General features: G+C 42.5%; 61 protein-coding genes and 1 pseudogene (2 of these 62 cut by a window edge). 29 read left to right on the top strand and 33 right to left on the bottom strand.

What is annotated here, in order from left to right:
* Nucleotides 1–1,174, bottom strand: partial view of an NAD-dependent succinate-semialdehyde dehydrogenase gene (locus ACEZ3G_RS10090; protein ID WP_432425363.1) — the 5' portion only. It extends 182 nt beyond the left edge of the window; 1,174 of the gene's 1,356 nt are visible here — the first part of the coding sequence; it begins with the start codon at nt 1,172–1,174; the stop codon falls past the left edge of the window.
* Between the two features lie 153 nt (nt 1,175–1,327).
* On the opposite strand from ACEZ3G_RS10090, the gene ACEZ3G_RS10085 reads away from it, so the two are divergent.
* The gene (locus ACEZ3G_RS10085) at nt 1,328–1,735 is read left to right on the top strand and encodes a glyoxalase (RefSeq protein ID WP_432425362.1); all 408 of its coding nucleotides are present in this window, start codon (nt 1,328–1,330) and stop codon (nt 1,733–1,735) included.
* Here the strand turns inward: ACEZ3G_RS10085 and ACEZ3G_RS10080 are convergent.
* Nucleotides 1,727–2,407, bottom strand: a complete 681-nt coding sequence (locus ACEZ3G_RS10080; RefSeq protein WP_432425361.1) for a DUF2461 domain-containing protein — start codon at nt 2,405–2,407, stop codon at nt 1,727–1,729. The two genes, ACEZ3G_RS10085 and ACEZ3G_RS10080, sit on opposite strands and share 9 nt — an antisense overlap.
* Nucleotides 2,408–2,500: 93 nt before the next feature.
* Here ACEZ3G_RS10080 and epsC point away from each other — a divergent pair, with 93 nt between their 5' ends.
* Nucleotides 2,501–3,292, top strand: a complete 792-nt coding sequence (gene epsC / locus ACEZ3G_RS10075) for a serine O-acetyltransferase EpsC (RefSeq protein WP_432425360.1) — start codon at nt 2,501–2,503, stop codon at nt 3,290–3,292.
* Entirely contained in the window at nt 3,285–4,169 is an 885-nt protein-coding gene (cysM, locus tag ACEZ3G_RS10070; protein WP_432425359.1) for a cysteine synthase CysM, read from the top strand. Before epsC ends, cysM begins: the two co-directional genes overlap by 8 nt.
* Before the next feature lie 81 nt (nt 4,170–4,250).
* On the opposite strand, the gene ACEZ3G_RS10065 is transcribed toward cysM, so the two are convergent.
* From ACEZ3G_RS10065 to ACEZ3G_RS10050, 4 genes are all read right to left on the bottom strand, one after another.
* Entirely contained in the window at nt 4,251–4,793 is a 543-nt protein-coding gene (locus tag ACEZ3G_RS10065) for a hypothetical protein (RefSeq protein ID WP_432425358.1), read from the bottom strand.
* A gap of 224 nt (nt 4,794–5,017) precedes the next feature.
* Complete coding sequence (corA, locus tag ACEZ3G_RS10060; RefSeq protein ID WP_432425357.1) at nt 5,018–6,109, bottom strand: magnesium/cobalt transporter CorA; 1,092 nt, start codon at nt 6,107–6,109, stop codon at nt 5,018–5,020.
* A gap of 42 nt (nt 6,110–6,151) precedes the next feature.
* Entirely contained in the window at nt 6,152–6,523 is a 372-nt protein-coding gene (locus tag ACEZ3G_RS10055) for a hypothetical protein (protein ID WP_432425356.1), read from the bottom strand.
* Nucleotides 6,520–6,936: a hypothetical protein gene (locus ACEZ3G_RS10050; RefSeq protein ID WP_432425355.1), complete on the bottom strand. Its 417-nt coding sequence runs from the start codon at nt 6,934–6,936 to the stop codon at nt 6,520–6,522. The genes ACEZ3G_RS10055 and ACEZ3G_RS10050 overlap by 4 nt, the downstream gene beginning before the upstream one ends.
* Before the next feature lie 132 nt (nt 6,937–7,068).
* On the opposite strand from ACEZ3G_RS10050, the gene ACEZ3G_RS10045 reads away from it, so the two are divergent.
* Both ACEZ3G_RS10045 and ACEZ3G_RS10040 read left to right on the top strand, forming a co-directional pair.
* Nucleotides 7,069–7,497, top strand: a complete 429-nt coding sequence (locus tag ACEZ3G_RS10045; RefSeq protein ID WP_432425354.1) for a hypothetical protein — start codon at nt 7,069–7,071, stop codon at nt 7,495–7,497.
* A 184-nt stretch (nt 7,498–7,681) separates the two neighbouring features.
* Nucleotides 7,682–8,164: a hypothetical protein gene (locus ACEZ3G_RS10040; protein WP_432425353.1), complete on the top strand. Its 483-nt coding sequence runs from the start codon at nt 7,682–7,684 to the stop codon at nt 8,162–8,164.
* Between the two features lie 80 nt (nt 8,165–8,244).
* Here the strand turns inward: ACEZ3G_RS10040 and ACEZ3G_RS10035 are convergent, their stop codons facing one another.
* Nucleotides 8,245–9,675, bottom strand: a complete 1,431-nt coding sequence (locus ACEZ3G_RS10035) for a spondin domain-containing protein (RefSeq protein WP_432425352.1) — start codon at nt 9,673–9,675, stop codon at nt 8,245–8,247.
* Between the two features lie 245 nt (nt 9,676–9,920).
* On the opposite strand from ACEZ3G_RS10035, the gene ACEZ3G_RS10030 reads away from it, so the two are divergent.
* Entirely contained in the window at nt 9,921–10,619 is a 699-nt protein-coding gene (locus tag ACEZ3G_RS10030; RefSeq protein ID WP_432425351.1) for a response regulator transcription factor, read from the top strand.
* Entirely contained in the window at nt 10,616–12,109 is a 1,494-nt protein-coding gene (locus ACEZ3G_RS10025) for a sensor histidine kinase (protein ID WP_432425350.1), read from the top strand. Before ACEZ3G_RS10030 ends, ACEZ3G_RS10025 begins: the two co-directional genes overlap by 4 nt.
* A 59-nt stretch (nt 12,110–12,168) precedes the next feature.
* Here ACEZ3G_RS10025 and ACEZ3G_RS10020 read toward each other — a convergent pair whose 3' ends face one another.
* Nucleotides 12,169–13,641 (bottom strand): AAA family ATPase, encoded by a 1,473-nt coding sequence (locus ACEZ3G_RS10020; protein WP_432425349.1) that lies wholly within the window; start codon nt 13,639–13,641, stop codon nt 12,169–12,171.
* Nucleotides 13,642–13,763: 122 nt separating this feature from the next.
* Nucleotides 13,764–14,930 carry a vWA domain-containing protein gene (locus ACEZ3G_RS10015; protein ID WP_432425348.1) on the bottom strand — a complete coding sequence of 389 codons (1,167 nt, stop codon included), beginning with the start codon at nt 14,928–14,930 and terminating at the stop codon, nt 13,764–13,766.
* A gap of 177 nt (nt 14,931–15,107) precedes the next feature.
* On the opposite strand from ACEZ3G_RS10015, the gene ACEZ3G_RS10010 reads away from it, so the two are divergent.
* Nucleotides 15,108–16,319, top strand: a complete 1,212-nt coding sequence (locus tag ACEZ3G_RS10010) for a DUF418 domain-containing protein (RefSeq protein ID WP_432425347.1) — start codon at nt 15,108–15,110, stop codon at nt 16,317–16,319.
* Between the two features lie 65 nt (nt 16,320–16,384).
* Here the strand turns inward: ACEZ3G_RS10010 and ACEZ3G_RS10005 are convergent, their stop codons facing one another.
* Together ACEZ3G_RS10005 and ACEZ3G_RS10000 are read right to left on the bottom strand one after the other, a co-directional pair.
* Nucleotides 16,385–17,368, bottom strand: a complete 984-nt coding sequence (locus ACEZ3G_RS10005) for a DUF4249 domain-containing protein (RefSeq protein WP_432425346.1) — start codon at nt 17,366–17,368, stop codon at nt 16,385–16,387.
* 4 nt (nt 17,369–17,372) lie between these two features.
* Nucleotides 17,373–19,778, bottom strand: coding sequence for a TonB-dependent receptor (locus tag ACEZ3G_RS10000; RefSeq protein WP_432425345.1), 2,406 nt, complete (start codon nt 19,776–19,778; stop codon nt 17,373–17,375).
* Between the two features lie 265 nt (nt 19,779–20,043).
* Between ACEZ3G_RS10000 and ACEZ3G_RS09995 the strand changes: the two genes are divergently transcribed.
* Nucleotides 20,044–20,286: a type II toxin-antitoxin system ParD family antitoxin gene (locus ACEZ3G_RS09995; protein WP_024742610.1), complete on the top strand. Its 243-nt coding sequence runs from the start codon at nt 20,044–20,046 to the stop codon at nt 20,284–20,286.
* A complete protein-coding gene (locus tag ACEZ3G_RS09990; protein ID WP_432425344.1) occupies nt 20,283–20,585 on the top strand; it encodes a type II toxin-antitoxin system RelE/ParE family toxin in 303 nt (100 codons plus the stop codon). Before ACEZ3G_RS09995 ends, ACEZ3G_RS09990 begins: the two co-directional genes overlap by 4 nt.
* 98 nt (nt 20,586–20,683) lie before the next feature.
* On the opposite strand, the pseudogene ACEZ3G_RS17075 reads toward ACEZ3G_RS09990, so the two are convergent.
* Nucleotides 20,684–20,948 (bottom strand): annotated as a pseudogene (locus ACEZ3G_RS17075) (hypothetical protein); the annotation flags it as partial.
* A gap of 191 nt (nt 20,949–21,139) precedes the next feature.
* Between ACEZ3G_RS17075 and ACEZ3G_RS09980 the strand changes: the two are divergent.
* From ACEZ3G_RS09980 to ACEZ3G_RS09950, 7 genes are all read left to right on the top strand, one after another.
* Nucleotides 21,140–22,342 (top strand): S41 family peptidase, encoded by a 1,203-nt coding sequence (locus ACEZ3G_RS09980; RefSeq protein ID WP_432425342.1) that lies wholly within the window; start codon nt 21,140–21,142, stop codon nt 22,340–22,342.
* On the top strand, nt 22,339–22,644 hold the full coding sequence (locus ACEZ3G_RS09975) for a carboxymuconolactone decarboxylase family protein (protein WP_432425341.1): 306 nt from the start codon (nt 22,339–22,341) through the stop codon (nt 22,642–22,644). The genes ACEZ3G_RS09980 and ACEZ3G_RS09975 overlap by 4 nt, the downstream gene beginning before the upstream one ends.
* 5 nt (nt 22,645–22,649) lie before the next feature.
* Complete coding sequence (locus ACEZ3G_RS09970) at nt 22,650–22,910, top strand: TfoX/Sxy family protein (RefSeq protein WP_432425340.1); 261 nt, start codon at nt 22,650–22,652, stop codon at nt 22,908–22,910.
* A gap of 214 nt (nt 22,911–23,124) precedes the next feature.
* Nucleotides 23,125–23,664 (top strand): dihydrofolate reductase family protein, encoded by a 540-nt coding sequence (locus ACEZ3G_RS09965; RefSeq protein ID WP_432425339.1) that lies wholly within the window; start codon nt 23,125–23,127, stop codon nt 23,662–23,664.
* 179 nt (nt 23,665–23,843) lie between these two features.
* Nucleotides 23,844–25,202: a serine hydrolase domain-containing protein gene (locus ACEZ3G_RS09960; protein ID WP_432425338.1), complete on the top strand. Its 1,359-nt coding sequence runs from the start codon at nt 23,844–23,846 to the stop codon at nt 25,200–25,202.
* A gap of 80 nt (nt 25,203–25,282) precedes the next feature.
* Nucleotides 25,283–26,302 (top strand): S41 family peptidase, encoded by a 1,020-nt coding sequence (locus tag ACEZ3G_RS09955; RefSeq protein ID WP_432425337.1) that lies wholly within the window; start codon nt 25,283–25,285, stop codon nt 26,300–26,302.
* A gap of 259 nt (nt 26,303–26,561) precedes the next feature.
* Entirely contained in the window at nt 26,562–27,272 is a 711-nt protein-coding gene (locus ACEZ3G_RS09950; protein WP_432425336.1) for a formylglycine-generating enzyme family protein, read from the top strand.
* Between the two features lie 152 nt (nt 27,273–27,424).
* Here the strand turns inward: ACEZ3G_RS09950 and ACEZ3G_RS09945 are convergent, their stop codons facing one another.
* Entirely contained in the window at nt 27,425–28,303 is an 879-nt protein-coding gene (locus ACEZ3G_RS09945; protein WP_432425335.1) for a winged helix-turn-helix domain-containing protein, read from the bottom strand.
* 135 nt (nt 28,304–28,438) lie between these two features.
* Here ACEZ3G_RS09945 and ACEZ3G_RS09940 point away from each other — a divergent pair, with 135 nt between their 5' ends.
* The gene (locus ACEZ3G_RS09940; protein ID WP_432425334.1) at nt 28,439–29,245 is read left to right on the top strand and encodes an energy transducer TonB; all 807 of its coding nucleotides are present in this window, start codon (nt 28,439–28,441) and stop codon (nt 29,243–29,245) included.
* Between the two features lie 433 nt (nt 29,246–29,678).
* Here ACEZ3G_RS09940 and ACEZ3G_RS09935 read toward each other — a convergent pair whose 3' ends face one another.
* Nucleotides 29,679–30,008 (bottom strand): YegP family protein, encoded by a 330-nt coding sequence (locus ACEZ3G_RS09935; protein WP_432425333.1) that lies wholly within the window; start codon nt 30,006–30,008, stop codon nt 29,679–29,681.
* 274 nt (nt 30,009–30,282) lie between these two features.
* Between ACEZ3G_RS09935 and ACEZ3G_RS09930 the strand changes: the two genes are divergently transcribed.
* From ACEZ3G_RS09930 to ACEZ3G_RS09920, 3 genes are all read left to right on the top strand, one after another.
* The gene (locus tag ACEZ3G_RS09930) at nt 30,283–30,984 is read left to right on the top strand and encodes a hypothetical protein (RefSeq protein WP_432425332.1); all 702 of its coding nucleotides are present in this window, start codon (nt 30,283–30,285) and stop codon (nt 30,982–30,984) included.
* Between the two features lie 23 nt (nt 30,985–31,007).
* Nucleotides 31,008–32,018 (top strand): peptidyl-alpha-hydroxyglycine alpha-amidating lyase family protein, encoded by a 1,011-nt coding sequence (locus ACEZ3G_RS09925; RefSeq protein ID WP_432425331.1) that lies wholly within the window; start codon nt 31,008–31,010, stop codon nt 32,016–32,018.
* Nucleotides 32,019–32,196: 178 nt separating this feature from the next.
* Nucleotides 32,197–32,919, top strand: coding sequence for a hypothetical protein (locus ACEZ3G_RS09920; RefSeq protein ID WP_432425330.1), 723 nt, complete (start codon nt 32,197–32,199; stop codon nt 32,917–32,919).
* A 66-nt stretch (nt 32,920–32,985) separates the two neighbouring features.
* Here ACEZ3G_RS09920 and ACEZ3G_RS09915 read toward each other — a convergent pair whose 3' ends face one another.
* Nucleotides 32,986–33,399, bottom strand: a complete 414-nt coding sequence (locus tag ACEZ3G_RS09915) for an EthD family reductase (RefSeq protein WP_432425329.1) — start codon at nt 33,397–33,399, stop codon at nt 32,986–32,988.
* A gap of 116 nt (nt 33,400–33,515) precedes the next feature.
* On the opposite strand from ACEZ3G_RS09915, the gene ACEZ3G_RS09910 reads away from it, so the two are divergent.
* The 8 genes from ACEZ3G_RS09910 to ACEZ3G_RS09875 all read left to right on the top strand — a co-directional run bounded on the left by ACEZ3G_RS09910 (nt 33,516) and on the right by ACEZ3G_RS09875 (nt 38,818).
* The gene (locus ACEZ3G_RS09910; protein ID WP_432425328.1) at nt 33,516–33,959 is read left to right on the top strand and encodes a nuclear transport factor 2 family protein; all 444 of its coding nucleotides are present in this window, start codon (nt 33,516–33,518) and stop codon (nt 33,957–33,959) included.
* A 13-nt stretch (nt 33,960–33,972) separates the two neighbouring features.
* Entirely contained in the window at nt 33,973–34,734 is a 762-nt protein-coding gene (locus ACEZ3G_RS09905) for a S1 family peptidase (protein WP_432425327.1), read from the top strand.
* 211 nt (nt 34,735–34,945) lie between these two features.
* Nucleotides 34,946–35,485, top strand: a complete 540-nt coding sequence (locus tag ACEZ3G_RS09900) for an RNA polymerase sigma factor (RefSeq protein WP_432425326.1) — start codon at nt 34,946–34,948, stop codon at nt 35,483–35,485.
* On the top strand, nt 35,485–36,027 hold the full coding sequence (locus tag ACEZ3G_RS09895) for a hypothetical protein (RefSeq protein WP_432425325.1): 543 nt from the start codon (nt 35,485–35,487) through the stop codon (nt 36,025–36,027). The genes ACEZ3G_RS09900 and ACEZ3G_RS09895 overlap by 1 nt, the downstream gene beginning before the upstream one ends.
* The gene (locus ACEZ3G_RS09890; protein WP_432425324.1) at nt 36,011–37,099 is read left to right on the top strand and encodes a hypothetical protein; all 1,089 of its coding nucleotides are present in this window, start codon (nt 36,011–36,013) and stop codon (nt 37,097–37,099) included. The genes ACEZ3G_RS09895 and ACEZ3G_RS09890 overlap by 17 nt, the downstream gene beginning before the upstream one ends.
* Before the next feature lie 102 nt (nt 37,100–37,201).
* Entirely contained in the window at nt 37,202–37,891 is a 690-nt protein-coding gene (locus ACEZ3G_RS09885) for a hypothetical protein (protein ID WP_432425323.1), read from the top strand.
* The gene (locus ACEZ3G_RS09880; RefSeq protein WP_432425322.1) at nt 37,881–38,093 is read left to right on the top strand and encodes a hypothetical protein; all 213 of its coding nucleotides are present in this window, start codon (nt 37,881–37,883) and stop codon (nt 38,091–38,093) included. The genes ACEZ3G_RS09885 and ACEZ3G_RS09880 overlap by 11 nt, the downstream gene beginning before the upstream one ends.
* 2 nt (nt 38,094–38,095) lie before the next feature.
* Nucleotides 38,096–38,818 (top strand): head GIN domain-containing protein, encoded by a 723-nt coding sequence (locus ACEZ3G_RS09875; protein WP_432425321.1) that lies wholly within the window; start codon nt 38,096–38,098, stop codon nt 38,816–38,818.
* A 354-nt stretch (nt 38,819–39,172) separates the two neighbouring features.
* Here the strand turns inward: ACEZ3G_RS09875 and hisIE are convergent, their stop codons facing one another.
* From hisIE to ACEZ3G_RS09785, 18 genes are all read right to left on the bottom strand, one after another.
* Complete coding sequence (gene hisIE, locus ACEZ3G_RS09870) at nt 39,173–39,814, bottom strand: bifunctional phosphoribosyl-AMP cyclohydrolase/phosphoribosyl-ATP diphosphatase HisIE (protein ID WP_432426059.1); 642 nt, start codon at nt 39,812–39,814, stop codon at nt 39,173–39,175.
* A 256-nt stretch (nt 39,815–40,070) separates the two neighbouring features.
* Nucleotides 40,071–40,826, bottom strand: a complete 756-nt coding sequence (gene hisF, locus ACEZ3G_RS09865; protein ID WP_432425320.1) for an imidazole glycerol phosphate synthase subunit HisF — start codon at nt 40,824–40,826, stop codon at nt 40,071–40,073.
* 124 nt (nt 40,827–40,950) lie between these two features.
* Complete coding sequence (locus ACEZ3G_RS09860; RefSeq protein WP_432425319.1) at nt 40,951–41,487, bottom strand: DinB family protein; 537 nt, start codon at nt 41,485–41,487, stop codon at nt 40,951–40,953.
* Between the two features lie 2 nt (nt 41,488–41,489).
* A complete protein-coding gene (hisA, locus tag ACEZ3G_RS09855; RefSeq protein ID WP_432425318.1) occupies nt 41,490–42,257 on the bottom strand; it encodes a 1-(5-phosphoribosyl)-5-[(5-phosphoribosylamino)methylideneamino]imidazole-4-carboxamide isomerase in 768 nt (255 codons plus the stop codon).
* Entirely contained in the window at nt 42,257–42,673 is a 417-nt protein-coding gene (locus ACEZ3G_RS09850) for a GNAT family N-acetyltransferase (RefSeq protein ID WP_432425317.1), read from the bottom strand. Before ACEZ3G_RS09850 ends, hisA begins: the two co-directional genes overlap by 1 nt.
* A gap of 4 nt (nt 42,674–42,677) precedes the next feature.
* On the bottom strand, nt 42,678–43,301 hold the full coding sequence (gene hisH, locus ACEZ3G_RS09845) for an imidazole glycerol phosphate synthase subunit HisH (RefSeq protein ID WP_432425316.1): 624 nt from the start codon (nt 43,299–43,301) through the stop codon (nt 42,678–42,680).
* A 55-nt stretch (nt 43,302–43,356) separates the two neighbouring features.
* Entirely contained in the window at nt 43,357–44,547 is a 1,191-nt protein-coding gene (gene hisB, locus ACEZ3G_RS09840; RefSeq protein ID WP_432425315.1) for a bifunctional histidinol-phosphatase/imidazoleglycerol-phosphate dehydratase HisB, read from the bottom strand.
* Between the two features lie 4 nt (nt 44,548–44,551).
* Nucleotides 44,552–45,595: a histidinol-phosphate transaminase gene (gene hisC, locus ACEZ3G_RS09835; RefSeq protein ID WP_432426058.1), complete on the bottom strand. Its 1,044-nt coding sequence runs from the start codon at nt 45,593–45,595 to the stop codon at nt 44,552–44,554.
* A gap of 84 nt (nt 45,596–45,679) precedes the next feature.
* Nucleotides 45,680–46,963 (bottom strand): histidinol dehydrogenase, encoded by a 1,284-nt coding sequence (gene hisD, locus ACEZ3G_RS09830; protein ID WP_432425314.1) that lies wholly within the window; start codon nt 46,961–46,963, stop codon nt 45,680–45,682.
* 146 nt (nt 46,964–47,109) lie between these two features.
* Nucleotides 47,110–47,967, bottom strand: coding sequence for an ATP phosphoribosyltransferase (gene hisG / locus ACEZ3G_RS09825; RefSeq protein WP_432425313.1), 858 nt, complete (start codon nt 47,965–47,967; stop codon nt 47,110–47,112).
* 248 nt (nt 47,968–48,215) lie between these two features.
* The gene (locus ACEZ3G_RS09820; protein WP_432425312.1) at nt 48,216–49,031 is read right to left on the bottom strand and encodes a prohibitin family protein; all 816 of its coding nucleotides are present in this window, start codon (nt 49,029–49,031) and stop codon (nt 48,216–48,218) included.
* Nucleotides 49,032–49,042: 11 nt separating this feature from the next.
* The gene (locus ACEZ3G_RS09815) at nt 49,043–51,070 is read right to left on the bottom strand and encodes a VWA domain-containing protein (RefSeq protein ID WP_432425311.1); all 2,028 of its coding nucleotides are present in this window, start codon (nt 51,068–51,070) and stop codon (nt 49,043–49,045) included.
* A 75-nt stretch (nt 51,071–51,145) separates the two neighbouring features.
* Nucleotides 51,146–51,892, bottom strand: coding sequence for a 3-oxoacyl-[acyl-carrier-protein] reductase (gene fabG, locus ACEZ3G_RS09810; RefSeq protein WP_432425310.1), 747 nt, complete (start codon nt 51,890–51,892; stop codon nt 51,146–51,148).
* 105 nt (nt 51,893–51,997) lie between these two features.
* Nucleotides 51,998–52,870: a succinate--CoA ligase subunit alpha gene (gene sucD / locus ACEZ3G_RS09805; RefSeq protein WP_432425309.1), complete on the bottom strand. Its 873-nt coding sequence runs from the start codon at nt 52,868–52,870 to the stop codon at nt 51,998–52,000.
* An 82-nt stretch (nt 52,871–52,952) separates the two neighbouring features.
* Nucleotides 52,953–53,888: a UDP-3-O-(3-hydroxymyristoyl)glucosamine N-acyltransferase gene (locus tag ACEZ3G_RS09800; protein ID WP_432425308.1), complete on the bottom strand. Its 936-nt coding sequence runs from the start codon at nt 53,886–53,888 to the stop codon at nt 52,953–52,955.
* Nucleotides 53,889–53,906: 18 nt separating this feature from the next.
* Nucleotides 53,907–54,473: an elongation factor P gene (gene efp / locus ACEZ3G_RS09795; RefSeq protein WP_432425307.1), complete on the bottom strand. Its 567-nt coding sequence runs from the start codon at nt 54,471–54,473 to the stop codon at nt 53,907–53,909.
* Between the two features lie 4 nt (nt 54,474–54,477).
* Complete coding sequence (gene lpxA / locus ACEZ3G_RS09790) at nt 54,478–55,263, bottom strand: acyl-ACP--UDP-N-acetylglucosamine O-acyltransferase (RefSeq protein ID WP_432425306.1); 786 nt, start codon at nt 55,261–55,263, stop codon at nt 54,478–54,480.
* A 1-nt stretch (nt 55,264) separates the two neighbouring features.
* Nucleotides 55,265–56,255 carry the 3' portion of a bifunctional UDP-3-O-[3-hydroxymyristoyl] N-acetylglucosamine deacetylase/3-hydroxyacyl-ACP dehydratase gene (locus ACEZ3G_RS09785; protein WP_432425305.1) on the bottom strand. Its footprint extends 416 nt past the window's final position, so only the last 991 of its 1,407 coding nucleotides appear in the window; its start codon lies off the right edge, out of view; its stop codon occupies nt 55,265–55,267.

The following is a 56,255-nucleotide window of genomic DNA, read 5'->3' as shown; positions in this document are numbered from 1 at the left end:
TATCGGAAGTGAAAATGGAGGCACCTAGTCCGAAATCTGAGGCATTGCTTAGTTCTACGGCACTTTGCTCATCATCAAAAATAGTTATTCCGATAACCGGACCAAAGGTTTCTTCGGTGAAAATAGGCATTTCTTTGGTCACGCCGGTCAAGACCGTAGGCTCGAAAAAAGTCTTTTCACGATGGCCGCCGGCAATCAGCTTCGCACCCATTTTGACAGATTTGTCCACGAGCGCTTCAAGGTCTTTTGACAAGTCCTCGCGCGCAAGAACACCGATGTACGTATTTTTGTCCATCGGGTCTCCAGCTTTTAGTTTTTGGACTTCCAAAATGAATCTATTGGTAAAATCTTTGGCGATGCCACGTTGCAATAGAAGTCTTTTGCCCGCAATACAACTCTGCCCGGTGTTCTGAAAACGGGCCTGTACGCAAGTCTTTACGGTTTCTTCCAAATCGGCGTCATCGAATACGACCAAGGCATTACTGCCCCCTAATTCAAGAACTGACTTTTTGATTTTCATACCGGCAAGCGATGCTACCGATGCTCCAGCAGGTGTGCTTCCCGTCAGGGTCACGGCTTTGACCAAATCATTTTCTATTACCGATTTAACCTTTTCACTGTCTATGACCAAATTCTGAAAACAACCCTTGGGAAAACCCGCTTCCAAAAAAATCGCATCGATCGAATCTCCACATTTCATAACGTTCGAGGCATGTTTTAGCAGCCCGACGTTCCCGGCCATCAAATTGGGTACGGCAAATCGAAATACTTGCCAAAAAGGGTAATTCCAGGGCATTATTGCCAAGATGCCCCCCAAGGGTTCATAGCGCACATAACTTTTTAGGGCATCGGTTTCAATAATCTCGTCCTTCAATTGATGCGCTGCATTTTCGGCATAGTATTCGCAGACCCATGCACATTTTTCAATTTCAGCAACGGCCTGTGAAATAGGCTTTCCCATCTCTTGGGTAATTATTGTGGCATACTTATGTTTTTTGTCTTTAAGGATTTTCGCCACATTACGAATTAACGCCGCACGATGTTCGAACGTGGTCTTTTTCCATGTGCGATAAGTATGGTCGGCGTTCGAAATTTTTTTATTGAGTTGTTCAGAGGTAAGGGGTGTGAATTCGAACAACCTTTTTCCGGTATACGGATTTATTGAAATTCTCATACTCTAGGACGCGTTTCTATCTAAAATTACGAAGAATTCAAGGTCAAAGCACTTCTAAACGTAATATTCTTTGTTCATAAACCGGTTAAAAACTTGACCGATCTCGAATCATTTTCCTTAGGTCATGGCCATAAATTTGTAAAAACCCATACCATGAGCGAGCGATCCCATAGTCTACTTCAGATGCGCCCTCAAATTTTACAGGCATCTATAGTTAATCTAACAAGTTCTGACCAACATTTTCAAAATGAGACATTGAGGCCAATTCTGAAATTTCAGAATGTTTTGCTACTGGCCGTCTTCAAGAATTATATCGGCAAACACAAGAACAGGTTTTACGAGCTGCCGCTGGAAAAACGAATGATCTATATTGAAAATGCCGTTCAAAAGGATATTAAATTTCGAAACTCGTTAAAGGGGATTATAATCGGCCAATTTACGGTAGCGGAATATGAACGTTACATTTTAAGTTCATCGGCTCTTAACAAGCGAATGATGGGCATGGTCATCGCAAGACTTAAAGACCAGATTCAGTATTTTGAAGAAAATGCATTAGTCTAGAAGGGAAACCCCGTTCAAATCGGTCGTCAGAATATCGCTCATTAAATCAAAATAGGGACGGATAGCTACGAAAGAATCAACTACGGTTCGGCCAAAGTTTTCAGAGAGCACTTCTTTGTCACTAAACTTTCGAACGAAGATATACTGCTTTTTTTTGATCAAATCGATGTCAGGGTGTTCGCGGTCAAAGCCTTTTGGAGCTGTCTTCACTTCATCACCCACCAAATCTCCCCAGACCTTTTTGAACGATTTTTCATTGATTACCTTCCTAAAAGGCGATGCATCAAGTTCAAGTTCTTTTCTGATCCGCAAAAGATCATCTTTCTTCGGCTCCCAAAAACCGGCTGCAATAAAACTTTCACCCGGTTTTAAATGGATATAATAACCCCCACGTAATTTTGCTCCCGCCCTTGAGAACGAACCTGCTAAATGTGCCTTGTAAGGTGTCTTGTCGTTAGAAAAGCGTACGTCTCTGTAAATACGGAACATCTTCATTATTTCGATATCATCGGTTTTCTTCAACCCCTCCATGATGTCGGCAAAAAACTGTTTTACATTGGCTTCACGAACTTTAAATTCTTTTTTGTTCTTCTCGAACCAATCCTTATTGTTGTTCTTGGCCAGTTTCCTTAAAAATTGCAATGTTTCATCCGTAATCATAGTATTTAACATACGACAAAGATCTTGTTAGTTTAAGTTAAAGTTAACGATTTAGCCAGAATCAAAGCGATAATAATGACTAATTTTAGATTTAAAATAATGTAAATGAACCGTTCACTAGTCGTCGAAAAAATACGAGAACATAAGAAACAACCTAATTTACGATACGCTTTAAAGGTAAAGGTTGAGGCATTTACCGACCGTCTTTTCAACATGCTTTTCGATATCGACACCCCCGTTGAGCAAAATTTGGATGCTCTCGAGCGCGAATTCGATACCTTGGTCGATTTGGCCTGTTGGGAAGTCGAACGCCCATGCAAAAAAGTATGGGAAAACTATATCGTAAAACTACCGACGGTTCTTGAAAGCCTCAACCTTGATGCAGAGGCCATAGTCGACTGTGACCCGGCATCGCTATCGATCGAGGAGGTTTATATGGCCTATCCAGGGTTTTACGCAATCGCGATTTATCGTTTGGCCCATGAACTTTATGAAATAGGATTTCCATTGGTACCACGATTGATGACTGAATATGCCCATAGGCAGACAGGTGTCGATATCAACCCAGGAGCCAAGATCGGAAAGTCTTTTTTTATCGATCACGCCACAGGCGTGGTGATTGGAGAAACGGCCATTATAAAAGATAACGTTAAAATATATCAGGGTGTGACCCTTGGGGCGCTGTACGTTAAAAAGAGCCTTCAAAAAACAAAACGCCACCCGACCATTGAGAACAATGTTACCATTTATGCAAATGCTACAATATTAGGTGGTAATACGGTCATAGGCGAAAATAGTGTCATCGGTGGAAATGCCTGGTTGACCGGTTCGGTGCCGCCCAATTCAACGGTTTTTCATACCCCCGAGATAAAAATAAAAACCATGCCCAATGCCTAAGTCGATATTAGACCTTATCGGAAATACACCTTTGATCGGATCAAGGGTCCTTAACCCGAATGCGAACGTCAAATTATTGTTCAAGCTTGAGGGCCATAATCCGGGTGGGAGTGTCAAAGATCGGGCCGCACTGAATATGCTTCGCAGTGGCTTGGAAAGAGGTGATTTTGACAAAAATTCGCAACTGATCGAAGCGACCAGCGGCAATACGGGCATCGCATTGGCAATGATTGCCGGAATTTATGGTCTTGACATTGAATTGGTCATGCCCGAAAATGCCACGAAGGAAAGGGTTCAGACCATGCGTGCCTTCGGGGCGAAAGTTACTTTGACGCCATCAGATGTTGGAATCGAGGGCGCGCGTGACTATGCCGAGGCCAAGGTCATTAACGAAGGTTTTAAAATGGTCGACCAATTTGCGAACGATGACAATTGGCAGGCGCATTATAAGACTACCGGACCGGAAATATGGAACGATACCGATGGGGAAATCACTCATTTTGTCTCTGCAATGGGAACAACGGGTACCATTATGGGAACTTCCACATATTTAAAGGAGAGAAACAATGCTATTCAGATTGTGGGCGTACAACCTACCGATGAGTCCAGCATTCCGGGAATACGTAAATGGCCGAAAGCGTATTTACCCAAAATTTTCGATGCCAATAAAGTCGATGCGACCATGGAAGTCAGTCAAAACGAAGCGACCGAAATGGCAAAAAGACTCGCCAAAGAAGAAGGCATCTTTGCCGGTATGAGTAGCGGAGGTGCCGTTACAGCGGCAATCCGACTAGCGCGTTCGATTGAAAAAGGTACGATTGTCTGTATCATTTGTGACCGTGGTGATCGTTACCTTTCCTCAGATATTTTTAAATGACCTAGAGGTTAGGTTGGCAGCACTTCAATAAATGCAAAAAGACCCTTTCGGGCCTTTTTAAATCGGTTTATTTCGATTTTTTCACTTGGACTCTATTTTTTCGTTTTTAATTTCTTGATGTTCCTCGACCAAAAACTCAATTTCCTTTCCTTGTGAATCGGTAAAAATATAGGTACTGCTATTCTCAGTCTTTTCTTTTGACTTCAAGTTTATATCTTCAATGATTTTTAAGTTTTCACCCTCTTCAATTGCCACCATCAGTTCTTTGTTATTGGAAACCAATACAAAATCTTCCGGCACTACAGAGTTGTAAGTGAAAACAATTTTTTCGTCAAAAGCATCATCATCGTCATTATCGATTCTCACTGTTTTGGTAATCATCGCCAGATTGTTGGCCGCACGATCTTGATTTACTTTTCCCTTGTCTTCTTCATCGAGGTTTATGGTATTTGATTTCTCGGTGCTAATTTCAACCGTTCTACTGACCATCTTGTTTCCCATATCTATTTTGTAGGATTTAGAACTTGTGGTTTCTACTCCTTCCGAGGGACTCTCTTGGGCGATGGAAACTCCACCTATTAAACAGATACTCAATAACGCAAATACATGATTCTTAATATTCATTCTATTCTAGATTTTTGGATTAATAAATAAATTTGTAAACGTTGGATGAGGAGTTTTGCCGGTATGTTTGAATACAATTTGAAATTGCATTGAAAACGTTAAGGAGTAGGCTGTCGTTGACCGAATACAAAAATCCAACACTTACAATATAAGGGCATAGACAAATATGTCAAGTGATTTAACAGGATTTAACTGATTTTACCGGTATTTAACATAAAAAAATGTTAAAGCCACTTCTTTGTCTTGAAATAAACCAGCATGCCTACGAACATGAGGAACATAGCTCCCAAAACAACAAAGTAGCCATATTGTGTATGTAATTCAGGCATATTGTCGAAATTCATTCCATAGATTCCTGCAATAAATGTCAGGGGTATGAATATTGACGCCATAATGGTGAGCACTTTCATGACCTCGTTCATTTTGTTGCTTATATTGCTCATGTACATCTCCATAAGGCTCATTGACATCTCACGGTAAATCTGGAGGCTTTCATTAATCTCCAAGGTATGATCCAATGCATCGCGCAGAAAAAGCTTGGTATCTTTGCCGATCAGCTCGTGTTCAGAATCGATTAAGCGGCCTACAAGTTCGCGAACAGGAAAAATCCATCTGCGTACTTTCAAAATCTCCTTTTTAAGACTTTGGATCTCATGTGCGATTTCGGAAGTCGGATTGTCGTAAACTCTTTCTTCCAAAACTTCGATTTTATGATTAAAATGCTCCAAAACCACAAAATAATTATCGATTATGGCGTCTAAAAGGGCAAAAAACAAATAATCGGAATCTTTGCTCCTGATTCGGCCATGTTTGTTGGCCACCCGGTCGCGAACGCCTTCAAAAACATCCTCTTGCACCTCTTGAAAAACCAGAACACACCTTTCTAAAAGTATCATGGCGACATGTTCCCCGGCCAATTCTTCTTGCTCATTGATATATAGCATTTTGAACACCCCGAAAATGTAATTTTCGTACTCATCGATTTTTGGGCGCTGATTGGTATTCACGATATCTTCTAGAACCAAGGTATTGACACCAAACTGTTTGCCTATCTTTTCAACGAATTTCTCATCATTGAGCCCTACTATATTTACCCATGAGATTTTCGGCGAATCTTTATAGGCTTGGATCTGTTCTAAAATACCGGGCTTATGCAATTGGCAAGACTCCTCATTGTATTCGAGAATCGCGACTTCACTCGAAAGCCCCTCTCGATTGCCCATATAGGTTATCGTGCCGGGTGCTTTCCCCAGTTTGGTATGCCTTTTTGATTGCTTTCGCAGATAGGGCTTTGCTATTTTCTTTTTCTTGGCCATGAAGAGATTATTTAGCTAAATATATGAAAGTGCCATTGATTTTTAACGGAATTCAAGCTTGTTCAAAAAAAGACCGGAAGCAGGCGCAATATAGTCTAATTGCATGCTTAGGTCTGGATTAAGCGACCTTTCTATGTCCGCAAGGTCCAGTTCACCTTTCCCGACTTGTATCAAGGCACCCATCATCATGCGAATTTGATAACGCATGAATCCCTCGCCCCTGACAATAAGTGCCCAGCTTTCATCAGGAAAGAAACTGGCGCCCATAATATCGTTTTTAACTATTTCACATTGGTATACCGTTCGAACGACATTGGTTTTCATTTGCAGTTGGGCCGTGTACAACGAAAAGTCATGGGTGCCGATAAATAGAGGTGTTGCCCGTTTCATGGCATGTATATCAAGATTCGTCATGATATTCGCCATAAAGGGCGCACAGAACGGATGGTTTTTCTCCCAAACGAAAAGAGATAGATGTACTCTTTGCTTTTCGCATCTTGAATAATATTGAAATTCTCATTGGCCTCGGTAATGGTCAGCGCCCTGATATCTGGAGGAAGATTATGGTTCATTTCTTTCAAAAAAGTAACTTTATCTTCCAAAGGGTCTCCGTCCACGAACAATTCGAAGGCGGCGTCAAGTGCAGAAACCTTGGCGTCGGTGCGGCCTGCCCCCAAGATTTTAAAAGTGCGGCCGGGAAGCACAAATTTTAAGGTCTTTGCCAACATCCCCTCTATTGTTTTTTGATCCGGTTGGTGCTGCCATCCGCTATATCGAAACCCCAAATATTGTACTCGTACTAAATAATATTGTCTTCGTTTGCCCATCTTGAAGTTAAAAATACTACAATTCGTTATGTTCAATGCTAAGGAATATTTTCATGAGCACAGATCAAACTATTGATTGCTGAACATTATTTTTTTGTACTTTTCGGAAGTAACCAACTAAATGAGCTAATTATGACAAATATTAAACCTCCAACTTGGTTTTGGATCGTAAGTGTACTTGCCCTATTGTGGAACTTAATGGGCGTAGGTGCCTATTTGGCCGATGCCTTTATGAGCGTAGAAGCGCTCGGCGAAATGTCTCAGGAAATGCGAGAGCTCTATGAAGGCCGCCCGGCATGGGCCACTGCCGCCTATGCCATTGCCGTGTGGTTCGGGGCCTTGGGATGCATTGCACTGTTGATGCGAAAAAAATGGGCGGTACCTGTTTTTCTCATTTCCCTGATCGGTATAGTAGGGCAACAGATTTACAATTTTTTCTTGTCGAATACTTTTGAGGTCGTAGGTTCAGGGGCAATGTTCTTACCGATTATGGTAGTGGTCATTGGTGTCGCCCTTTGGCTTTTCGCACGATCATCGGCTGCCAAGAACTGGATTTCTTAACGTAGGTTTAGGTTTCTATTTTTTGAACTAATGCAGTACCAGACCCGGCCACAATCTTTTCACAACAGATTTATAGGGATACCCAACATTCAATGCGCTTCATCGATATTTTTAAAATAAAGGGGATTCAGGGGCGTTCTAAACTCGAATTAGGGTTCCCCCAAATCCTTGAAACCTGTTTGACATGAATTTAATAACACAACTATTGCCTTGGAAACGCAACTTGTTCGTATCCATCGGTGTACTGGTTCTGTTGATCGTTTTCAGTTTTTATGGTCTTTATACCAATAAATTTTACTTTTTTAAATTCGATAACTATATATTCCCCTTTTTGACCATTGTACATTTCGCCTTTTTATATGTACTATGGTTTAAGATCAAAGAGGGAGAAATAGCCGACCCCCAGATGCGAAATTTGGAGTACGCCCTTTACGTTATTTTTCTGGTCTACGTATTCCAGGTTTTCGATACGTTCTATGTGTTGACCACGTATTCACAATACGAGAACCACGTGATACCGGGTACTTTTCTACCATTGGGCATGCTGATATTGGTCTTGCAAATTTTATTGTTAGGACTCACCCTTTTGGCGTTCAAATACCGAAAAGAATTTGTTGGAGGTTATAACTTCGATGATATGAACCAACATATCGACTCTTGGGAATGATATTACTTGTTATGGCATAAAAAAGACCTCGGTAATTTTCCGAGGTCTTTTTGTTCAAACAAATAACAACTAACACTATCTCAATTTGGTTCGACCAAAACCTTTACGAGGTTGTAACCACCTCTTGGGTCTCCATGACCGGCCACGCCCGCTGGTGAGCTTATGGTTCCTTTGCCATACTGCATGTCATTGATCTCCATCACGCGCCGTATCAGATTATTGTCATCTTCGGCACCAGTGTTAGGCCCTGATTGAAATGGGGCTTGATCCGGTCCCATACCGACAGTTTGATCTACTTCGGTTCCCGCGTCGTAGAGGTAGGTCTTTTCCGTTGCACCATATCCACTAATGGGCGTACCGTCTTCAGAAAATAATGGAAAACCTGAATTACCGTGTGCCAAGAACCAATCGTTGCTGAAAACGAACATTGTATTGTATCCCAGTTTATATCCTTCGGGAACCTCGATGGTGAAGGTCAGGCTACCTCCGGGTCCTATAGGCATCATCTCATTGCTTTTTGCCACCGGCAGCATTAGGTCGTTGGCAATATGGTCGTACATAACACCACTGTTCCCATCTTCGGCAAGTTCTTCGATACCACTTCCATCGAGCATGGGCTCACCTTCCATAAATATGGGGTCACTTTCCGAATTAAAGGCATAAACGATTCCTGGCGAGAGAACGGTAAACGATGAGGACAAACGCAAGGGCGTACCATCGGTGCCTGATTCGGTAAACCACCCATGTAGGTCAGAAGGATTTCCTTGAACCGCAATTTTGGCCAAGCCTAAACCACGATCTTTTTCTCCTTCAGTAAATAGGGCATTATCTTGGGCGTGTATAACAATGATGCCCGGCGTGATAACAATAGGGTCGGTTTCAACTTTATTGCCCCTAACATTCTCTATTTTGAGCGTAAAGTATGAAGTAGCCTCGTCATAGGATAGATATACCTTGATGAAATTAGAAACCTCGGTGGTAACGATCCTTACGGAATCATCATCATCAGGTGCTCCTGCCGTGGCACCATCGGGTTCCGATGTACGGGTTGCCGGATCCTCCTCCTCTACCCCTGCATCCCAAAGATAGACCTGATCGGTGACGTCACCGGTAACGGGCATTCCATTCTCAAAAAGAGAAATTCCTTCTGCTCTTGGGGCGAAAAACCAGTCGTTCGAAACGACCGACATGGTAGCAAAGCTTAATTTTCCTCCGGGGGGTAACGCTTTGAAATCGATGGAATAGAAGCAGCCCGCATCCGGAATTGGCCCAGGCTCGGTAGCGGCGTTGTGCGTGTTGAAAACGATCGCGTTCAAATAGTTGACCACGTTGGTTATGGTAACATTGAACGATGTGGTCATTTCCTCGGCTTCCTCCATTGGTTCCTCGTCGTCATTTTTGGCTTCGGGTTCTACCTGGGCAACGACCGGTACAGTCTCTTCTTCGTCACATGATGTTGTCATCAATAGTAGGCCTAATGCAAATAGACCGATAATGCTAATTTTTTTCATTTTTAAGTTTTTTAGGATTACGGTACAAACTAAACCTTACGATATAACAGGGTGATCACGGAGAAATAAACTTTTTGGACCATGCTGTAAGGATTTCGTGAATATTTCGGCTATCCTAATAGTTTAGGCTTTCGAAAAACCATTCTTTTACCTATGTATATCGAAAGTTTCGTCGGTTTGAACGGCATTTAAACGCACTGTGATAACTGTGTGATATTTTTTAATTTCTTTCGTAGCAGATAATTATGAAAAAAATACTCATTATAGAAGATGATCCCGAAATCATCAGGTTGCTCGAGATCCATCTTACCGATCTGATATACTCAACTTCAAAGGCCATGGATGGAGCATTAGGACTCAAAATGGCATTGGAAAACGACTACGACCTTATTATATTGGATCTTACCCTACCCTCGATGGACGGTGTTGAAGTATGCAAAAAACTACGCGCCAAAAAGAATACCCCGATAATCATGCTCACCGCCAAATCGGAGGAAATCGATAGGGTACTCGGCCTTGAAATCGGGGCGGACGATTATATGACGAAACCTTTTAGTATTCGTGAACTGTTGGCCCGGATCAAGGCGGTAATGCGAAGAACGGGCACCAAAAACCATGAACAGAAAGATTCTTCCACCATTTCCGTGGAAGGTTTGCATATCGATGTCGACAAGCGCAAAGTTCTTTTGGAGCACAAAAAAGTGGAGCTGTCACCGAAAGAATTTGAATTATTGGTGCTAATGGCTTCAAATCCGGGTCGAAACTATACGCGCACTGAATTATTGAACATGATATGGGGCTATAATTTTGAGGGTTACGAGCATACGGTAAACTCACATATCAACCGTTTGCGTGCAAAAATAGAGTCCGACATGGCCAACCCGAACTATATCTTGACCACGTGGGGGGTTGGTTATAAATTTAACGAAGACATACTTTTATGAGCAGATCCGAACAGGCCTTGACCCCGAAATTGGTAAAGAAACTCTGGGTGGCATTTATTGCGCTGGTACTATTGATGGGTGCTTCTTATATGCTCATTACCAGTTATTTCGCAAACAAACACCATCAAGAGACCGCGCAGCGTTTGAACGCCGATGTGGCCAATCATGTAATTGCCGAAAAGTTTCAAAATGCGTCCCCGTTTTTGGAAGACGGAAGTGTCAACAAAGCTTTGTTCGGGGATCTGATGCATGATATGATGGCGGTCAACCAGGGCATCGAGGTCTATCTCTTGGATAACAACGGTACGATCTTATATTCGGTGGTACTCGATCCCAATGACAAAGACGCGACCAAAAGCGTTTCCCTGACACCGATCAATTCCTTTATTGCCAACAAGGGCGAAAAGTTCGTTTTGGGTGACGATCCCAGAAATCCCGGGGAGCAAAAAATATTTTCGGCGGCCCCCTATTCGGTTGCGGGTCACGAAGGTTATATCTATATCATTCTTGCAGGAAAGAAATTCCAAGAGGTAAGTAGCACGCTTATGGGCCAATATTTTGCCAAACTTGGTCTGGGTGCCACACTGTTGACCACCTTGTTTTCGGCACTGATCGGTTTATTGTCCATTTGGTTCTTGACCAAAAATCTTAGATTGATCACGGGCACGGTGAGGAAATTTCAAGATGGCGATCTGAATGCGCGCATCGAAAACCCCGATAAATCGGATATTGCCATTTTTGCGAAATCCTTCAACGAAATGGCCGATACCATTGTTGGGAATATGGATAAGATGAAGTCGGTGGACCTCTTGAGAAGAGAGCTTATCGCCAATGTTTCCCATGATCTGCGTACGCCCTTGGCCGTTTTAAAGGGCTATATCGAAACCCTGCAGATTAAGCGGGAAACGCTTTCGGAGTCCGAAAAAGAGGAATACCTGCAGATTACCCATGACAATGTGGACAAGCTTTCAAAACTTATCGACCAATTGTTCGAATATTCAAAATTGGAGGCCGAACAGGTTACTCCCGTTAAAGAACCTTTTTCGATTACGGAACTGTCGCATGATTTGATCGCCAAATTCAAAGTATTGGCCCAAAAGGAGAAAATCGAACTTCAATTGGATAATCCCAATGAGAACTGTATGGTCTTCGCCGACGTCAGCCTTGTTGAAAGAGCCTTGCAAAACCTGATCGAGAATGCCATAAAATATACCGAGCCCAATGGTAAGGTTACACTTTTTATACGACGAAAAGATAAGAACGTCGAAATTAATATTACGGATACCGGTACAGGAATACCCGTAAATGAGCAGCCTTTTATCTTCGACCGCTACAAACAGGTAAATAAAAGTACCAAAAAACAGGGCTACGGCTTAGGGTTGGCCATCGTCAAAAAGATCATGGAATTGCACGATACGACGATCACGGTATTGAGCAAGCCAAAAGAAGGTAGCTCTTTTATTTTCAATTTACCGGCTTATCAGGTTTAGATGGAAATAATTGCTATGAAAGGGAAACCCCGACATGAATGTCGGGGTTTCTTGTTTTCTTATAATCCACTAATAAAGCTTCCATAGAGATCTTTGAACTGATAGCCTTCCGAAAAACGGTGTTTGCTCAATTTTTTATGGGAAACGAGCCCCCAGAGCAACAATTCCTTCAAGAAATACGTGTCCTCCTTCGGGAAATCCGGTTGGTATTCCTTGACCAAACGATTCAATTCGGGAATACGGTCCAACGTTCGTTTGTATTCCTCATCGGTGAAATCATCCAACAATTCGAAACCTTCGCTTTGTTGAAAGAACCACGACAACAAATCGTCATAAGGCGTCTGCGCGTCTTTGCGTTCCAGTTTATTGATCTTTGGAAAGTATTCGGGAAACAACGATTTTACCGCATCATCGATCAATATTTCGGCCACGGCATCGGCTCCCTCCTGCTCGCCCTCATACACCAGTTCGATTTTTCCGGTAATCGCGGGGATTACCCCCAAAAAATCGCTTAAACGCACCGAAGTGGAATCCGCTCCGGTCAACAAAGACCTACGTTCGGCCGTACTCAAGAGATTTTCGAAGGCGGTAATACTGGTACGGGCACTCACCCCACTTTTCGCATCGACATATTCACTGTTACGGGCCTCGAAACTAATCTGTTCCAACAGGTCTTTTGCTATATCAGGGACATATACCGAGTCGGTCTGCCTTTTATCTAAATTGGATTCCTGTTCGGTAATCTTTCGAGCCGTTTCGATGTCATCGGGATAATGCGTCAAAATTTGGGATCCTATCCTATCTTTTAAAGGCGTGACGATACTTCCCCGATTGGTGTAGTCTTCAGGATTCGCCGTAAAGACGAATTGCAGATCTAACGGAAGCCTTATTTTGAAACCGCGGATCTGTATGTCGCCTTCCTCCAAAATATTGAACAACGACACTTGGATTCTCGATTGCAGATCTGGCAGTTCGTTGATTACGAAAATGCAACGGTTCGCACGGGGGATCATCCCGAAATGGATGACCCTGTCATCGGCATACGACAACTTCAGGTTCGCCGCCTTTATGGGGTCTACATCGCCTATCAAATCGGCCACGGTCACGTCGGGCGTAGCCAACTTTTCATAAAAACGTTCGTCACGATGCAACCACGAAACGGGAGTTTCATCCCCTTTTTCCTTGATCAATTCCTTGGCATATCGCGACATGGGCGCCAAGGGATCATCGTTGATCTCGGAGCCCTCGACCACGGGAATATATTCATCCAGCAGATTGACCATCAAACGCGCCAAGCGCGTTTTGGCCTGTCCGCGAAGTCCCAACAAATTGATGTTGTGCCGCGATAGAATGGCCCGCTCCAATTCAGGTATCACTGAATTTTCATAGCCGTGAACGCCTGAAAAAGTTTCTTCCCCGTTTTTTATTTTGTCTCGCAGATTATCCCGCAATTCATCTTTGATGCTCTTGCTTTGGTAACCGGCCCTTTTTAGTTCTCCTAGCGTGGAGATTTTGTTGGTATCTAACTTCATATACTTTTTTGTATTCATCGTCAGTCTGTACTTGTCGAAGACTTTTTAAGATTCTAGTTCGCTTCGACTGGCTCAGCGTGACATTTCATCTTTGATTTGTACTTTTTAATAAAAATTCTTACTTACTTCAATCTTTTCCTTCTGTTATTTTCGTAATCCTCAAAAATCATTTCGCCCAATCCTTTCAATCCCGTGAAAAAAGCCTTGCCCTTGTTCGCTTCGGTAAAATGGCGGATGAACTGCATCAGATACGGATCTTGGGCGATCATAAAAGTCGTAATGGGAATATGCAGTTTTCGGGCCTGGCGCGCCATGTTGTAACATTTCTCCACGATATAGTCGTCAAGGCCCACACTATTCTTATAATAGTTGCCGTCGGGAAGCCTCAAGCAACTGGGCTTGCCATCGGTGATCATAAAAATCTGCTTGTTGGTATTGCGTTTCCTTCGCAGCATATCCATCGCCAATTGTAATCCGGCCACGGTATTCGTGTGATAGGGACCGACTTTCAGATACGGCAGATCCTTGATGGGAATCGGCCAGGCATCGTTCCCGAAGACGAGAATGTCCAAGGTATCTTTTGGATATCTTGTCGTAATCAGCTCGGCCAAGGCCATAGCGACTTTCTTGGCGGGCGTGATCCGGTCTTCGCCATATAAGATCATGCTATGGCTGATGTCGATCATCAGCACAGTACTCATCTGGGCCTTATGTGCCGTATCTTCAACGACAAGGTCGTTTTCGTCCAAAGAAAAATTGCCGATACCGTGATTGACCTGGGCATTTTTCAAACTTTCTGTCATAGAGATATTTTCAAGACCATCGCCGTAACGGTATTCACGAAAATCGCCCGTATGCTCGTCGCCTATCCCTGATTTTTTGGTCTTGTGGTTTCCGGCCCCGCTGCGCTTCAATTTTCCGAAAATTTGGTCGAGGGCACGTTGCCGAATGATACGTTCCATCTTTGCGGTAATAGAAATCTTTCCTCCCTTGCCGGTGCCGTCATCGCCTTCTTCACCTTCCTCGCCCATTTGGCCTCCGCCATCCTCGAATTCTTCGCGAATATATCCTTTGGCCTTTAAATCCTCTATGAAATCGTCAATGGTATAGTCGTCATCGGTCAGTTCATATTCTTTGTCGAGTTCGCGCAACCAGTCGATGGCCTCATCGAAATCGCCCGAAGTATGGGTGATCAATTCTTGAAAAATATCGAAAAGTTTATCGAAGGGGGTCAGTTCCGGAGCTTCGTAGGTCGAAAACCGAAACCCTTTTCTTGTCATCATAGCCATCTCATAAAAATACTACATTCTATAAAATGCGAAGCCTTTTTAAGAAAAGTTAACGGTCTGCCTGTTATGAAGTGTTAAAAACGGCGTACAACCTAAATATGATCTATCTTTATTTAAAGAATCTGTTACATAATTGCCAAAGTCGCGGTCTATTAACCACAGTTTGAACCAACGGATATGTCAACTTCAACTGAGAGAATCGAAATCATCGATGCCCTTCGCGGCTTTGCACTTGCCGGAATATTGATCTGCCATATGGTAGAACAGTATATTGGTGCGGCAGCTCCGGCCAGTTTCTATGAGGCTGTCAGCGCTGGAGTGCCCGATCAGGTGGTCGATGCCTTTATCGGAATTTTTCTACGCGGCAAATTTATAGCACTCTTTTCCTTTTTATTCGGACTCAGTTTTTTCATTCAAATGGACAGAGGTGCACAAAAAGGAGTAGCTTTTGGCGGAAGATTCCTTTGGCGCTTGGTCTTGCTATTGCTCATCGGCTATGTGCACAGCCTTTTTTATCGGGGTGATATTTTGACCATTTATGCGATGCTCGGTATTTTTCTAATACCATTCTATAAAATGGACAACAAGTGGGTACTAGGCATTTCGGCCGTACTGTTCCTTGGTTTGGGCCGGTATATCATATTCCATTTCACTGGGGGCGATCACCTGTTTTTTGATGTCGACCCAACGGACCAAGATGCACCGCGTGTTTTGGAATATTACAACACCCTTAAAAATGGTAGTCTTTGGGATGTCTTTGCGACCAATGCCTGGGAAGGCCACCTAGACAAAATGAACGCTCAATACGGAGTTTTCGGAAGGGGCTATTTTACGTTCGCTTTCTTTTTGGTGGGATTGTTCGTTGGGCGGTCCGGATTTTTCAGTCGCTTTAGGGAAGAAAAAAAACTGACCAAGCGAATACTGATCTGGGCCTCTGTTCTATTGGTCGTTTCCATTGGAATTATAGCGGCGGCCTTTATGAGTTTGGGCCCTGAAGCACAATTGGACAATTACATCGCCATGGTCGGACTCTCGGGAATGGATATGGCCAATTTGGCCATGACCCTGATCTATATTGCCCTTTTTGTTATGCTGTATCGTAAGGCCAGGCCTGAAAAATGGTTGGCCCAATTGGCACCATATGGTCGAATGGCCTTGACCAACTATGTGCTGCAGAGCATCGTGGGCACCGCATTGCTCTTCGGTTGGGGGCTGGGCTATCTCGGGGAACTGCAAAACAGGTATACCTTTTTGATCGCCATTGTTGTTATCATCCTGCAAGTGTGGATAAGCAAGCTTTGGTTGCAATACTTTCATTACGGTCCGCTGGAGTGGTTATGGAGAAGCCTTACGTTCTTCAAGGTTTTCCCGATGCGCAAGAAAAATTAGCGGTACGGGTTGAGAAGTTCACAGTCCATCGTGTTTCCTTAATCTTATACTTCTTATCTCGTCTTTCATTCAAACGTATAGCTTGTTTTATTGACTTCCGTAAGCCTGAAATAGCCATGGGCATAGTTATCAGGATTCGTCAAATTGATACAATTTCCCTTGATCGATACGGGTGTGGTCTCAAAAAGTCCGACCCCACCGATCTGTTCGATGAGAATTTCCATATAGTCCTTGTAGGCTTCCGAGATTGCATACATTTCAATGCCGACAACATCCCCGGGAGCTAGGGCCTCCTTTTCATCGGTATCATCATCCTCCTCGAGTTCGTACCACCAATCGATTTCATTGCCGTTGACGAATTCGTCGTGACCGACTTCCAAATCCGGTAGGCGTTTCCCCTGCTTTTGAAACTTAAAAAAATAACTATTGCCTTCCTCGGGCGGGTCGGTAAATACCACATGCAATTCAAGCACCTCGTCATCAAAACCATCTTCAACGTCTTGGTACAGATCCGTAATCTCAGGGACGGCATTCAGGGTTTCGGTAGCATTATAAGTTTCGCCATTATGCACAACCTCTAAGGTATAGGACTGCCCCAGTACAGGAATAAATCCGCTCGTATGGTATTCGCCGTTGTTCTGGTCTTCGAATACGAATTCCGTACCGTTCGAATCGTTCGTTACCTTGACCGACGCACCCGTTACATTGGTGTATTCGGTGGTGTTGAAAAAGGGAGTGGATGTTCGCAACCGAATGGTCTGCTCGTTTCCCGTAGTGCCTTTTTCCCAGTCCAACGACGCTTCAATGACCAATCTGGTCGGCGCCGTCTGTACGGGCACATCGATGACATCTTCACAGGAAATAAGGGCCAGTGCTAAAACAAATATGCCTATTAGGATTTCTCCAATTCTTCCCCATTCCCTAAAGGGATAATTGGAGAAATCTTTATTCCATCCTTTAGGACAGGAGGAAAAGGATAAGGATTTCGATCTTTTGTTCAAAACATAAATTCGGTCAAACCATGCGATGTGTTCATTATTCTTATCCATATGCTTAAAATTTAAAGTTATAGGTTATGGAAGGGACGATTCCAAAAATTGCGGTACGGGTCGCTTCATTGGCCCCAGTTTCGACATTCTGCCCGAAGGAAATCGAGGCGGCATTTTTCCGGTTGTACACATTGTAGATGCCCAACACCCATTCGCCTTTCAATCGTTTATCAGGCCTTCGGTTGGGAATATAATTGACGGAAAAATCAAGGCGATGGTACAGGGGCAAACGATCTGAATTTCTATCGGCATAACTGGCTACCGAAATGCCCTCATATTCATATTGCCCGTTCGGATACGTTACCGGCCGCCCTGTCTGAAATACAAAGTTGGCCCCAAAACTCCATTTATCGTTGAGCTTGTAGGCCCCGTTTACCGAAATGTCATGGGTTCGGTCATAGGGCGTATTGTACCATTTGCCGTTGTTGATGCCCAATCCCCCGGCCTTGCCACCGGGCGTTCGCTGCTCCGATTTTGAAAGCGTATAGGCGAGCCATCCGGTCAAATTTCCTTCGTTTTTTCGAAGTAACACTTCGAGGCCGTATGCCCTTGATTCCCCGTTCAGGATTTCGGTCTCGATCGTATTCTGTCCGATCAGGTCGGATCCGTCGATATAGTCGATGCGGTTATCGACCGTTTTGTAGTACACTTCGGTTTCCAAGGAATAGCGCTGGTCCTTGAAATCTTTAAAATAGCCCAAAGCATATTGGTCCGACAATTGCGGCTTGACGAATTTTCCACTGGGGGTCCAAACATCCAAAGGGGTTGCCGAAGCGGTGTTCGAAAGCAAATGAATGTACTGGGCGACCCGTGAGTATCCCGCCTTTAGCGATGAAGCCTCGTTCAATTGGTACGCCAAAGATGCCCTTGGCTCCAGGTTCCCATAACGGATTATCGATTTGCCCTTTTCGTATTCTGTCTCCCCGATAGCGGTACCCCGCTGGTAAATGCCAAGCCCGCCGTTGTACACCACGGGGCGATCGTTCGCATATTCTTGCAAAGCCTGCCCGCCAAGACGGTTGAAACTACTGTACCTCAGGCCGTATTGTACGGTCAGCTTTTCGGTCAACTTGTGTTCGGCATTGACGTAGGCCGCACTTTCAAAAGCCTTTTTACGGTCCAATTTCATGGAGTTGACGGCAGAGGTCTCAGAGGTAGGCCTGATCTGCCCCGGGTCAAAATCGTAGTAAATGCCGCTGGCGCCAAAGTCAAGCTTGAATTTATCGCTCAGGTAATATTTCAGGTCGTATTTAATATTGTAATTGTTGATGGAGGAAAGCCAATCGAACTCCCCCGAAGTAAGCCCAAGGTCATAATCGTATTTGCTGACGATCACCGAGAGGTTCGAAAATAGTTTTTCGTTAAAAATATGGTTCCAGCGCAAATTTCCAGAAGTATTACCGTAGCTGGCATTGAAATTTTGGCCGAACTTGAAGGTATCCCTACCAAAATAGCCCGAAAGAAAAAGGCGGTTGTTGGCATTGAGATTGTAATTCGTCTTAAGGTTCAGGTCATAGAAACTTACCGTATTCTTTCCTTTGCCCGCCGCTTTTAACAGTACATCGGCATAGGAGCGTCTCCCTGCGACCAAAAAGGACCCTTTTTCCTTGAACAAGGGGGCCTCAACGGCCAAACGGCTCGAGATGATCCCGATACCCCCTGTAAGTGCCAGGTTTTTGCTGTTGCCGTCTTTTTGGCGGACATCCAACACGGAGGATACCCGACCCCCGAAGCGTGCGGGAATACCGCCCTTGTACAGTTTCACATCTTTGATGGCATCGGCGTTGAAGACCGAAAAGAAGCCGAACATGTGCGAGGTGTTGTAGATAATGGCCTCGTCGAGCAAGACCAAGTTTTGGTCCCCTGCTCCTCCTCTCACATGGAAACCGCCCGTACCTTCGCCGTTGTTGGTCACGCCCGGGAGCATCTGTAACGATTTCAGCACATCGACCTCGCCCAAGACCACCGGCATTTGCTTAACTGTGGCAATGTTCATCTTGGCCACGCTCATCTCGGGTTTTCTAAGACTTGCCCGTTCGGGTTCGTCGGCGGAGACGATGACCTCTTCGAGTTGGGTCGAGAACTCCGAAATCTCGAAATCGATTTTTTGATTGGTGTTCAGGGTGATGTCTTGATCGATCTCGGCATACCCCATATACGAGATGTTCAAGGTATATGTGCCCTCTGGGGCCGTGATCGAATAAAAGCCATATTCATTGGTCACTACCCCGATGGTCGTGCCCTTTAGAAAAACGGAGGCCCCAAAAAGGGTCTCGCCATTTCTTTTATCGGTAACGGTGCCGTTGATCGTATAGTTGGTCTGGGCCATGCCTGCGGCACAGCTAAAAAATAAGCCCCATAAAAGCCAGATTGTAAAACGAATTGAGATAGGTGGATTGCTTTTCTCCATTTTTTGATTGATTTGTTGTCGTTGTTAGAGACAATGGAAAAAATGAAGGGTTGCATGGGGTTTGGCTTTTTAATAATGTGAGCCAATGGGTTTTGTTAAAAAGTATGCAATAACTGATTGTGCGTAAGGCTTTTCAACGGACTAAAAAGAATTAGATTTGTAAGAATCTTATAATGGATATATGATTAATGATCATATTTCTACGTTGCGTGCAATTTGCCTACGTTACCAAGATTTGGTATATTTGAATAAATTTAGAGTCAAAATGGGAAAAAACACATCAATATCACTCGGAAATCATTTTGAGGATTTTATCAGAGAAGAGGTCAAATCTGGAAGATATGGTTCGGTTAGCGAAGTAATTCGTTCCGCATTACGATTGTTAGAACGTGAAGAAAAAAAAGAAAGAGAACTGATTAAAGCGCTCGAAGTTGGAGAAAATAGCGGATTTGTTGAAAATTTTGACCCAAAACAGCATCTGAAAGAATTACATCGTAAACACTTATGAGTAAAAATAAATATCGCATAAGTCAACAAGCGATTGAGGATTTAGATAAAATTTGGATTTATACTCTTAACAAATGGTCTAAAGAACAAGCTGACAGATATTACGACCTGATAATTACGGAAATTGAATTTATTGCTGATAACTATATGACAGGAAAATCAGCAGAACAAACTCGAAAAAATTATCGTGTGACCAAAATAAAATCACATTTGATTTTTTATAGAAAAGTGGAAAATGATATCGTGGAAATTGTTAGAATTTTACACCAACGAATGGATATTAAAAAACGGCTGAAATAAAAAAACTGCACACAACAATGGTAACCGTTGCACAAGCCCCTGACCGACCATGGAACAGTTCGATATAAGCCCTTTTACGGGGCTTTTTTCTTGTCGGCTCAGAAGATGTAGTCCGATATTCGAGGCCCTATCGAAGGACCGAACAGGTATTGAAGGACGCTTTTGAACGTTGTTTCCAAAGCAAGTTTCCCCGCCCCGCTTTTTGCCCGTTTTTGGTCGAATTTCAGGTACTTCTTCAGGCCCGTACTGAGCATTCTAAGTATTGTAGGCGATCGCCGAGAGGTGCATCACCTTGTTCGCCTGTGCGAGCCCTATGGTATTTACCTTCCTCAGGCCCATGAACCGGGTCCGCGTGCCGAACACGGTAATGCGCTAACAGACAAATTCCAGAACGATAGTTGCCCGATTTCACTATATTTCCGTAAAATTCGCAGAACTGCGTTTAGCCCTTTAGATGGAGGCAATTTGAAGAAAAGACCATGAGCAAAATAAAATTGATAATAGTATTGAGTATTTCTCTTTTTTTTAATTCTTGTCAATCACATGAGAAAGGAATGAAAAAGAGTGAAAGAGTTGAAATATTTGAACAAGTTTGGGGGAATGTAAATCAGCATTTCTATGACCCAATTTTCAATGGAATTGATTGGAATGAAAAGCACATTGAATACAAAACCAAAATTGAAGATTGTAATAATAACGATACTCTTTTCTCATTACTAAACAAAATGCTATTTGAACTTAACAGTTCTCATTGTGGCGTTGGATTACTCTCTGATTTAGACAAAGCAGTTTCACCATACATTTTTAGTTCTGGCGAAATAGGAATTGATATCCGAATTATTGAAAATCAGATTGTAATCACTAAAGTCATAAAGAACTCCGCAGCAGATAATGCTAATATTAAGGCTGGTTACATAATCGAAAAAATTGATGATTTAACATTATCGGAAATTGAGAAGCTTGTAAAATATAAACCACCATTTAATGACAGGAATAAAAAATTTCATCTTACAGCGGAAGTATTAAGGCACACCTACGGACAGTCAGGTACAAATATTGAAATAGTTTTTTGGGATGAGAATAATAAATCTCATTCTAAGATATTAAAACGGACAGAACGACTAAATGGAATATCATTAGGTGGAGTAATGCCTCTTGCTTACCTAAATTCACAGAGTTTTTTTATTTCAGAAGACATTGCTTACTTAACTTTTAATGCTTTTAATCCTGCTGATTTAGAACACGTATTAAATGATTTACAAAAAGTAAATAAATCAAAGGGCTTAATCATTGATTTAAGAGGAAATGACGGTGGTTCAATTGAAGGAATGAAATTGTTGCTCGGAAGATTTGTTTCAGAAAGGAAAAAATACGGAACTTATATCAACAGGAACGAAAGAAATGAAGATTATATTGAACCTATTGGTACTAATTATCAAGGCAAAGTTGTTTTGTTAGTTGATGAAATGAGTATTTCAGGTGCGGAAAATATGGCAGGAATAATTCAATATTTAGGAATTGGAAAAATTATTGGAAATCAAACTCCTGGTCAGATGTTATGGGGCAACGGATACCTAATAAACGACAGTATTGCTTTAGCAATTCCAATTTACAAACTTGAATATCCGAATGGGTTTAATCCAGAAAACAATGGAATTACACCCGACATTGAAGTAGAATTACAACGAGAAGATTTGTTTAAAGGAAAGGACACTCAACTCGAAAAAGCAATAGAACATTTAAAGGAAAAAATATGAAAAACACATTACAAACATTTGTTGATGAAGCCCCAGAAATTCAAAAGGCTTATGCAGGTTTTATCCAATCATTAATTGCAGATGAAGGTTTAGATAATAAAACCAAACAACTGATTTATATAGGAATGAAAATGATTGCAGATGATGAAAGTGCAGTTAAAATGCACGTTCCAATGGCGAAAAATGCAGGAGCAACAAGAGAAGAAGTAAAAACTACTGTTCTATTGGGACTATCTGTAATTGGAATGAAAGCAGCTTCAAAATATTTGCCATTAGTTTTGGAAAGTTTTGATGAAAATTAATTGAGATGAAATCACTTACAGAATTGCCAAATATTGGAAAAACTCTTGCAGATAAGTTGAATTCAATTGGTATTAAAAGCGAACAAGAGTTAAAACAATTAGGAAGTGAAAATGCAATAATAAAGATTGCAACCATTGAAAATAGTGGGGCTTGCATAAATATGCTTTATGCTCTTGAAGGTGCAATTCAAGGAATTAGATGGCACGGACTTGACAATGAGCGAAAACAAGAATTGAAAGAGTTTTATAGAATGATGAACAGGTAGCCCCCCCCTGCTCCCGCTAGTCTCCTCCTACACCACTTGAAGTGGTTTTGGCGGACAGGTACTGTAAGTGTCCCTATAAACAGCTACGGTCAAAATTGGACTAGATGTGGAAAGCGAATCATTGCTACGGAATTTATTATCTTTTCTTTCTCGTAGCAGAACTGCGTTTAGCCCTTTAGTTTGCATTCATATTGACAAAAAACACGAACAAAGAATGAATAAAAAGAATAGCGTATTTATTGCGACAAGTTTAGACGGCTATATAGCTGACAAAAATGGTGGACTTGATTGGTTACATTCTATTCCAAATCCTGATAATAATGATATGGGATATGTGGAATTCACTAATGGAATTGATGCACTTGTTATGGGACGAACAACATTTGAAACTGTAATCGGATTTGATGTTCCTTGGCCATATACCAAACCTGTTTTTGTATTGAGTAACAAGCTGCAAGAAATCCCTGATTCTCACAAAGACAAAGTTTTATTGGTCAAAGGAACATTAACGGAAATTTTAGCGCAAATTCATGAGAAAGGGTATCAAAGATTATACATTGATGGTGGAACAACAATCAGGAATTTTTTAAAAGCAGACTTGATCGATGAAATGATACTGACAACTATTCCTGTTTTATTAGGTGGTGGCGCTTCATTGTTTGGAGAATTGCCAAACCAAATGAAATTTGAACTCATTGGAACAAAAACATTTCTAAATCAAGTATCACAGAGACACTATAAACGAAAAAAATAAAATACGAAATGCCAACAAGAGTAACCGTTGCACAAGCCCCTGACCGACTGTAAGTTTCCCTAAAAACAGCTACGGTCAAAATTGGACCAGATGTGGAAAGCGAATAATTGCAATGGAATTTATTATCTTATCTTTCTCGTAGCAGAATTGCGTTTGACACTTTAGTTGTATTCCACTAAATGAGTAAGAAATTCAATTATATTAATTTGATCATTTTGGTCTTCTTCGTTCAGGGAAGTTATGGTCAAACAATTGATTCTATCAATGTTTTTGTCGAAAAAGAACTAGTGACAAGAAAAATTCCGGGGTTATCAATCGCCATTTTTCAAAGTGGAAAAATTATACACAAGAATTCTTACGGCTTTAGTGTCGTTGAACACCAAGTACCAGCCAATAACAATACGATCTATGCTTTAGCCTCGCTGACGAAACAATTTATTGCCGCTGGAATTCTTTTGTTGGAACAAGATGGTTTGGTCGAAATTGATGCACCCATTGAAAATTACATCGATTCCCTACCCGACAAATGGAAACATTTGACTTTAAAACAACTCCTTTCCCATACTGCTGGATTGGCCTCAATGGAAGAAGAATGGAGAAGTTTAAAGCAAAAGGGTTGGCCAAAACATGTAACAAGGGAGATGTTATGGAATTCCGCAAAGAAAGACACAATAATTGATAGGGCGGGAAATCAGTTTCGATACCACAATGTTGGATACTCATTGTGCATTTTTGTAATCGAGAAAATCACAAAGGGTGACCATAGGGCATTCTTTAAACAAAGAATTTTTGAGCCACTTGAAATGCATAACACCTTTTTTGAAGATCAGACCAAAGTGACCATGAACCAAGCCGAGGGATATACACTAAAAAATGGAAATTTGGCAAAAATATGGCGTGTTGGACAAGAAGATATAGGTGTGGGCGATGGGCTGTACTCTAATCTTGAAGACATGATTAAATGGATCGTCGCTATAAATAACAATACATTGTTAAGTCCAGAACAGCAGGCAAAAATGTTCACGAGAATCACACTAAACAATGGCGCTTCATTTCGTTATGGACTTGGTTGGTGGTTGCCGGAACGGAATGGAATTCCATATCGGTACCATAATGGGGTAACCGGCCCGGAAATATTAAGTATTCCAAGTGTTGAATTGGACATTATCATTCTCTCAAATTTGGGGCAAGGAGAATTTGACGAAGTCCATTACTGGGGCCTTGCCCAAGAAATCGCTGGTCTTTTCTTTTTTGACGATTATCGGCACCCACAAAAGGACACAACATTAAAGCCCGATAATCCTCAGTTTTATATTGGGAGGTTTGAATATGAAAGTGGGGGGAAATTAGAAATTTACCTGAAAGAGAACCGACTTTATTTGAAAGATAATTATGGTGAATCATTGATGGTTTATAAAGGAAATAATGAATTTACCTTAGAAGATGAACCAGTACTATTTAAGTTCATAAATTCAAATACAATTCTAATTGAAGATGAAACTTGGAATGATGATTTCGCAAATAGAATAAACAACTAGAAAACAGGCCGTATGTTCGTACTAGCTAAACGCCGCTATGCTACATGTAAGAGCCGTCATAGATAATTCAAAAAAATACGATGAAGATAAAATTGAATATTGTCATTTTTGGTGCAATGCTCTGTTTGGGCGCATGCAAGGGTAATGCCCAGCATGCAGAACCGTTGCACCCAATTGTTCAAAAAGCCAAAGAAACATCATTGTATGCTGATCGGGTCAGTTGGGAGGAAGTGAATGCACGATTTTTGGAATTGACCAAAGGCAAACAAAGTGTCGATGAACTCAAAGATGGCTTGCAATACCTAATAAATAGTTTGGGAGATAAGCACGCACAAGTCCGTTCAACAAAAGATTATTCAATTGTCGTAAGCTACACAGGCGAAATTGCCGAGGAAAATGGCGTAGAAAGAAATTCAAATTTTGTCAATACCGTAATAAACGATGTTTCTGCACAATTCACATATAAGTTACTGCCCGATAAGATCGGTTATTTAAAGGTCGTTGGCATAGGGCCGGGAAATGTAAAGGAACAATCGGATTTTATACGAAATGGATTAAAGGACTTAAAAGAAAAAGGTGTTGATAAATGGATCGTCGATTTAAGGTTCAATGGTGGCGGAAACATGGAACCCATGATTTCGGGCTTGGCTCCATTGATCGGCGAAGGTAAAATCGGGGGAGCCGCAAACTACCGGAATGAAATGACCAGACAATACAAAATTGAAAACGGGCAATTCAACAACAATGGTAGAATTGCCTGCGAAATGGACGACTTACCAAAGATAAAAACAACAGAGAAGGTCGCGGTACTATTAAGCAGATATACCATAAGTTCGGGCGAAATGGTAGCCGTTGCCTTTAAAGGCCGTGATCATACAAGATTTATAGGGGAAGAGACCGCAGGATATACAACCGGAAATGGTTTTGACCCTATAAATAATGAAATAGTACTCATAATTTCGCAGGATGTATTCGCCGACAGGAATAACAACATTTATGATCAGAAGGTCGGGGTGGACGAACATCTCGAATTTCAACACGATGTTCCATTGGAAAATGATCTGCAATTGAATAGGGCCGTCGAATGGTTAAAAGAGTGACGGCCAACATCACATATAAAATAGCGGTTTATTGCTTAAAAGAAAGGTAAATTATAGTCCGTTATAATACGAAAAACAATGATTGAAATCCGCTACCTTTCATATACAAGACCACTAGTGAAAGAATGCCTATTGCAAGATTCAATTAGTAAGAATAAAATTGAATAGAACGAACCCTCTACTTTGTATACTATTGCTTTTGGTCCTGTTAGGCTGCGAGGATGATAACCCTACTGTTTTAAAGGAACCTATCTTAGGGATGGAGTTTGTTAAAATAAAAAAAGGAAGTTTTCTTATGGGAGACCATGAGAATTTAAATGATTCGGAAACCCTACATGAAGTGAACATAACCTATGATTATTGGCTTGGAAAGTATGAAGTGACTCAGGCCCAATGGCAAAAGATCATGGGAAATAAAGAACTACATCCTCAAAAGCCCTCTCCATTTCGTAATGTCAATCCCGATTTTCCGGTAGTCAGTATTTCGTATTATGATGTTGAACTGTTTCTTGACAAATTCAACGATTTATCGACCGAATACCGATTTCGTCTTCCAACAGAGGCTGAATGGGAATATGCCTGCAGGGCGGGAACTAAAACCCCCTTTTCCTTTGGAACGGCACTTGATGATAGTTTGGCCAACTATAACCCCAAAATACAATCAAAGTATTCGATAAAAGGGATTTATCTGGAGCGTCCCGCATCTATCGGCAGCTACCCGGCCAATCAATGGGGGCTTCATGATATGCATGGGAATGTGTGGGAATGGGTCAGTGACTGGTATGCCCCCTACTCGTCCGGTAAGGTTACAAACCCAACGGGACCTTATGAAGGAAAAGAAAAGATAATACGGGGCGGTAGTTGGTATTTTGGAGCAGAAAATGCGAAATCCTCACACAGACGAACCCATGAACCAAATTTATGGGGATTTTCAATCGGATTTAGAGTGGTTTGTGAAAGGAAAAATTAAAATACAAAAACGAATACACACGATTTTTATATGTTACGTTGAAGAAAGTGCTATGTGTTAAGGTTTGTGGTCTACTTTAAACCCGTAACGATTATCTATGCAGAATGGCAAACAAAAACTATGATCATCATAGTTTGAACCGACTGAAAAAACTACACGTCCATGATCAGCTTATAGCCTACCCCTCTAATGTTCGCTATTTTCACGTTTGAATCGGCTTCGAGTTTCTTGCGCAATTTAGAGATGAATACATCCAAAGTTCTGCCGACATAGTCCCCTTGATCTCCCCAAACCTTGTTCAGAATAACTTCGCGCTCCACGGTTTTATTGACCATAGTATATAAAAGCAGTAGTAAGTCCGCCTCTTTGCTGGTCAATTCTATTTTCTGTTGATTGATCAAAAGTTTGGTATTCCGCTTGTCAAAATGGTATTCCCCCAAGGGAATCAAATTCGGGTCGTTTCGCGTGGTCTTTCTGCGATTCCAAAGAAAAAGCAACAGTCCGCATAACATGGCGAAAAGCACAGCCAGCATGCCATAACCCATGGCACCATTTTCAGCCATAACAGGAAGTACCGAAGACTCGACCTTGTTTCCCGCCAGAAGCGTAAACACAAGGGTATAACAGGCTTTGGGCTGCATTCTTCCGATGCAGGGAATGATGTCAGATTGCTCCAGATCGTCCATTTTAAAACTATAGACCACCGCTCCTGTTTCGCATTGTTCGACCTCCACGATATAGCTGCTTGCCAGATCGGTTTCCGATGCAATGCTATCAATGATCGAAACCAACCTAGTGGGCTCGAATTCAAATTCCGATTCAAACTGAATGCTGTAGCGCCCATCTTCCTCTATGATCGGTAAGACACGGGAGGTACTATCCTTTGAGCTGAGAAGTACCTGATGCCCGATCATGCGAAGAGCGACTTCAATACTTTTTTCATCAGGGGAATCTTGGGCATTACCACTTACGAATATCAGCGTTAGGCAAATAAAAAAGGAAAGGGTGAATTTAAGATGTCTTGACCGCATGCTACAAAATTATTTGAATTTGGGCCAAATTGATAATCATTTACACAAAATTTACATCATTTTACACTTTAAATACACACCATAGCGACCATCGGCGTTAGTTTTGGAAAGAAATCAATTTTAAATATATAGGATATGAAACGACGTATTTTAATTTTTTGCACTTTACTTGCAGCCTTAGGTCTAACGGCATTTGGCGTTATGAACTGGAATGATCAGGAAGCCCATCGCGCCGAGGCGGCCTCAAATGAGGAAATCGCCATGAACGAGCCCGTTTTAGGGCCGAAAGACAAAGAGATCTTTACTGATTTTATCTATGATGTGGGACCAAGGTTCAGCCCCATTAAGAAAACGAAAGTGGATGGCGCAAAGGCCGTTTCCGATTTTTTGGATGCCGATGTAGTGGCCTCTATGGCCTCAGTGCAGTCCGTCGGCATCTTACTTTTCGAAAATGAAAAACTAACCGAAGTGCTTGAAAGCGGAACTACGGCCGCCTTGACGGACAGGCAATTGCAACTATTGCGGTCTTTCGACTATTCCACCAACTTTGTAGTCCGAGCGGATTATAGGAAAAAAAATGGAAATACGGGCATACTTGTAAGCGATTACAGCACCCCGCATATGACCATAGTTCCAGAAAATCAGGCCGAATATGCGCAGGGCAAAGAAGTGCTGATGACCTACCTTAAGGAAGAAAGCAAAGAAATATGGGCCAATGTCGACCCCGAGAAGTTACAGCCTGCAAAACTTTTCTTTAGGGTGACCGAGCAGGGCACAGTTGAAGTCATCAGACTCGATAGGACTTCAGGTTATCCGGAGGTCGATGAAAAAATGATTCAGTTGATTTCCGACCTTCCCGGGTCTTGGATACCCGCTAAAAATGCCGCTGGCAGACCCGTGGGGCAAGAATTGGTCGTCTCTTTCGGGTTGATGGGCTGCTAGATAATCGAACCATTTTATTCAAAAAGGCTTTTTTGTTTCGGCAAGGGGGCCTTTTTCTTTATATCAAACAAAACTTTTGCGACTTATGGTAACCGCTGTTACTAGTCCACGACTATTGATTTTCGGCCAGGTATCTTTAATAGAAAGCTTATTGTAAGCCTTGCTTTGTAACCCTCTACTAAAGTCAGTCTACTTACTATCGGCCAATGATGGATCGACTCTGCTATTTTGGAATAAAAAGACACTTTGTTCCCGTCAACGATGACGGATCTTTCAATAGGTTTTCTTCTATCCACATATGACAAAAACCCTAATGTGATGGCCATACGCAATACCCATTGCATTGCTACCTGTTGAGAAGTAAACCTATGATATATAAAAAAACGGCCCATATAGGCCGTTTTTTTATATGCCAGTAAATTTAGGCTGTAGGTTATAGGCTTTCTACGACCTGTGCGTCTGAGGCATTCTTTTTTACCGAAGCTATGCCTTTTTCCATACTTGAGTTACCGGCGTACATTTGACTGGTGCCGATAACTTGGCCGTTGGCAGCCTTGAGATTGAATCGTGATTTGCCGTTTTTCGCTTTTGTACGATCAAATTTAGAATCGTCCTTGCTGTTCTTGCGAACAGATTCGATTCCATTATCACAGGCTTTTCTGGTGTTGTAAGCTTCACTGCTTAAGATAACCAATCCGTTTGCGGCCTTTAGATTGAATCTGAACTTGCCCGCCTTGTCTTTTTTAATTTCGAATTTTCCCATATTAATTGAAGATTTTAGGTAAGATATAAGCGTCTGTACTGAAGCACAAAAAAGTAAGTCTTTGTCTTCTGATGCTAATAACGAATTTCGAGGCGCATTATTATATATAATCAGTGCCGACCCTTCAAAATGCTATTCAGGTGACACAGATGTTTCTTGGTTCTTAGGTGAACGATATTTTTGACCGAAGGGTCGAACGGGTGCATTAAATATTTAAAAACTGTAACAATCGATTGACAAATCAATCTTATAAACGAAACTTAAACTATAGTTCATGAAAAAAATTCCTTTGATCAACCTTTTTCTACTATCGATTATTATCGGTTACCTAGGTGTCAATCATTTTAAGAAGGAAACGGCGCACTTTAAAAAGTTGACGGCGGAACGCATCGATATCGTTGGTGAAGATGGGAATAAATTTATTGTACTTAGCAACCCTAAAGACCAAGCCTTGGCCACTACCAATGGTGAGGTTACCAATCCGACAAATACCGAACGAAATACCCCGGGCCTTATCTTTTTCAATCGTGAAGGTGATGAAGTCGGAGGACTCGTATTCGATAAGGACGATGAAGGCGGTTATCAAATGTTGACCTTTGATCAAAACAAGAGCGATCAGATCATGGTATTGCGCAAAGATGAATATGAAGAAAATGGAAAATGGTTCAGACAGTATGGTCTGGAGATCAGCGAACGGTCTGAGAAGCCGCATATGCAGATCATGAAAGAGTATAATGCGATCCGCGCTATGAAAGATTCGGTCGAACGACAAAAGGCAATGGATGACTTTTGGAGCAACCCTGAACATCTAGCACCAAAGCGCCTGTTTCTTGGTCGATTGGAAAACTTGGATACAGGACTTTTCTTATTGGACAAGGAAAACAAATTGAAGTTGTCGATATATGTAGACCCCGATGGAAATCCGGTAATTCAGTATGTCGACAGTCTAGGAAACAAAAAGAGCCTTATCAATTAAGGTTTAAATGGTAGATTAAGGAAATGAAATTTAAAAGAACATTCTTCGTATACTTTCTAACGATTATTTGCTTATCCGGATGTACAGAAAGAAAGCCGACTCAATTTAAGGATACCGACACCTACATATTGGTCGATGAGTGGCCAAAATTGCCCCCTGAATTGGTATTGGGCAATCCCACGGGGCTTGGAATTGATTCTGAGAACAACATTGTTATTTTTCACAGGGCCGGCAGGGTCTGGAAAGAACCGATGCCTGAAGACAAAATTCAAGAGAACACCATTCTGACAATCGACAAACAAACCGGGGAGGTAAGGAGAAATTGGGGTGCGAACCTTTTCGTAATGCCGCATGGACTTGAAATCGATAAAGAAGATAATATTTGGGTCACCGACGTTGCCCTACATCAAGTTTTTAAATTTAGCCCTGAAGGAAACCTCTTAATGACATTGGGCGTGGCTCGAATCGCCGGCAATGACGACCGACACTTTAATCTTCCGACGGACATAGCGGTAGCCGACGACGGCTCTTTTTATGTCAGTGATGGTTATGGCAATAGCAGGGTGGTCAAGTTCTCAAAAGATGGCACCTATCTGTTTGAATGGGGAACTTTCGGAGACGGGCATTCAGAATTTAAAACACCACACGGGATAGACCTTGACAAACACGGAAATGTTTATGTGGCCGACCGTGAGAACAATAGAATCCAGAAGTTCGATGCGCAAGGCAACTTTCTAGCACTTTGGCAAAATAAAAGATCAGATCAATTGTACTCCGTTGCCATAGACCATGAAAATAGCCATCTTTTCGCAATCGATTACATGACCAGTCTTTTTGGCCTGATTGTCAATGGTTCGGATATCTTTCGATTTGATACGGATTTTGAACCGCAAATACAATTTGGAAGAACGGGTCACTACGACGGCCCCAAATCAAGATATCACGATGTGCTGGTCGATGACGAAGGCAGCATTTATGTTGGGGATATATTGAACAACAAGGTCCAAAAATTTCGCTTGGATAAAGGTAATTGAAAACCTAAGCTTTAAATATGTTTCTTCGTGATGTCGTCAATCGCTCAATTAATGTGAAGGAAACTCGATTACCTATGAAGCTATTTGATGGCATAAAGATAACTTTTGTCCGATTTCATTATATTGTAAAACCCTATTTCTATTTTCCAGAACAACTTTAAATTAGTACGCGCAAAACATGAACACCAATAGTAATTGCCTAACGTTTTTAAGGTTTGCCGCAATCTGTTCTTTTCTAGGGGCGTTGACAACTATTTTATTGATTTTTCTGCCAAATCCCGCCGCCACCGATTTCGAATCACAAACCTTATTGTATGAAAACAAGCATTATATAAGCAAACTTTGGATACTATTCGTCCATCCGCAAGTAAATTTTTTGGCTTCTTTGGGAGTCGCTTTTATGTTATTGCGAAAGTATCCCCTTCAAATAATCGTGGGAACGTTCTTTTTGTTGCTATGGACGTTTACAGAAATATCCCAACAGGCATTGTTGATCGATAGTTTGAACCAAATATGGCGGCCAGGTTACATCGAGGCCGAGAATGCGTTGGGCAAAACCATGTTCGAAACCCTTATAAAAGCCGCCAATGGTATTTCAGATAGTAAGTATTTTGTGGTAATCTATGGTTTTGGTCTAGGGTCTTTTTTTTATGGAATGGCATTCATCAAACAAAACGAATGGGAAAAATGGATCGGCGCGGCACTAGTGTTCATTGGTTTGCTGAGTCTCTGCTCGTTCGCACGCTACTACTTGGGGGTGAGTTCGCTAAATACCCTTGTGAATTGGTCTTATGAATGGATCTACCCGTACCTGCAGCCTTTAGTGCGAATGGGGATCGGTCTTTGGATTTTCAAAGATATTAAAAAAATGGCGATAGCTGATCCCAATGGTAACGGTTAAGTGCTTAGTGGGCCTAAAAATTACATTGGTATAATCGACCGCACTGCAACAAATCTTAAAACCTTATTAATCGGAGGTCACCACTTCACTGATCTGCAGCACAGGCCGAATATTCGTATAGTTAGGTACGTCGGCCCGAAGTGCCTCAGAATGTGTGTCCATTAAACTTTGACATGTAGCCATGTCGGCAAAGTAAAAATAGCCGATGGCCACATAAGGGGCCATCGTATCGGGTGCGCCGCCGCCCAAACCTTTATCGATGGCCATGGCCTTTAAATCATCTCCGAAAAGACGGGCAGCCATGGGCATATGCTGGTTCGAATAATAGTCCATGTCAAAAGTATTGCCTTCCCCGTTGGGATAAAAGATGGCCACCTTGACCATTCCCTTTTTAACATCGGAAAGATCCCAAGATTCATTACCCTGAAACCCCAATAGAAGAATAACCGCTATAAGCAAGATGCTAAGCTTTGTTTTCATAGTTTGATCGATTTGAAGATTGTTTTAAAGATAAGATAAAAGCTTCATTTTGGCCTCGATTTATTTACCGAACTAATTGTCGTATTTTTAGCGTTCATCATCAAAAACCTAATATCATGAAAAAATTAACACTGTTGTTCTGTGCATCGTTCTTTCTTTGTTTATTTTCAACTTCTGCCCAGGGCGATAAGGCACTGGTACAATCCGCCCTTGAAGACTACGTAAACGCGATATACGATGTCAAACCCGAATTGATCGAACGCAGTGTCGATACCACTTTGCGAAAAATCGGGTATTGGTACGATGAAAAGTCCGGTACGTATAAAGACAACCTACCGATGACCTATCAACAACTTTATGATCTTGCCGGTAAATGGAACAAAGACGGTAAGCAGGTAACAGTTGATTCGCCCAAGAAAATCGAGATTTATGAGGTCAATGACAAGACTGCGACGGGCAAGTTGACCGCTGAATGGGGTATCGACCTTTTTCATCTGGCCAAGGTCAATGGTCAATGGAAAATCATGAATATCATCTGGCAGAGCCATTCCAAAAATTAAAAGAGAATATTCCATGGAGCAACGCATGAAAAGAACCGGTGGTCTGCTGGCGGTCTTAATTGTTTCATTTGCGCAAATGGCCCTAGTAGTTAGGCATGATGTGCCGAATCAGCGTTATATTGAATTGGCCAAAAAATACCCTCAAATTTGCCATTTACCAGATGGCGAGGCCACATTGATCAAAGAAAATTGGTTGCTTACGGCTGCGCATGTAGCCACTATTTTACAAAATGATTTGAAAAAAGGTAACGTACCCAAGATCGGTATTGGGGACCAAAAGTTTGATGCAATACGCGTAGTTTTACATCCCGATTATGAATTGGGTAAGCGATTTATAGCCAATGACATTGCTTTGATCAAAATCAAGGGAAATGTAAAGACCATTCCCGTTGCAAAGCTTTATACCCAAAAAGATGAGGAAGGAGCAATAATTACAATTGTGGGAAGAGGCGATTTTGGCAACGGCCTATCCGGTCCCAAACTAAAGGATAAAGTCACAAGAGCGGCCACGAACCGAATAGAGGGCGTGAGCGACCAATGGATTTCGTTCGACTTTGATGCCCCTGAATCTGAAAACACAACCGAACTGGAAGGCGTAAGTGGCCCCGGGGATAGCGGTGGGCCTGCCTTTTTGGATATCAACGGCGCTCGATACATTGTAGGAGTTAGTTCACATCAGATGAATAATGGCAAAGCTTCAGGGGTTTACGGAGTTACGGAAAACTATGCGCGGGTAAGCACCTATAAAGAATGGATTGAAATGACCGTCAAATGATTTTCATGCCATCTTTCGACAATCGTTGATTTACCCGGTAACTAGGATGCAGTATCAACTCTTCATATCCGTAAACCGGTCTAACTTCAGGTTTTCTACCTTGTATTTCATTCATCACAATTTTTTCCACCCTCGTGCAACTATTCTAAATTCGTATTGTCTTTACAATAACAACGACCGTAATGGGAAGGTTAAAAACATACTGACCTAATTGGAAACCGACATCCGTTTTACGCACCGTGATCTTGTTGAGAAGTGCAAGACCGGCCATGCCAGCTCGCAATACCAGCTGTATTCGCTCTATGTCGATGCGATGTACAATATCGGTATGCGCATGTTGGGCAATAAAGAAGATGCGGAGGATATCGTGCAAGACAGTTTCGTCGATGCTTTTAAAAACTTGGCACGCTTTAAGTACGAAAGCACTTTTGGGGCCTGGCTCAAACGGATCGTCGTCAACAAAAGTATCAACCATCTGAAGGCCAAAAAGGTTCCCGTAGTACCGATGGACGAGCATGAGTTTCATCTGCATGACGAGCCACCCGAACAGATGGAGGAAGTCGAGATCAAAAAAGTAAAGGTCGGTATCGAAAGGTTGCCGATCGGCTATAAACAGATTCTTAGCCTTTACCTGATCGAAGGCTACGATCACATCGAGATCGGTGAAATATTGGGTATTTCGACCTCGACCTCGAAATCACAGTACCATCGAGCGAAGAAAAAATTAGTGGAAATCATAAGCGAATTGTAATGGACAATTTTGAAAAACATATCCGGGAAAATGTGGCGGAATTCGACGAACATAAGGCCGACAGTGCAAAAATGTGGGCCAATATCGCCACTGAACTTAAAACCGAGGCACCCAAGGTCGTTCCTCTTTGGAAATCTTCTTGGGTACGTATGGCGGCAAGTGTCGTCATCCTTTTGGGAGTAGCTGCAATCATCGGCCTTTCCGGAATCGGAAAAGGTTCCGACATAGAAACGACCTATGTTTCCAAAGAACTCATGGACATCGATATGCACTACAAAGGCCTGGTCTCACATCAGGTACAGTTGGTACGGAACCATCCGAAATTATCGGAAGATGATAAGGCCGAGTTTCTCTCTTTTATGGGCGAACTCGACGAAGAATACGAACAATTACGGTTGGAAATGCAAAAAAACCTTGACAATGAATTGGTGTTGGAGGCCATTGTTTCAAACTACAAACAGCGCATTGAATTGATAGAAAAACTGCTACGTCAGATAAACGACTCGAAAATACAAGATGAAGATTATGGATACACTTTGTAAAAAACTATTGTGGATTGCGATGGCGGTCGCCCTTGGGCATGGGGTCACCGCACAAGAACGGGTGTCTAAAAAGTTGGAACGGTCGTACACCATGACCGATTCAGGCGAACTACATCTAGAAAACAAATATGGGAACATCAATCTCTTTGGATGGGACAAAAACGAAGTCTCCATCGTTATCGACATTGAGGTGAACCATCGAAAAAGAGAAAATGCGGAAGAGTTGTTGAAGCGTATCAAACCTATTATTCGCGACAATGATGATTATGTGTCGATAACGTATGAAATCGCCGAAAAAGAGGGCGGATTTTTTGCGAACCTTTTTGAGAAAGCGAATCCCTTTGATTTTGACCGTAGCAATATACAGGTCGATTATACGGTCTACATGCCGGTAAAGGCAGAGCTGGAACTGACCAATACTTTCGGAGATGTCATTATCGAAGATTGGAAAGGGCCGTTGAAGGGAAAGGTCGAGCATGGCGACCTATGGATAAACGATGATCTGAACAAGGCGGATATCGATATGAAGTATGGAAAAATTAGGGCAAAATCGATCGACTATGGAAAGCTGACCCTAAAGAATGGCGACCTTGATATGGAAAACTCGAAGAACTTACGGATCAACAGTAATGGTACTGAGATCTCATTGAATACCATTACTTCGCTTGAATTCGATTCGAACAAAGACGAGGTGACCATCAAGGAAGTTGGTACGATATACGGTAATCTGAAATTCACGACTTTGAAACTTGATCGCCTGTTGACCTCAGTTGATATGACCATGCGGGTCGCCGACTTCAGGGTCACAAAAATTTTAGATCCGAAAACCGATATTGCCATCGCACAAGAATCTTCAGAGATAAGTTTCAACATAACCGGTTTTCAGCACCGTTTTGAGGCTACCATAGAAGAGGGTCTGGTACGCCTTCCGAAATCGTTCGATAACGTAGATTCCAAAATGTTGGACAAGGGCAGAAAATTGCGCGAGATAAAAGCATCGTATGGAAACAATCCCCAAGGAAAAATTACCATTACGGGCCAAAAAGGCATCGTACTTTTAAAGGAACTTTGATGCATTGTATCAATTTCAAAAAAAAAATAAACGGGCGACATGCAACTTTTACTTCTTTGTTTTGTCTATTAAGTTAAATACATCAATCAAAATTATTATCTAATGAAACAATTACAAACGCTATTCTTTTTCACCTTTTTAGGTATTATTTTATCGGGTCATGCGCAGAACGAAGGCCAAGACCGATCCGATGACTATCTGGAATTCAATGACCGTAAGAACGTAGTACACGGCGTCTATTTAGGGCTGGATATGCGTTACGGCCAAATCGATGATAAGGATGCTTATTTGGGTGGCCTAAAGTTGGCCTACGTTGCCAATCAGCAATTCGAGGTCGGCTTTGAAGGCAATTTCATTTACTCGGATCAGGAGTATTTCAATACGGCCCTGGGCGATATCGAAGACCTGATCGGTGCTTATGGCGGCCTGCATCTAGAACCCATACTTTTTAGTAAATCGCTGGTCAATCTGTCATTTCCATTATTGATCGGCGGCGGAGGCGTCGGTTATATTGACCGCGATATTATCGAGAACGACGATATTGACCAGGACCTGACGGAAGATGATTTTGATCCTTTTTTCCTTGCCGAACCTGGGGTCAGCGCCCTGTTCAATATTTCGCGCTACCTGCAAGTCGAGGCGGGTGTGAAGTATCGATTCACCAGTAAAGTGACACTACGCCCAAATGGAATAAATAACCTAAATGGATGGTCTGCAGGAGTCGGAATCAAAGTCGGCGTGTTCAACATGGGCAGAAACCGCTACAAAAAGAACATCGGCGATGAAGAATAAAACCACGGCACAGAAACGGTTTCATGAAACCATCACGACCAAACATGTCTTTACCGAAAACGAACAGGTTTTTATGAAAAGGGATTGGGAAGAATACGACGGAATTGAAGTTGGAGAAGAAATCTGGTACCCCATCAATTTTCAGTGGATTCCGGTAAAGATTTTGGAAAAAAGTTTAACACATCAATCAAATATTCAATAACAATGAAAAAACAAAAATTTTTTATCGCGCTTGCCTTAAGCATGGTGTTACTGAGCTCTTGCGACCATGATAGTATCAGGGCCTCGGGCGAAGTGACCACTTTGGAATACGCCATTCCCGATTATTCAGAAGTAAAAGTTTCAGATGCATTCAATGTCTATGTCACCTTTTCCGATACCGAGGAAAGCATTAACATCGAGGCCAATGAGAACCTTCATAATAAGATAATCGTCAAAAGAGAAGGCAACGCCTTGGTAATACGGTTGAAGAGATTTACAACGGTCAGGGGCAATGCGACCCTCAATGCCTATATTTCAACCAAAAACGTCGCTGCCTTTGATTTGGGCGGGGCATCCCGCGTTACCTTGGAAAATGAATGGGTTCAATCAGACGCCAGAGTAGATCTTTCCGGCGCGTCCGACTTTACGGGAGAGATAGCTGCGGAGCGTTTGTATTTGAATGTCAACGGCGCATCGAATCTGGATCTTTTTGGAAACACCACTTTCCTGAACGCCAAATTATCCGGAAGCAGTAATGTTCGTAATTATGATCTATCGGTCGATAACCTGAACATCGAACTATCGGGTGCAAGCGAGGCCTTTCTTTCGGTCAAGGAGACCATCGATATCAGGGCTTCGGGTGCCAGCGTATTGAACTACAAGGGGAATGCCGCGATCAACAATCAAAAACTTTCGGGATCCTCTGAAATCAGAAATCGGAATTGACGGTCAAAAGTAAGGGTTGGAAATTTAGCGCTATGAGGTGTTTATGAATGCACTTCGACAAGCTCAGTGCGACATTTCCGTCACTTTGCTTTCCGGCCCTTTATTTTCAACCCATATTGTTTTATTGCCAGGTTAAGGGTTAAAACCCTGTTCCCTATAGCTTTGGGGATCTATTGCAATTACCTTGGTTTCTATAGACTTCCGGCGTGCCTGTCATTTCGAACAAAGTGAGAAATCCCATTGTAAATTAAAAACCAAGGGGTTCCTCGTCGCTTCGCTCTGTCGGAATGGCACAGTGCTCAAAAAAAGAATTTAAATCTTATTCATAAGTATGGCTTTAAAATGCATAGTGGTTTATCTATGTCTTTTTTGAAGCTCGTTTTCGATGTCACTTAGGGTAAAACCTTTGGCTTGGAGCAACACCAAATAGTGAAATAACAGATCGGCACTTTCATATAGGAACAAATCGTCATTGTCATCCTTGGCCTCGATAACGGTCTCTACGGCCTCCTCGCCTACCTTTTGGGCAATCTTGTTGATTCCTTTTTCAAATAGGGAAACCACGTACGAATTGTCATTCCGACGTAAGGAGGAATCTTTGGCAGCCTCTTCTTTTCTGTTCCTTATCGTTTCCTCCAGTTGGGATAAAAATCCGAAGTTTGAGCTATTGTTCCCGCCCCAACAGGTATCGCTACCGGTATGACACGTAGGCCCTTCTGGCTTCACGGAAACTAATAGGGTATCGTTGTCGCAATCGACTTTGACATCAATGAGATTTAGAAAGTTACCGCTCTCCTCCCCTTTTGTCCACAACCGCTTTTTGCTACGACTGTAGAAAGTGACCTTTTTGGTTTCTTGGGTCTTTTTCAGAGCCTCCTCGTTCATGTAGCCGAGCATCAATACGTTCTTGGTCATGGCATCTTGAACAATCGCGGGAACTAATCCATCCGGGTTTTTGGCAAAGTCTATTTTCATTTTGTATCGTTGTTCGTTGATGGTTGTTTTTTTGATGTTATCAAGTTATGATCATTTTTTATTCGAAATTAAATTCATGATCCAATTCGTACTTCTAAGCTCTAACTTCTTGCTTCTCCATACTCTTTTGTCCTACGTCTAATATCTTGTCTCTTGGTTCCAGAACTTCCATTATCAATCTCCATTCCCACTTCTCCATTCTAAAACATCAATTCTCCTTAGTCCATTATCGGTGGATTGCGTTACCTACAACCATCTACCGACATCTAATAATTAATTATAATCTTACGGGAATTCCGTTTGCTCGTAATTTTTCTTTAAGGTCCTTGATCGGGATTTCCTTAAAATGGAAAACACTGGCGGCCAGGGCCGCATCTGCTTTTCCTTCTTTGAAAGCATCCTCAAAATGTTGCATATTGCCCGCACCTCCCGAAGCAATAATCGGTATGTTCAATGCCGATGACAATCGCGCCAATGTGTCGTTGGCGAATCCGTTCTTGGTGCCGTCATGATCCATCGATGTAAACAGTATTTCGCCCGCACCCCGTTCTTCCACTTCCTTGGCCCATGAAAAAAGTTCGATTTCGGTCGGAACCTTGCCCCCTACCAAATGCACGATCCACCTACCGTCTATTTGCTTGGCATCGATGGCCACCACGATACACTGCGAGCCAAATTTGGCAACCAAATCGTTGATCAACTGCGGATTTTTTACCGCCGATGAATTTATCGAAACCTTATCGGCCCCATTCTTCAATAATATATCAACATCTTCAACGGATGAAATTCCTCCACCCACGGTAAAGGGAATGTTTACCTTTTCCGCAACATGATAGACCAGCTCGGCCAGGGTTTTTCTTTTTTGTTCCGTTGCCGAAATATCGAGAAAAACGAGTTCATCGGCTCCTTCCCGGCTATAGATCTCGGCAAGTTCAACAGGGTCGCCCGCATCGCGAAGGTCTACAAAATTGACCCCCTTGACCGTGCGGCCGTCTTTGATATCCAAACAGGGTATGATTCTTTTTTTTAACATAAAGCCCCCTCTAGTTCCCCGAATGGGGAGATTTTTTACTCGGACGCAAAGTCCATTTATTTACCTGCATTGCGTTTTCCATCAAACAAGTTTTACCACAAAATTGATAATAACATTTTGCGGTTTAGTTTTTTGTTCCCCCTTTGGGGGTTAGGGGGCTTTTAATATTCAAATCCCTTCCGTTATAAAACCCTAAATCTTTATTTTTCAGTTGTTTGGTCCAAAAAGCGATTTGGCCCGTATGGTACGAATAGTGCTCAACGGCGTGCAAGACCACACCGATTCCCGAAAAATAGAATCCCTGTACTTCACGCTTTCGTATCAGTTGCTCGATCGGGGCATCATTGATGACCCGTTTTGCCGTATCAACGGTTTCGGTCAATTTTTGTAATAGTTCAGCCTTAGTGGGGCCCGAGGTGGTTTCAAACTCCAAATCACGCTCACGCATGTCCTCCGTTTCGCCCAAGGAAGAAATCACATATTGGGTAATATTGCCACAGAGATGCAAGATCAAGTTGCCGACACTGTTCAGGTTTTGGTTCGGCTTTTGCCAAATATCGGCTTCTGACAACTGCGATAACGCAATCGTGTTCATTCGGGTGCTCTCATCCATTCGGTAAAGAGCGTTCTGCACAAATTCTTCGATAATTCTTTTTTCCATGGCTATGCGGATAAAATATAATTTTCAAGTTCTTTCAACCCAATTCTATTTTCATAGATCGCCTTGCCTATGATCGTACCCTCGCAACCGATTGCTGCCAACTTCGGCAGTTCGTCAAAAGCCGAAATACCCCCGGAAGCGATCAGTTTCAAAGGTTTTTTATGTGCAGGGCCTTCATCGGTAGTTCTTGACTGCGCTCGAACTGACCGTAGGATTTTTTCATATAGTTGAAACGAAGGTCCTTCCAACATTCCATCCTTGCTGATATCGGTGCATATAACATATTCGATTCCTTTTTCTTGATACGATTTTATGAAAGGTACCAACTCTTCTTTAGATTCTTCTTGCCAGCCCGAGACCGCCACTTTTTCATGCATTGCATCGGCACCCAATATGATTCTTTCGTGGCCGTATTTTGAAATCCAATCGGTAAACGTAGCCGGGTCTTTTATCGCGATACTACCCCCTGTAATCTGACCGGCCCCGCTTTCAAAAGCGATGCGCAGGTCTTCATCGGTTTTCAATCCGCCTCCAAAATCGATTTTCAAACCGGTCTTCGAGGCTATTTGTTCCAACACTTTGTGATTGACGATGTGTTTTGACTTTGCACCATCCAAATCCACCAAATGTAAATATTGAATGCCGTGGGCCTCGAATTTTTTCGCCACTTCCAACGGATTTTCATTATACACCTTTTTGGTATCGTAATCGCCTTTTGAAAGGCGCACGCACTTGCCTTCGATGATATCGATTGCGGGAATGATTCGCATTACAATTTTATTTTATCAATGGACATCCAATAAGGGGAATCTCCCACTCTTTTAAATCCAAAACGTTCATACAGGCCGTGTGCGTCCTTTGTTTTTAAAGCAACCGTTTGGACTTTTTCGATTACTTCGTGGTCCATCATATGTTTGACCAGTTCTTTGCCCAGCCCTCTACCCTGATATTCGGGAAATATGATGACATCCATCAAATAGGCGAACGCCACATAATCGGTTACAATACGCGAAAAACCCATTTGACCACCACTCGTATTATAAAGTCCGAAACACAGCGAATTATCGATAGTTCGCTGCACCTCTTCCATCGTCCTACCCATGCCCCAATAAGATTCGCGACCGATATATTGCTGGATGGCGGCGATGTTCAATTTGCTTTTGTCGTTGGAGATGTAAAAATCCATATAATCACATTTCAAGAAAATTCTTCAATATACGTTCGCCTATGGCTCCGCTTTTTTCAGGATGGAATTGGGTTCCGAAAAAATTATTCTTCCCCAATGCCGAGCTATACCTTACGTGATAGTCGGTCTCGGCTATCGTTTCATCACATAACCCCGCATAATAACTATGGACCATATATACGTGCTCATTTTCATTTACCCCCTCAAAAAGTTGTGATTTGAGGTCAGTAATAACGTTCCAACCCATTTGTGGTACCTTGACCCCATCGGAAAAGCGGACTACATCGACATCGAAAATCGCGAGACCTTGGGTATCTCCTTCTTCAGAGCCATTACACATCAATTGCATACCGAGACAAATGCCCAAAACGGGTTGTCTTAGTTCGGGAATCACATCTTGTAATCCGGTTTCGCGAAGTTTTTCCATTGCTGAACTGGCTTCCCCGACACCGGGAAAAATCACCTTATCGGCCTTCCGGATCTCATCGGCATCATTGCTAAGAATGGCTTCATAACCCAAACGTTTTAAAGCAAATTTGATACTTTGAATGTTTCCGGCACCGTAGTTTATGATAACAAGCCCCCCTGCCCCCGAAGGGGGAGACTTTTGATTGTTCTTTAAATTCATAATACTATTTTCATCATAGTTTTGGTTCCTCCCCTTTGGGGAGGTCAGGTGGGGCCTATAATATTCCTTTTGTACTTGGCAACACCATTTTTTCGACATCGCGTTTTACCGCCATTTTAATGGACTTTGCAAACGCCTTGAAAATGGCCTCGATTTTATGGTGCTCGTTGGTTCCTTCGGCCTTTATGTTCAAATTGGCCTTTGCGCCGTCGGTAAACGATTTGAAAAAATGGTGGAACATTTCGGTCGGCATATCACCTACCTTTTCGCGTTTGAAATCGGCCTCCCAGACCAACCAATTACGTCCTCCGAAATCAATGGCTACTTGGGCCAGACAATCATCCATCGGTAGACAGAATCCGTATCGTTCGATACCCAGTTTATTGTTAAGGGCCGAACTGAAAACTTCGCCCAAGGCGATACCCGTATCTTCTATGGTATGGTGCTCATCGACCTCCAGATCGCCATCTACCTTGATTTCTAGATCCATTTGACCGTGGCGGGCCAGTTGATCCAACATATGATCAAAAAATGCGAGTCCGGTCGAGATGGCGCTTTTTCCGGTGCCGTCCAAATTCAGCATGATCTTGATATCCGTTTCATTTGTTTTTCTATGAATTTGGGCCACGCGGTCCTTCAATTTCAAAAACTCATAGATTTTCTCCCAATCGTTGCTTTCCAATGCGATATAATCGTTCAATTCTTCCCGCTTGACCGTAATTTCCCCGGTGCCCAAGTTCGTTTCATCATTGATAAAAATTCCTTTTGCGCCAAGGTTTTTGGCAAGCTCCATATCGGTCAAACGATCACCGATTACATACGAATTCTTCAAGTCATAATCCTCCGAAAAATATTCGGTCAACAAGCAGGTGCCCGGTTTTCGGGTATCTGCATTTTCGTGCGGAAAAGTACGGTCTAAAAATACCTTGTCAAATACAACTCCTTCATTTTCAAAGGATTTTAAAATAAAATTATGCACGGGCCAAAACGTTTCTTCGGGAAAAGCGTCCGTGCCCAATCCATCTTGGTTGGTGATCATGACCAGTCTGTAATCCAACTCCTTGGCAATCTTGCCCAGAAAAGTAAAGGCCTTGGGGTAGAATATCATTTTTTCGAATGCATCGATCTGCTCATCGGCCGTTTCCTTGATGATCGTACCATCGCGATCTATGAAAAGAACCTTTGTTCCTCCTGCACCCGAAGTAGGAGTTTTTGCGTTAGGTCTGTTTACATCTTTCTTGTCCATATTTTTAACTTAAATTCTTTAAGGCCGTAACCAATTTTATATTCTCTTCGGAAGTACCGATGGTAAGACGCAAGGTGTTTTCGCATAGTGGTTGTGAACTGCGATTTCGAACCACTACGCCTTTTTTCAACAATTGTTCATACCGCTTATCGGCATCATCGACCTTGACCAACAAAAAATTGGCATCGGAGGGATATACCTTTTTTACGAACGAAACCTTTGGCAAAACCTGGAGCAACAATCTTTTTTGTTCGAGGAGTTCGGTCACTTCGGATTGGATCCTTAAAATATTCGCCACCCGTTTTAGTGCATAGGCCTGTGTCAGTTCATTGACATTATAGGGCGGTTTTATTTTGTTCAATACGGAAATAATAGCTTCGGATGCGATACAAATGCCCAAGCGGATTCCGGCCATGCCGTAGGCTTTTGAAAGTGTCTGGGTTACCACAAGGTTCGGAAATTCTTTCAAGCGCGAGACCCAACTCGTCTGTTCGGAAAAATCGATATAAGCCTCGTCGATGATGACCAATCCCGTAAAACTTTTCAGCAATTTCAAGATAGAAGCTTCATCAAAACTGTTTCCGGTGGGATTGTTCGGTGAGCAGATAAAGATCAGTTTGGTATAAGAATCAACTTGTTTCAGAATGGAATCGACATTCAACTGAAAATCTGTGGTCAATAGAACCTCTCGATTTTCGATATCATTGGTGCCGGCCAATACTTTGTACATTCCATAAGTCGGCGGCAATGTAATGATGTTGTCGGTTTTGGGCTCGCAGAACGCGCGAAACAACAGATCCAATACTTCGTCACTGCCATTGCCCAAAAGAATGTTCCTCTGGTCCAGCTTCTTCTGTTCGGCCAAGACCGTTTTCAAACCACGTTGTTGTGGATCGGGATACCTATTGACCCCATTGTCGAACGGATTCTCATTGGCATCCAAGAAAACCATCTCGGACCCATCGGAAACATACTCATCGCGCGCCGAGGAATAGGGTTTTAGGCCTTTGACATTTTCCCTGATTATATTTTCTAAATTGAACTTCATTGATTCTTCATTATCGATATTACATCTCGACTGCGCTCGATGTGACAGTTCGGTTCCGATTGACATGATGGTTCAACCATACAACTATTCTAAACTCTTCAATCGCAGTGTAACCGCATTTTTATGTGCCTGCAAACCTTCGGCCTCGGCCATCGATTCAATGGCACCACCGATTTTCTGAATGCCCTCCTTACTTATTTTTTGAAAGGTCATACTCTTCATAAAACTATCGAGGTTTACACCACCATACTGTTTGGCGTATCCGTTGGTTGGCAGGGTATGATTGGTGCCCGAGGCATAGTCACCTGCACTTTCGGGGGTGTAATTGCCTATAAAAACCGACCCCGCATTCTTGATTCCATTACTATAAAAATTTTCATTTTCGGTACAGATAATCAAATGTTCCGGGCCATATTCGTTGATCAGTTCCAATGCATTGGCATCGTCTTCCATAAAGATCAATTTACTGTTCGCTATAGCTTTCCCTGCGATTTCCTTTCTCGGTAGTTCGTTCAACTGAAGTTCCACTTCCCACTCGACCTTATCCAACATCGTTTTTGAGGTAGATACTAAGATTACCTGACTATCTACACCATGCTCGGCCTGGCTCAACAGATCGGAAGCCACAAAGGAAGCATCTGCCGAATCATCGGCAACGACCAATAGTTCGCTCGGCCCCGCAGGCATATCGATGGCCACCCCATATTTAGTGGCCAACTGTTTGGCTACCGTTACGTATTGGTTTCCCGGGCCAAAAATTTTGTATACTTGAGGAATGCTTTCAGTACCAAAGGTCATCGCCGCAATGGCCTGGATTCCACCAACTTTAAAAATCTGCGTTACACCACAAAGATCCGCTGCATATAGAATAGCCGGATCGACCTTACCATCGGAACCTGGAGGTGTACATAAAACCACTTCTTCGCAACCCGCGATGTTCGCCGGAACCGCTAACATCAAAATTGTTGAAAACAAAGGTGCCGTTCCCCCGGGAATATAGAGTCCGACTTTTTGTATCGGCCTTTTTTCTTGCCAGCATCGTACTCCGTTTACAGTTTCGACTTCTACCCTATTTGTTCTTTGGGCTTTGTGAAAGGTCTCGATATTTTTTTTGGCCAGCTGAATTGCATGTTGCAATTCTTGAGAAACCAATGCCTTTGCTTCTTTCAGTTCACTTTGGGCTACTGAAAAATCCTTCAGACGAGCCCCATCGAATTTTTCGGTATATTTTTTAAGAACGGCATCCCCATTTTCGTGTACTTCGGAAAAAATCGATTCAACGGTTTCTTCGATGTCGTCAACAGTTTGGGTAGGCCGTTTTAAAACGGCTTTCCAATCTTCCCTTAATGGATTATATATTTTTTGCATAAGCCCCCTCTAACTCCCCCAAAGGAGGAGGATTCGAAAGCCCCCTCTAACTCCCCCGAAGGGGCAGGGCTTTGTATTATTATATCTATTCATTTTATCTATCATCCTTTATTTTTTTTCTCCTATTCAGAGAAATCGGGTGTAACCTAGAGCACCATTTTCTCGATCGGGCAGACCAAGATACCTTCGGCGCCCGCCTGTTTTAGTTCATCGATAACTTCCCAAAAAGTATCCCGATTGATGACAGTATGTACCGAGCTCCATCCCTCTTCGGCCAACGGCAGTACCGTTGGGCTACGCATACCGGGCAATAGTCTTAAGACCGCATCCAATTTATCGTTCGGAGCGTTCATCAAGACATATTTTGATTGACGTGCCTGTAAAACGGACTTAATCCTGAATTGGATTTTCTTTAGGATTTTCTTTCGCTCTTCGGATATTTTTGGAGAAACCGCCAATACCGCTTCACTTTTCAGCATGACTTCGACTTCTTTCAGATTATTCTTGAACAAAGTACTTCCGCTGGAAACGATATCGCAAATGGCATCGGCCAACCCTATGTTCGGGGCAATCTCGACAGAACCATTGATAATGTGCAATTCGGCCTTTACCCCTTTTTCGTTTAGATAGTTACGGACGGTATTCGGGTAGCTCGTCGCGATACGTTTTCCTTCAAAATCATTAATTGAACCGTATTTCATCGCCTTTGGGACAGCCAACGAAACCTTACATTTTGAAAAGCCCAATTTTTCGACCACGTCGATATCTTCGCCTTTTTCGATCAATACATTCTCGCCAATAATGGCGATATCGACTACGCCATCGCGCAAATATTGCGGAATATCACCATTGCGCAGATAGAATACCTCCAAAGGAAAATTTCTGGCATTGGCCTTGAGCTGATCTTTGCCGTTATCGATCGAGATTCCACAATCTTTTAGCATACTTAGTGAGTCTTCATTGAGCCTTCCCGACTTTTGTATGGCGATCCTTATTTTGGTCATTTTGTTTTTTTTGTGCTCGAGAGAACCAAATTGGTTTAAAAACAAAACCCGTTTGATTTCTCAAACGGGTTATATTTATGTTGTAATACTACAATACATTTTTACCTCGCTTGAGCGCAACGGTAAAAATGATGATGTGTATTATTGTTCCTCATGATGGTGTAAATGTAAAACTTATTTTCAATTCTCAAAAGAAAAGTTCAAAATTGAACATATTCATTGTTCTAAGCTTATAAAGCAAACAAAATCTAGTTATTGCCCAAGATCAATGGCAATCCCGAATCGCCCGAACCTACTACCACGACTTTGGCATTCGGCGATTCCGATAATTTCAAGGTAGCGTCGATACCTTTGTCCTGAAGGATCTTATCGGTAAGCGAGGCACTGAGTATTTTGTTGGCATCGGCCTTTCCCTGCGCCTCGATACGAACTTTTTCGGCCTCTTTTTCTGCAGTGACCAATCGAAACTCATACTCCAAGGACTCTTGCTCTTGTTTTAACTTCCTTTCAATGGCCTCTTTAATGGTTGGGGGTAGCGTAACATCCCTAATAAGCACTTCGTTCAATTGAATGTATTGGTCGTCAACTATTTTCTTGGTTTCCTCATAAATTTCGACCTGTATGGCATCGCGTTTGCTGGAATAGAGTTGCTCGGGCGTATATCGGCCTACAACGCTACGAGCCGCCGAACGTATAGCAGGCAGCAAAATACGCTCTATATATTGTTCGCTTTTTTCTTGGTGCAGCTTTCCCAAGTCTTGATATTTGGGCTGGAACCAAGTCGAGGCATCGAGCTGTATATCAAGTCCGTTTGAAGAGAGTACCTTCATTTTTTCAAATACCTCTTGTTGCCTGACTTCATAAACATATACTTTGTTCCATGGTGCCACAATATGAAAACCCTCTCCCAATGGCGGCTCATCGGTGACGACCCCGCCACCGAAAGTTTTGTAAAGTACTCCCGCTTCACCTGAACCTATGGTAACAGCGGATTTTGAAATCAGAATTACCAATGCGATCAATACGAATACGACTGGTAATGCAATTTTTGGCAATCTTTCCATTCTGTTCTTTTTTATGTTAATCCGTTATACTTTCTAATAAACCATTCCATCGCAAGAGCAGCGACGATCAAGCCCAATAGCACGCGAAAATCGATTAAAGATACGACATTTTTAACGCTACTCTGAATAGGTCTGAAACGCTGGTCGCTTGTTACATTTTCAATCATATCTTCAATCTGGGAAGGAAAAAAAAGCTTACCGCCACTAGTGTTCGCAAGCCGCTCTAATTTTTTATAATCACTTGAAAGAAATTGTTGTTCGACATCGAAATCCAAAATGGTGAAGGATCCCGACTTCGAACGATTTTCTTCTTTTACGGTAAGCGTAAAATCGTATTGCCCCTCACCCAGATTCGAAAGATCTGCTTCATAAACATTTTCTTTCAGCAACATCGGTATTTCGGTCGAAACACCATTGTCTTTGCCCTTGATGCTCAATTGAATGCTGGCATTGGGATCAAAAAGAAACGCTTCATCGAAATACGTCGCCGAAATTTTGACATCATTGCTTCCTTCATAGACTGTACGGTAGTCAACCTGCAACCGCTCCTTTGAGTCATTATCGGATAAATAAACCATCAGTTTTCCAAAAAAATCGTCGAAATTTTTGAAGTCCTGGTTTTCCCTATAACAGTGCATACGCCATTTCCATAGGTTTTCACCCATGATATACGCTTTTTTGTGGTTGCCCAAGTCGGTTACGAACATCAACGGATTATCCATTGCCATACCTTTTATACTCATGTTCAAAAGCACATCGTTCGCACCATATGCCCCGATCAGCTCGGCACCGCTCTCTAAGGGAGGATAGCCTTCGAAGGAATGTTCTGAAATATCGTACTTTGAAAAAGCTGCATTCAGCACCGGTGTAACTTCTTGGACGATACCGTTGTCGTTAACTTCATAATTTTTCTGTATAGAACCGAAAAAACGCCAATCGGTATGCGCTCCATTAACGATAATCGTTGCTGCCTTGCTTCTTTCTATATATTCAAAAACGGCTTTAAAGGTCGTACGCGGTTGATAAAGTACAAAAAGGTCTATTTCTTCGAGTTCTTCTGTCGCAAGCGGCGGTTTCATTACTGAAACGGTGCGTTGCTCATTACTTTCAATTGCCTTGACCAAAGCTCCGATATCCGGATGGTTTATTTCCGAAATTATACCAACGTTCACTTTTTCATCGATAACTTCGACAGCAACGGTTTTGCCATTGTTGATTACATTACGTTCATTTTCCAATGATGCTATCGTTACCTTCACTGATTTCGTACCCACTGAACGCGCCTCCAACAAAGTGCTTACCACCTTGGAGTTCTCATCGTTTGAGAAGGATAGGTTCTCGCGATGCACCACTTTACCATCAACCTGTAAAGAAAGCGACCTAGTCACATTTTGATTACCATTGTACGATACGTAAACTTCAACGGGGTACCTATTCTTTAGGAAGGCAAAACGATTAACGTTGACCTGGTCGACCCTTAAATCCTCATAGCTCGTAGTGTCTCCGACAACAATCGGAAAAACGGGCAGCTTTTCATTGGTACTATAAAATGAATAATCTTTTCCAAGAGTCTGATTGCCGTCGGTCAACATTACGATTGCCGAGTTCGTTTTAGCATAAATATCACCGATTGAAGTAAGGGCCTTAGCGATGTTCGTATTTTTACCCTGAAAATCCAAAGTGTCAGAATCGCTAAGATTGGTATCAAATCGATAATCGCTAACATTGAATTGATCTGTAATATTGGTGCTTCCTTTTATAGAGGCTGTGATTTGATCGATGGTTTCTCGGTCTGATGCGACCGAGGAAGAATTATCGGCCAGAACGATCAAATTGGTTTTTTGCAAAGTCAAGACCTGCTTTGAAAATTTGGGATTTATCAGCAATAAGAGTATTGCCAATAGTGCTATAAAACGCAAAAAGGATAAGATGACCGCTAAATTCCTTCTTTTCTTGGCATACTTGTAGTATTGAAATACAACGACCGCTAAGGCAATAATTCCGGCAAGAACGATAAGGAGGACAGTCTTTGTATCCATTAAAAAAAATTCAATTCAAGTCAAGACATTGCCCCAATAGGTTCTGAATCATAGACTAACTACGGGCTATCTCGATCAAGTCAACATTCCCCCGTCAACATTAAGAACCTGACCTGTAACGTAAGCGGACAAATCGGAAGCAAAGAACAGGCATGCGTTGGCAATATCTTCAGGGGTACCGCCTCTTTTCAACGGAATATTGTCACGCCACCCCTGCACCGTTTTCTCATCTAATTTGTCGGTCATCTCAGTTTCTATAAATCCCGGGGCTATGGCATTGCAGCGTATATTCCTTGATCCCAATTCGAGGGCGACCGACTTCGTGAAGCCTATCATGCCTGCTTTTGAGGCCGCATAGTTGGTTTGACCGGCATTGCCCTTTACCCCAACTACACTGCTCATATTGATTATCGACCCCTTACGCTGTTTTAGCATGGTGCGCTGAACGGCCTTGGTCATATTGAAAACCGACTTTAAGTTAATTTCGATAACCGAATCAAAATCTTCTTCCGCCATTCGCATCAAAAGGTTGTCTTTGGTTATCCCCGCATTGTTTACAAGTACATCGATACCCCCGAAGTCTTCCAATACCTTTGAAACGAGGTTTTCTGAGTCGGCAAAACTTGCGGCATTGCTTTTATACGCCTTGGCCTTGACACCTTTTTCCAAAAGTTCCTTTTCCAACGCCAGAGCCGGAGCTTCACTTGAACTATAGGTAAAGGCGACATTTGCCCCATTTTCGGCAAACACTTTGGCTATGCCCATGCCAATACCCCTACTTGCCCCCGTTATGATAACATTTTTCTTCTCGAGAAGTCCCATTGATATAGTTTTAGTCGGTTTTACCTCAAATATAGGTTTTGTTTCATTCAATGGCCAAAAAAAATCCCGTTGGCTACGGGATTTTACAATTGCTTTAACCAGAAATCAACCCATTACTTCCTTTACTTTTTTTCCGATTTCGGCTGGGGAATCAACAACATGTATACCGTGTTCCCTCATAATCTTTTTCTTAGCCTGGGCGGTGTCATCACTTCCACCTACGATAGCGCCTGCGTGGCCCATGGTCCTTCCAGCAGGAGCTGTTTCACCTGCAATAAACCCTATGATAGGTTTTTTGCTGCCGCTTGCTTTATACCACTTAGCCGCATCGGCCTCCAATTGTCCTCCAATCTCGCCGATCATCACCACACAATCCGTTTCAGGGTCATTGATCAACAATTCAACGGCATCTTTGGTGGTTGTACCAATAATGGGGTCGCCACCGATACCTATCGCGGTCGTAATGCCCAAACCTTGGCGTACTACCTGATCGGCAGCTTCATAGGTCAGAGTTCCGGACTTAGATACGATTCCAACATTTCCTTTTTTGAACACAAAGCCGGGCATAATGCCCACTTTTGCCTCTCCCGGGGTTATGACCCCCGGACAATTAGGGCCCACCAGACGACAGTCCCTATGCTTGATATAGTCAAAAGCCTTGACCATATCGGCCACGGCTATGCCTTCGGTAATGGTGATGATAACCTTGATTCCCGCATCGGCCGCTTCCATTATTGCGTCGGCCGCAAAGGCCGGGGGAACAAAAATTATGGTAGTGTCGGCACCAACTTTTTCAACGGCTTCTTCGACGGTGTTGAATACAGGTTTTCCCAAGTGCTGTTGTCCTCCTTTTCCCGGCGTCACACCTCCAACGATATTGGTTCCGTATTCGATCATCTGTTCGGCATGAAAGGTGCCCTCGCTACCCGTAAAGCCTTGTACAATAATTTTCGAGTCTTTGTTGACTAAAACGCTCATTTGGTATCTGGTTTCTTGTTATTCAAATTCTTATTATGCAAAAGTATGTGTTTGGCAATGATTTCTAAAGAAATCGAATCTATTATTCTTCTTCCAATTTTTTTATAATGTCAGGAATCTTTTTAATGTAAGCAAGTTGTTTCAACTTTTCCCTTGATTCTTGAATGGGTGTTCCGAAATAGCTCTTGTCTCCGGGCACTGATTTTGTGACTCCTGTCTGGCCCATGATTATGGCATTTTTACCAATGGTAATACCGCTGTTCGTGCCAACTTGCCCCCATAGCGTAACCCCATCTTCGATTACGACACAGCCCGCAATGCCGGTTTGGGAAGCGATCAAGCACCTTTCGCCAATTTCGGTGTCATGGCCAACATGTACTTGATTGTCGAGCTTGGTTCCTTTTTTGACGGTAGTATCGCCCGTAACCCCTTTGTCAATGGTGCACAATGCCCCTATCTCAACATCATCTTCCAATACGACACGCCCGCCCGAGATCAACTTGTCAAAGCCATTGGGGCGTTTTTTGTAGTAGAAGGCATCTGACCCCAAAACAGACCCGGCATGAACAATAACATTGTTACCGATAACACAGTTGTCATAAATCGAAACATTGGCATGAATGATACAATCATTTCCGATCACAACATTGTTTCCGATAAAAGTATTAGGTTGTATTACGGTATTTTTACCGATTTTGGCGGAAATCGCTATTGAATCTGCCGCTTTTTCAAAAGGCTTGAAAAATTGGGTCAACACATTGAAGTCGCGAAACGGATCTTCCGATAAAAGCAGGGCCTTGCCTTCTGGACATTCTACCTCTTTGTTGATAAGGACGATGGTTGCCTTGGATCTTAACGCCTTATCGTAATACTTTGGATGGTCTACGAAAACGATCTCACCCTCTTTTACAACATGGATCTCATTCATGCCGAGCACGGGAAAATCGTCAGGCCCCACCGACTTGCAACCTATAATAGTTGCGATTTGTTTTAGGGTATGGGGTGTGTGAAATCTCAATTGATGATTTTTTGGAACCTAGTCTTTGACCCTTTCCATATAGGAACCCGATGCGGTATCGACTTTTATCTTATCGCCTTCATTGATGAACAAAGGTACGTTTACTTCTGCGCCGGTTTCCACTTTTGCCGGTTTGGTGGCATTGGTAGCCGTATTGCCCTTGACCCCGGGTTCGGCATAAGTAACTTCTAAAATCACACTTGCAGGCATGTCGACCGAAAGCGGCATATTGTCTTCGGTATTGAAAAGAATCGTAACCACTTCTCCTTCCTTCAACAATCCAGGAGCGTCCAACGTGCTTTCTTGGAGGGTGATCTGATTGTAATCGTCGGTATTCATAAAATGATAGGTTTCGCCATCGGCGTACAAATACTGATAAGAACGCGTCTCAACACGTACATCCTCAATTTTATGGCCGGCCGAAAAAGTATTGTCCAAAACCTTTCCATTGGAAACGCTTTTAAGCTTGGTTCTAACAAATGCGGGACCCTTCCCGGGTTTTACGTGTAAAAATTCGATGATCTTGTATATATCGTTATTGTAACGAATACAAAGTCCTTTTCTAATGTCTGATGTTGATGCCATATATTTATGTTGTGCTAAAATATCCTTTCATTATCCCACGCTGGGAATCACGAATAAACTGAAGAATTTCGTCCCTTTCTGGAGTGGCCTCCATTTCCGCTTCGATAATTTGAACCGCCTGGGTATTGTTGTAATGTTTCTGATATAAAATTCTATAGATGTTCTGTATTTCGCGTATTTTCTCTGATGGAATGCCACGTCTTCTTAGTCCTACCGAATTAATACCGACATATGACAAGGGCTCCCTGGCCGCTTTCACGAAGGGGGGGACATCTTTACGCACCAAAGAACCTCCGGTAACAAAGGCATGCTGCCCGATCGAAACAAACTGATGTACGGCCACCAACCCAGCCAGAATGACGTTATCGCCAATCGTCACGTGCCCTGCCAAGGTAGAGTTGTTCGAAAAAATACAATTGTCGCCAACGACACAATCGTGGGCGACATGGCAATACGCCATAATCAAACAATTCTTTCCAATAACGGTCTGGTTTCGATCCGAGGTGCCCTTATGAATGGTCGCGCATTCACGAATGGTGGTGTTGTTCCCTATCGATACGGTGGTTTCTTCTCCTTTGTATTTAAGATCCTGAGGTGGGGCCGAAATAACGGCACCGGGAAAAATATTACAGTTCTTCCCTATACGCGCACCTTCCATAATGGTCACGTTGGAGCCGATCCAAGTACCCTCTCCTATGGTAACATTATTATGTATTGTCGTAAATGGTTCTACGACGACATTCTTGGCGATTTTCGCTCCGGGGTGTATATAGGCTAACGGTTGGTTCATTCTAATCGCCTTTAACCTTGATTATTTGGGCCATTATTTCTGCCTCGGAGGCAAGTTTGCCATTCGCGTAGGCTTTTGCATGCATTTGACATATGCCTCGACGAATAGGCTGCATCAGGTCTAACTTAAAAATCAAAGTATCGCCAGGAACGACCTGTTGTTTGTAACGTACCTTGTCGATCTTCAGCAGGTAGGTCAAATAGTTTTCGGGGTCTGGCACCGTGGTGAGTACCAAAATACCGCCTGTTTGCGCCATTGCCTCTAATTGAAGTACCCCGGGCATGACAGGAGCCCCAGGAAAGTGGCCCACAAAAAAGGGTTCGTTCATGGTCACGTTCTTAAGCCCTATTACATGAGTATCGGATAACTCCAATATCTTATCGACCAAGAGAAAAGGGGATCTATGGGGCAACATTTCCATAATCTTGGTCACGTCCATCAAGGGAGGTTTGTTCAAGTCGATATCGGGAATGTTGTTGCGTTTTTCGGTCTTAATAATTTTGGACAGTTTTTTGGCGAAGAGGGTATTGACATAATGACCGGGCTTGTTGGCAATAACCTTTCCACGAATTCTCGTGCCAGCCAATGCCAGATCACCAATGACATCAAGTAATTTATGCCTAGCAGCCTCATTCGGTTGGTGCAATACAAGATTGTCCAATATCCCGTTAGGTTTTACCGAAAGCTTTTCTTTTTTGAAGGCTTTTTCCAATTTTTTCATCGTCGTATCGGAAATCTCCTTGTCTACATAGACGATGGCATTATTGAGGTCACCACCTTTTATGAGTCCATGCTCAAGAAGCATTTCCAACTCATGTAAAAAACTAAAAGTGCGGGCATCGGCAATTTCTTCTTTGAAATCGGAAAGCTTTTCCAAGGTCGCATTCTGTGTGCCCAGTACTTTGGTTCCGAAATCGACCATGGCCGTAACTTGATAGGTATCTGCCGGAATAACCGTTATCTCGCTGCCCGAAGCCTCATCTTTATATGAA

This window comes from Meishania litoralis, from assembly GCF_042611095.1.
Lineage (GTDB): Bacteria > Bacteroidota > Bacteroidia > Flavobacteriales > Flavobacteriaceae > Meishania > Meishania litoralis.
The sequence above is the reverse complement of the archived record's forward strand: the minus strand, read 5'-3'. Positions and strand labels throughout refer to the sequence as shown.

Excerpts from the sequence above, each read along its gene's own strand:
- corA (WP_432425357.1), bottom strand. The coding sequence starts at position 6,109 with ATGGCCAAGAAAAAGAAAATAGCAAAGCCCTATCTGCGAAAGCAATCA.
- ACEZ3G_RS09850 (WP_432425317.1), bottom strand. The coding sequence starts at position 42,673 with ATGGATTTTTACATCTCCAACGACAAAAGCAAATTGAACATCGCCGCC.
- ACEZ3G_RS10050 (WP_432425355.1), bottom strand. The coding sequence starts at position 6,936 with ATGGGCAAACGAAGACAATATTATTTAGTACGAGTACAATATTTGGGG.
- ACEZ3G_RS09960 (WP_432425338.1), top strand. The coding sequence starts at position 23,844 with ATGAGTAAGAAATTCAATTATATTAATTTGATCATTTTGGTCTTCTTC.
- ACEZ3G_RS09970 (WP_432425340.1), top strand. The coding sequence starts at position 22,650 with ATGAAATCACTTACAGAATTGCCAAATATTGGAAAAACTCTTGCAGAT.
- ACEZ3G_RS10055 (WP_432425356.1), bottom strand. The coding sequence starts at position 6,523 with ATGACGAATCTTGATATACATGCCATGAAACGGGCAACACCTCTATTT.
- ACEZ3G_RS09980 (WP_432425342.1), top strand. The coding sequence starts at position 21,140 with ATGAAAAAGAGTGAAAGAGTTGAAATATTTGAACAAGTTTGGGGGAAT.
- fabG (WP_432425310.1), bottom strand. The coding sequence starts at position 51,892 with ATGGGACTTCTCGAGAAGAAAAATGTTATCATAACGGGGGCAAGTAGG.
- ACEZ3G_RS10020 (WP_432425349.1), bottom strand. The coding sequence starts at position 13,641 with ATGAAGTTAGATACCAACAAAATCTCCACGCTAGGAGAACTAAAAAGG.
- ACEZ3G_RS09820 (WP_432425312.1), bottom strand. The coding sequence starts at position 49,031 with ATGGAAAGATTGCCAAAAATTGCATTACCAGTCGTATTCGTATTGATC.
- hisA (WP_432425318.1), bottom strand. The coding sequence starts at position 42,257 with ATGCGAATCATTCCCGCAATCGATATCATCGAAGGCAAGTGCGTGCGC.
- ACEZ3G_RS09965 (WP_432425339.1), top strand. The coding sequence starts at position 23,125 with ATGAATAAAAAGAATAGCGTATTTATTGCGACAAGTTTAGACGGCTAT.
- ACEZ3G_RS09880 (WP_432425322.1), top strand. The coding sequence starts at position 37,881 with ATGAAGAATAAAACCACGGCACAGAAACGGTTTCATGAAACCATCACG.
- ACEZ3G_RS09860 (WP_432425319.1), bottom strand. The coding sequence starts at position 41,487 with ATGGAAAAAAGAATTATCGAAGAATTTGTGCAGAACGCTCTTTACCGA.
- ACEZ3G_RS09915 (WP_432425329.1), bottom strand. The coding sequence starts at position 33,399 with ATGAAAACAAAGCTTAGCATCTTGCTTATAGCGGTTATTCTTCTATTG.
- ACEZ3G_RS10080 (WP_432425361.1), bottom strand. The coding sequence starts at position 2,407 with ATGTTAAATACTATGATTACGGATGAAACATTGCAATTTTTAAGGAAA.
- hisD (WP_432425314.1), bottom strand. The coding sequence starts at position 46,963 with ATGCAAAAAATATATAATCCATTAAGGGAAGATTGGAAAGCCGTTTTA.
- cysM (WP_432425359.1), top strand. The coding sequence starts at position 3,285 with ATGCCTAAGTCGATATTAGACCTTATCGGAAATACACCTTTGATCGGA.
- epsC (WP_432425360.1), top strand. The coding sequence starts at position 2,501 with ATGAACCGTTCACTAGTCGTCGAAAAAATACGAGAACATAAGAAACAA.
- ACEZ3G_RS09990 (WP_432425344.1), top strand. The coding sequence starts at position 20,283 with ATGAGTAAAAATAAATATCGCATAAGTCAACAAGCGATTGAGGATTTA.
- ACEZ3G_RS09935 (WP_432425333.1), bottom strand. The coding sequence starts at position 30,008 with ATGGGAAAATTCGAAATTAAAAAAGACAAGGCGGGCAAGTTCAGATTC.
- ACEZ3G_RS10065 (WP_432425358.1), bottom strand. The coding sequence starts at position 4,793 with ATGAATATTAAGAATCATGTATTTGCGTTATTGAGTATCTGTTTAATA.
- ACEZ3G_RS10010 (WP_432425347.1), top strand. The coding sequence starts at position 15,108 with ATGTCAACTTCAACTGAGAGAATCGAAATCATCGATGCCCTTCGCGGC.
- lpxA (WP_432425306.1), bottom strand. The coding sequence starts at position 55,263 with ATGAACCAACCGTTAGCCTATATACACCCCGGAGCGAAAATCGCCAAG.
- ACEZ3G_RS10035 (WP_432425352.1), bottom strand. The coding sequence starts at position 9,675 with ATGAAAAAAATTAGCATTATCGGTCTATTTGCATTAGGCCTACTATTG.
- hisH (WP_432425316.1), bottom strand. The coding sequence starts at position 43,301 with ATGAATTTAAAGAACAATCAAAAGTCTCCCCCTTCGGGGGCAGGGGGG.
- ACEZ3G_RS09895 (WP_432425325.1), top strand. The coding sequence starts at position 35,485 with ATGGACAATTTTGAAAAACATATCCGGGAAAATGTGGCGGAATTCGAC.
- efp (WP_432425307.1), bottom strand. The coding sequence starts at position 54,473 with ATGGCATCAACATCAGACATTAGAAAAGGACTTTGTATTCGTTACAAT.
- ACEZ3G_RS09815 (WP_432425311.1), bottom strand. The coding sequence starts at position 51,070 with ATGGATACAAAGACTGTCCTCCTTATCGTTCTTGCCGGAATTATTGCC.
- ACEZ3G_RS10085 (WP_432425362.1), top strand. The coding sequence starts at position 1,328 with ATGAGCGAGCGATCCCATAGTCTACTTCAGATGCGCCCTCAAATTTTA.
- ACEZ3G_RS10000 (WP_432425345.1), bottom strand. The coding sequence starts at position 19,778 with ATGGAGAAAAGCAATCCACCTATCTCAATTCGTTTTACAATCTGGCTT.
- ACEZ3G_RS09930 (WP_432425332.1), top strand. The coding sequence starts at position 30,283 with ATGAAAAAAATTCCTTTGATCAACCTTTTTCTACTATCGATTATTATC.
- hisG (WP_432425313.1), bottom strand. The coding sequence starts at position 47,967 with ATGACCAAAATAAGGATCGCCATACAAAAGTCGGGAAGGCTCAATGAA.
- ACEZ3G_RS10005 (WP_432425346.1), bottom strand. The coding sequence starts at position 17,368 with ATGGATAAGAATAATGAACACATCGCATGGTTTGACCGAATTTATGTT.
- hisF (WP_432425320.1), bottom strand. The coding sequence starts at position 40,826 with ATGTTAAAAAAAAGAATCATACCCTGTTTGGATATCAAAGACGGCCGC.
- ACEZ3G_RS09940 (WP_432425334.1), top strand. The coding sequence starts at position 28,439 with ATGAAACGACGTATTTTAATTTTTTGCACTTTACTTGCAGCCTTAGGT.
- ACEZ3G_RS09925 (WP_432425331.1), top strand. The coding sequence starts at position 31,008 with ATGAAATTTAAAAGAACATTCTTCGTATACTTTCTAACGATTATTTGC.
- hisB (WP_432425315.1), bottom strand. The coding sequence starts at position 44,547 with ATGGACAAGAAAGATGTAAACAGACCTAACGCAAAAACTCCTACTTCG.
- ACEZ3G_RS09950 (WP_432425336.1), top strand. The coding sequence starts at position 26,562 with ATGGAGTTTGTTAAAATAAAAAAAGGAAGTTTTCTTATGGGAGACCAT.
- ACEZ3G_RS09945 (WP_432425335.1), bottom strand. The coding sequence starts at position 28,303 with ATGCGGTCAAGACATCTTAAATTCACCCTTTCCTTTTTTATTTGCCTA.
- ACEZ3G_RS10015 (WP_432425348.1), bottom strand. The coding sequence starts at position 14,930 with ATGGCTATGATGACAAGAAAAGGGTTTCGGTTTTCGACCTACGAAGCT.
- ACEZ3G_RS09890 (WP_432425324.1), top strand. The coding sequence starts at position 36,011 with ATGGATACACTTTGTAAAAAACTATTGTGGATTGCGATGGCGGTCGCC.
- ACEZ3G_RS10030 (WP_432425351.1), top strand. The coding sequence starts at position 9,921 with ATGAAAAAAATACTCATTATAGAAGATGATCCCGAAATCATCAGGTTG.
- ACEZ3G_RS09875 (WP_432425321.1), top strand. The coding sequence starts at position 38,096 with ATGAAAAAACAAAAATTTTTTATCGCGCTTGCCTTAAGCATGGTGTTA.
- ACEZ3G_RS09905 (WP_432425327.1), top strand. The coding sequence starts at position 33,973 with ATGGAGCAACGCATGAAAAGAACCGGTGGTCTGCTGGCGGTCTTAATT.
- hisC (WP_432426058.1), bottom strand. The coding sequence starts at position 45,595 with ATGAAGTTCAATTTAGAAAATATAATCAGGGAAAATGTCAAAGGCCTA.
- ACEZ3G_RS09885 (WP_432425323.1), top strand. The coding sequence starts at position 37,202 with ATGAAACAATTACAAACGCTATTCTTTTTCACCTTTTTAGGTATTATT.
- ACEZ3G_RS09975 (WP_432425341.1), top strand. The coding sequence starts at position 22,339 with ATGAAAAACACATTACAAACATTTGTTGATGAAGCCCCAGAAATTCAA.
- ACEZ3G_RS10045 (WP_432425354.1), top strand. The coding sequence starts at position 7,069 with ATGACAAATATTAAACCTCCAACTTGGTTTTGGATCGTAAGTGTACTT.
- ACEZ3G_RS09910 (WP_432425328.1), top strand. The coding sequence starts at position 33,516 with ATGAAAAAATTAACACTGTTGTTCTGTGCATCGTTCTTTCTTTGTTTA.
- ACEZ3G_RS09920 (WP_432425330.1), top strand. The coding sequence starts at position 32,197 with ATGAACACCAATAGTAATTGCCTAACGTTTTTAAGGTTTGCCGCAATC.
- ACEZ3G_RS09995 (WP_024742610.1), top strand. The coding sequence starts at position 20,044 with ATGGGAAAAAACACATCAATATCACTCGGAAATCATTTTGAGGATTTT.
- ACEZ3G_RS10040 (WP_432425353.1), top strand. The coding sequence starts at position 7,682 with ATGAATTTAATAACACAACTATTGCCTTGGAAACGCAACTTGTTCGTA.
- ACEZ3G_RS09955 (WP_432425337.1), top strand. The coding sequence starts at position 25,283 with ATGAAGATAAAATTGAATATTGTCATTTTTGGTGCAATGCTCTGTTTG.
- ACEZ3G_RS10025 (WP_432425350.1), top strand. The coding sequence starts at position 10,616 with ATGAGCAGATCCGAACAGGCCTTGACCCCGAAATTGGTAAAGAAACTC.
- sucD (WP_432425309.1), bottom strand. The coding sequence starts at position 52,870 with ATGAGCGTTTTAGTCAACAAAGACTCGAAAATTATTGTACAAGGCTTT.